Source organism: Mesorhizobium sp. M0870, from assembly GCF_040319775.1.
In the GTDB taxonomy this organism is placed as follows: Bacteria; Pseudomonadota; Alphaproteobacteria; order Rhizobiales; family Rhizobiaceae; genus Mesorhizobium.
This window is the reverse complement of sequence record NZ_JAMYOI010000021.1, coordinates 57672-112385: the sequence shown is the minus strand read 5'-3', so window position 1 is coordinate 112385 and position 54714 is coordinate 57672. Positions and strand designations below refer to the sequence as shown.

At 63.0% G+C, this 54714-nt stretch carries 59 protein-coding genes, 1 tRNA gene and 1 pseudogene (1 of these 61 cut by a window edge); 22 read left to right on the top strand and 39 right to left on the bottom strand.

Annotated elements, in window-relative coordinates; all coding sequences use genetic code 11:
* The 3 genes from argC to NKH97_RS23390 all read left to right on the top strand — a co-directional run.
* Window positions 1-883: the 3' portion of an N-acetyl-gamma-glutamyl-phosphate reductase gene (gene argC / locus NKH97_RS23400; RefSeq protein ID WP_352798871.1), read on the top strand. Its footprint begins 44 nt before the window's first position; only the last 883 of its 927 coding nucleotides appear in the window; its start codon lies beyond the left edge, outside the window; it ends in the stop codon at window positions 881-883.
* On the top strand, window positions 880-1722 hold the full coding sequence (locus NKH97_RS23395; RefSeq protein ID WP_352798876.1) for an aminoglycoside phosphotransferase family protein: 843 nt from the start codon (window positions 880-882) through the stop codon (window positions 1720-1722). Before argC ends, NKH97_RS23395 begins: the two co-directional genes overlap by 4 nt.
* Window positions 1723-1806: 84 nt before the next feature.
* Window positions 1807-2124, top strand: coding sequence for a hypothetical protein (locus NKH97_RS23390; RefSeq protein WP_352611710.1), 318 nt, complete (start codon window positions 1807-1809; stop codon window positions 2122-2124).
* 20 nt (window positions 2125-2144) lie between these two features.
* On the opposite strand, the gene NKH97_RS23385 is transcribed toward NKH97_RS23390, so the two are convergent.
* Window positions 2145-3236: a COX15/CtaA family protein gene (locus NKH97_RS23385; protein WP_352798870.1), complete on the bottom strand. Its 1092-nt coding sequence runs from the start codon at window positions 3234-3236 to the stop codon at window positions 2145-2147.
* A 198-nt stretch (window positions 3237-3434) separates the two neighbouring features.
* Between NKH97_RS23385 and NKH97_RS23380 the strand changes: the two genes are divergently transcribed.
* Window positions 3435-3650, top strand: coding sequence for a DUF2842 domain-containing protein (locus NKH97_RS23380; protein WP_023810263.1), 216 nt, complete (start codon window positions 3435-3437; stop codon window positions 3648-3650).
* 15 nt (window positions 3651-3665) lie between these two features.
* Here NKH97_RS23380 and NKH97_RS23375 read toward each other — a convergent pair whose 3' ends face one another.
* Window positions 3666-4724 (bottom strand): polysaccharide deacetylase family protein, encoded by a 1059-nt coding sequence (locus NKH97_RS23375; RefSeq protein WP_352442557.1) that lies wholly within the window; start codon window positions 4722-4724, stop codon window positions 3666-3668.
* A gap of 91 nt (window positions 4725-4815) precedes the next feature.
* On the opposite strand from NKH97_RS23375, the gene NKH97_RS23370 reads away from it, so the two are divergent.
* Both NKH97_RS23370 and NKH97_RS23365 read left to right on the top strand, forming a co-directional pair.
* On the top strand, window positions 4816-6039 hold the full coding sequence (locus tag NKH97_RS23370; protein ID WP_352442556.1) for a GNAT family N-acetyltransferase: 1224 nt from the start codon (window positions 4816-4818) through the stop codon (window positions 6037-6039).
* 4 nt (window positions 6040-6043) lie between these two features.
* Complete coding sequence (locus NKH97_RS23365; RefSeq protein WP_352611707.1) at window positions 6044-6880, top strand: GNAT family N-acetyltransferase; 837 nt, start codon at window positions 6044-6046, stop codon at window positions 6878-6880.
* 46 nt (window positions 6881-6926) lie between these two features.
* Here the strand turns inward: NKH97_RS23365 and NKH97_RS23360 are convergent, their stop codons facing one another.
* Window positions 6927-9197 carry a GumC family protein gene (locus tag NKH97_RS23360; RefSeq protein WP_352611706.1) on the bottom strand — a complete coding sequence of 757 codons (2271 nt, stop codon included), beginning with the start codon at window positions 9195-9197 and terminating at the stop codon, window positions 6927-6929.
* A 258-nt stretch (window positions 9198-9455) separates the two neighbouring features.
* On the opposite strand from NKH97_RS23360, the gene NKH97_RS23355 reads away from it, so the two are divergent.
* The 5 genes from NKH97_RS23355 to NKH97_RS23335 all read left to right on the top strand — a co-directional run bounded on the left by NKH97_RS23355 (window position 9456) and on the right by NKH97_RS23335 (window position 14188).
* Complete coding sequence (locus tag NKH97_RS23355; RefSeq protein ID WP_013532220.1) at window positions 9456-10019, top strand: polysaccharide biosynthesis/export family protein; 564 nt, start codon at window positions 9456-9458, stop codon at window positions 10017-10019.
* 10 nt (window positions 10020-10029) lie between these two features.
* A complete protein-coding gene (locus NKH97_RS23350) occupies window positions 10030-11160 on the top strand; it encodes a glycosyltransferase family 4 protein (protein WP_128305462.1) in 1131 nt (376 codons plus the stop codon).
* Window positions 11161-11254: 94 nt separating this feature from the next.
* The gene (locus NKH97_RS23345) at window positions 11255-12790 is read left to right on the top strand and encodes an undecaprenyl-phosphate glucose phosphotransferase (protein ID WP_128305463.1); all 1536 of its coding nucleotides are present in this window, start codon (window positions 11255-11257) and stop codon (window positions 12788-12790) included.
* Window positions 12787-14055, top strand: coding sequence for an O-antigen ligase family protein (locus NKH97_RS23340; protein ID WP_128305464.1), 1269 nt, complete (start codon window positions 12787-12789; stop codon window positions 14053-14055). Before NKH97_RS23345 ends, NKH97_RS23340 begins: the two co-directional genes overlap by 4 nt.
* Window positions 14056-14111: 56 nt before the next feature.
* Window positions 14112-14188 (top strand) — tRNA-Pro (locus NKH97_RS23335).
* Window positions 14189-14307: 119 nt separating this feature from the next.
* Here the strand turns inward: NKH97_RS23335 and NKH97_RS23330 are convergent.
* On the bottom strand, window positions 14308-14769 hold the full coding sequence (locus NKH97_RS23330) for a YbaK/EbsC family protein (RefSeq protein WP_128305465.1): 462 nt from the start codon (window positions 14767-14769) through the stop codon (window positions 14308-14310).
* A 178-nt stretch (window positions 14770-14947) separates the two neighbouring features.
* Window positions 14948-15232, bottom strand: coding sequence for a helix-turn-helix domain-containing protein (locus NKH97_RS23325; protein WP_127320647.1), 285 nt, complete (start codon window positions 15230-15232; stop codon window positions 14948-14950).
* A gap of 283 nt (window positions 15233-15515) precedes the next feature.
* Here NKH97_RS23325 and NKH97_RS23320 point away from each other — a divergent pair, with 283 nt between their 5' ends.
* On the top strand, window positions 15516-16130 hold the full coding sequence (locus NKH97_RS23320; protein ID WP_128305466.1) for a hypothetical protein: 615 nt from the start codon (window positions 15516-15518) through the stop codon (window positions 16128-16130).
* Between the two features lie 528 nt (window positions 16131-16658).
* Here NKH97_RS23320 and NKH97_RS23315 read toward each other — a convergent pair.
* From NKH97_RS23315 to NKH97_RS23280, 8 genes are all read right to left on the bottom strand, one after another.
* A complete protein-coding gene (locus NKH97_RS23315; protein ID WP_164893064.1) occupies window positions 16659-16808 on the bottom strand; it encodes a hypothetical protein in 150 nt (49 codons plus the stop codon).
* A gap of 86 nt (window positions 16809-16894) precedes the next feature.
* Window positions 16895-17197, bottom strand: a complete 303-nt coding sequence (locus NKH97_RS23310) for a hypothetical protein (protein WP_128305467.1) — start codon at window positions 17195-17197, stop codon at window positions 16895-16897.
* Window positions 17198-17289: 92 nt separating this feature from the next.
* Window positions 17290-17829: a MerR family transcriptional regulator gene (locus NKH97_RS23305; RefSeq protein ID WP_023810244.1), complete on the bottom strand. Its 540-nt coding sequence runs from the start codon at window positions 17827-17829 to the stop codon at window positions 17290-17292.
* Window positions 17830-17953: 124 nt separating this feature from the next.
* On the bottom strand, window positions 17954-18277 hold the full coding sequence (locus tag NKH97_RS23300) for an integration host factor subunit alpha (RefSeq protein WP_013532231.1): 324 nt from the start codon (window positions 18275-18277) through the stop codon (window positions 17954-17956).
* 103 nt (window positions 18278-18380) lie between these two features.
* On the bottom strand, window positions 18381-19352 hold the full coding sequence (locus NKH97_RS23295) for a beta-ketoacyl-ACP synthase III (RefSeq protein WP_023810242.1): 972 nt from the start codon (window positions 19350-19352) through the stop codon (window positions 18381-18383).
* Between the two features lie 9 nt (window positions 19353-19361).
* Complete coding sequence (gene plsX / locus NKH97_RS23290) at window positions 19362-20432, bottom strand: phosphate acyltransferase PlsX (protein WP_023810241.1); 1071 nt, start codon at window positions 20430-20432, stop codon at window positions 19362-19364.
* 113 nt (window positions 20433-20545) lie between these two features.
* Window positions 20546-21094 carry a YceD family protein gene (locus tag NKH97_RS23285; protein WP_023810240.1) on the bottom strand — a complete coding sequence of 183 codons (549 nt, stop codon included), beginning with the start codon at window positions 21092-21094 and terminating at the stop codon, window positions 20546-20548.
* Complete coding sequence (locus NKH97_RS23280; RefSeq protein ID WP_023810239.1) at window positions 21091-21639, bottom strand: ubiquinol-cytochrome C chaperone family protein; 549 nt, start codon at window positions 21637-21639, stop codon at window positions 21091-21093. Before NKH97_RS23280 ends, NKH97_RS23285 begins: the two co-directional genes overlap by 4 nt.
* A gap of 114 nt (window positions 21640-21753) precedes the next feature.
* On the opposite strand from NKH97_RS23280, the gene NKH97_RS23275 reads away from it, so the two are divergent.
* On the top strand, window positions 21754-22266 hold the full coding sequence (locus tag NKH97_RS23275; RefSeq protein ID WP_023810238.1) for an outer membrane protein assembly factor BamE: 513 nt from the start codon (window positions 21754-21756) through the stop codon (window positions 22264-22266).
* Window positions 22267-22533: 267 nt separating this feature from the next.
* Here the strand turns inward: NKH97_RS23275 and NKH97_RS23270 are convergent, their stop codons facing one another.
* The 20 genes from NKH97_RS23270 to NKH97_RS23175 form a co-directional block, all read right to left on the bottom strand.
* Entirely contained in the window at window positions 22534-24675 is a 2142-nt protein-coding gene (locus tag NKH97_RS23270) for a sodium-translocating pyrophosphatase (RefSeq protein ID WP_128305721.1), read from the bottom strand.
* Window positions 24676-24914: 239 nt separating this feature from the next.
* Window positions 24915-25664 carry an ABC transporter permease gene (locus NKH97_RS23265; RefSeq protein ID WP_128305720.1) on the bottom strand — a complete coding sequence of 250 codons (750 nt, stop codon included), beginning with the start codon at window positions 25662-25664 and terminating at the stop codon, window positions 24915-24917.
* Entirely contained in the window at window positions 25661-26599 is a 939-nt protein-coding gene (locus tag NKH97_RS23260; protein ID WP_127288814.1) for an ABC transporter ATP-binding protein, read from the bottom strand. Before NKH97_RS23260 ends, NKH97_RS23265 begins: the two co-directional genes overlap by 4 nt.
* A complete protein-coding gene (locus NKH97_RS23255) occupies window positions 26596-27759 on the bottom strand; it encodes an ABC transporter permease (RefSeq protein WP_352798869.1) in 1164 nt (387 codons plus the stop codon). Before NKH97_RS23255 ends, NKH97_RS23260 begins: the two co-directional genes overlap by 4 nt.
* Before the next feature lie 302 nt (window positions 27760-28061).
* A complete protein-coding gene (osmF, locus tag NKH97_RS23250; protein WP_128305719.1) occupies window positions 28062-28973 on the bottom strand; it encodes a glycine betaine ABC transporter substrate-binding protein OsmF in 912 nt (303 codons plus the stop codon).
* Window positions 28974-29149: 176 nt separating this feature from the next.
* The gene (locus NKH97_RS23245) at window positions 29150-30367 is read right to left on the bottom strand and encodes an MFS transporter (RefSeq protein ID WP_128305718.1); all 1218 of its coding nucleotides are present in this window, start codon (window positions 30365-30367) and stop codon (window positions 29150-29152) included.
* Window positions 30364-30864 (bottom strand): transcription antitermination factor NusB, encoded by a 501-nt coding sequence (gene nusB / locus NKH97_RS23240; protein ID WP_352798867.1) that lies wholly within the window; start codon window positions 30862-30864, stop codon window positions 30364-30366. Before nusB ends, NKH97_RS23245 begins: the two co-directional genes overlap by 4 nt.
* Window positions 30861-31355 (bottom strand): 6,7-dimethyl-8-ribityllumazine synthase, encoded by a 495-nt coding sequence (ribH, locus tag NKH97_RS23235; RefSeq protein WP_128305717.1) that lies wholly within the window; start codon window positions 31353-31355, stop codon window positions 30861-30863. The genes nusB and ribH overlap by 4 nt, the downstream gene beginning before the upstream one ends.
* 107 nt (window positions 31356-31462) lie before the next feature.
* Complete coding sequence (locus NKH97_RS23230; protein ID WP_023810230.1) at window positions 31463-31666, bottom strand: type II toxin -antitoxin system TacA 1-like antitoxin; 204 nt, start codon at window positions 31664-31666, stop codon at window positions 31463-31465.
* Window positions 31666-32283 (bottom strand): riboflavin synthase, encoded by a 618-nt coding sequence (locus NKH97_RS23225; RefSeq protein ID WP_023810229.1) that lies wholly within the window; start codon window positions 32281-32283, stop codon window positions 31666-31668. Before NKH97_RS23225 ends, NKH97_RS23230 begins: the two co-directional genes overlap by 1 nt.
* Before the next feature lie 12 nt (window positions 32284-32295).
* Window positions 32296-33411 (bottom strand): bifunctional diaminohydroxyphosphoribosylaminopyrimidine deaminase/5-amino-6-(5-phosphoribosylamino)uracil reductase RibD, encoded by a 1116-nt coding sequence (gene ribD, locus NKH97_RS23220; protein ID WP_352798866.1) that lies wholly within the window; start codon window positions 33409-33411, stop codon window positions 32296-32298.
* Between the two features lie 2 nt (window positions 33412-33413).
* The gene (nrdR, locus tag NKH97_RS23215) at window positions 33414-33893 is read right to left on the bottom strand and encodes a transcriptional regulator NrdR (protein ID WP_023810227.1); all 480 of its coding nucleotides are present in this window, start codon (window positions 33891-33893) and stop codon (window positions 33414-33416) included.
* A 174-nt stretch (window positions 33894-34067) separates the two neighbouring features.
* Window positions 34068-34718, bottom strand: a complete 651-nt coding sequence (locus NKH97_RS23210) for a hypothetical protein (protein WP_352798865.1) — start codon at window positions 34716-34718, stop codon at window positions 34068-34070.
* A gap of 76 nt (window positions 34719-34794) precedes the next feature.
* Entirely contained in the window at window positions 34795-36108 is a 1314-nt protein-coding gene (glyA, locus tag NKH97_RS23205) for a serine hydroxymethyltransferase (RefSeq protein ID WP_292700113.1), read from the bottom strand.
* 126 nt (window positions 36109-36234) lie between these two features.
* Window positions 36235-37881, bottom strand: a complete 1647-nt coding sequence (locus NKH97_RS23200) for a Na+/H+ antiporter (protein WP_352798864.1) — start codon at window positions 37879-37881, stop codon at window positions 36235-36237.
* Between the two features lie 140 nt (window positions 37882-38021).
* Window positions 38022-39275 (bottom strand): L,D-transpeptidase family protein, encoded by a 1254-nt coding sequence (locus tag NKH97_RS23195; protein ID WP_023810224.1) that lies wholly within the window; start codon window positions 39273-39275, stop codon window positions 38022-38024.
* Between the two features lie 362 nt (window positions 39276-39637).
* Entirely contained in the window at window positions 39638-40036 is a 399-nt protein-coding gene (locus NKH97_RS23190; RefSeq protein WP_352611698.1) for a hypothetical protein, read from the bottom strand.
* Window positions 40037-40212: 176 nt separating this feature from the next.
* A complete protein-coding gene (gene ldtR, locus NKH97_RS23185) occupies window positions 40213-40728 on the bottom strand; it encodes a transcriptional regulator LdtR (RefSeq protein ID WP_008875359.1) in 516 nt (171 codons plus the stop codon).
* 238 nt (window positions 40729-40966) lie between these two features.
* On the bottom strand, window positions 40967-41389 hold the full coding sequence (locus NKH97_RS23180) for a DUF6163 family protein (RefSeq protein WP_352798863.1): 423 nt from the start codon (window positions 41387-41389) through the stop codon (window positions 40967-40969).
* Window positions 41386-42429 carry an enoyl-CoA hydratase/isomerase family protein gene (locus NKH97_RS23175; RefSeq protein WP_023810221.1) on the bottom strand — a complete coding sequence of 348 codons (1044 nt, stop codon included), beginning with the start codon at window positions 42427-42429 and terminating at the stop codon, window positions 41386-41388. The genes NKH97_RS23180 and NKH97_RS23175 overlap by 4 nt, the downstream gene beginning before the upstream one ends.
* Window positions 42430-42676: 247 nt before the next feature.
* On the opposite strand from NKH97_RS23175, the gene NKH97_RS23170 reads away from it, so the two are divergent.
* The 3 genes and pseudogenes from NKH97_RS23170 to NKH97_RS23160 all read left to right on the top strand — a co-directional run bounded on the left by NKH97_RS23170 (window position 42677) and on the right by NKH97_RS23160 (window position 45438).
* On the top strand, window positions 42677-43453 hold the full coding sequence (locus tag NKH97_RS23170) for a DUF8605 domain-containing protein (protein ID WP_245273170.1): 777 nt from the start codon (window positions 42677-42679) through the stop codon (window positions 43451-43453).
* An 88-nt stretch (window positions 43454-43541) separates the two neighbouring features.
* Window positions 43542-44573 (top strand): porphobilinogen synthase, encoded by a 1032-nt coding sequence (gene hemB, locus NKH97_RS23165; protein ID WP_023810219.1) that lies wholly within the window; start codon window positions 43542-43544, stop codon window positions 44571-44573.
* Window positions 44574-44791: 218 nt separating this feature from the next.
* Window positions 44792-45438, top strand: a pseudogene (locus NKH97_RS23160) (dihydrofolate reductase family protein).
* Window positions 45439-45488: 50 nt separating this feature from the next.
* Here the strand turns inward: NKH97_RS23160 and ppk2 are convergent.
* Entirely contained in the window at window positions 45489-46409 is a 921-nt protein-coding gene (ppk2, locus tag NKH97_RS23155; RefSeq protein ID WP_128305706.1) for a polyphosphate kinase 2, read from the bottom strand.
* Window positions 46410-46679: 270 nt separating this feature from the next.
* Between ppk2 and NKH97_RS23150 the strand changes: the two genes are divergently transcribed.
* Entirely contained in the window at window positions 46680-47723 is a 1044-nt protein-coding gene (locus tag NKH97_RS23150; RefSeq protein ID WP_352798862.1) for an aldo/keto reductase, read from the top strand.
* 174 nt (window positions 47724-47897) lie between these two features.
* On the top strand, window positions 47898-48050 hold the full coding sequence (locus NKH97_RS23145) for a hypothetical protein (RefSeq protein WP_013532262.1): 153 nt from the start codon (window positions 47898-47900) through the stop codon (window positions 48048-48050).
* Window positions 48051-48116: 66 nt separating this feature from the next.
* Here the strand turns inward: NKH97_RS23145 and NKH97_RS23140 are convergent, their stop codons facing one another.
* Window positions 48117-48377: a DUF982 domain-containing protein gene (locus tag NKH97_RS23140; RefSeq protein WP_352798861.1), complete on the bottom strand. Its 261-nt coding sequence runs from the start codon at window positions 48375-48377 to the stop codon at window positions 48117-48119.
* Between the two features lie 86 nt (window positions 48378-48463).
* Complete coding sequence (locus NKH97_RS23135) at window positions 48464-49129, bottom strand: GntR family transcriptional regulator (RefSeq protein ID WP_128305704.1); 666 nt, start codon at window positions 49127-49129, stop codon at window positions 48464-48466.
* A 164-nt stretch (window positions 49130-49293) separates the two neighbouring features.
* Here NKH97_RS23135 and NKH97_RS23130 point away from each other — a divergent pair, with 164 nt between their 5' ends.
* Entirely contained in the window at window positions 49294-50553 is a 1260-nt protein-coding gene (locus tag NKH97_RS23130; RefSeq protein WP_352611693.1) for a multidrug efflux MFS transporter, read from the top strand.
* 41 nt (window positions 50554-50594) lie between these two features.
* Entirely contained in the window at window positions 50595-50969 is a 375-nt protein-coding gene (locus NKH97_RS23125) for a DUF423 domain-containing protein (protein ID WP_127258136.1), read from the top strand.
* A 63-nt stretch (window positions 50970-51032) separates the two neighbouring features.
* On the opposite strand, the gene NKH97_RS23120 is transcribed toward NKH97_RS23125, so the two are convergent.
* Complete coding sequence (locus tag NKH97_RS23120) at window positions 51033-51182, bottom strand: hypothetical protein (RefSeq protein WP_352798860.1); 150 nt, start codon at window positions 51180-51182, stop codon at window positions 51033-51035.
* Window positions 51183-51243: 61 nt separating this feature from the next.
* Window positions 51244-51387 carry a hypothetical protein gene (locus NKH97_RS23115; RefSeq protein ID WP_127258133.1) on the bottom strand — a complete coding sequence of 48 codons (144 nt, stop codon included), beginning with the start codon at window positions 51385-51387 and terminating at the stop codon, window positions 51244-51246.
* A gap of 155 nt (window positions 51388-51542) precedes the next feature.
* Here NKH97_RS23115 and NKH97_RS23110 point away from each other — a divergent pair, with 155 nt between their 5' ends.
* Entirely contained in the window at window positions 51543-52622 is a 1080-nt protein-coding gene (locus NKH97_RS23110; RefSeq protein WP_128305702.1) for a LacI family DNA-binding transcriptional regulator, read from the top strand.
* Window positions 52623-52624: 2 nt separating this feature from the next.
* On the opposite strand, the gene NKH97_RS23105 is transcribed toward NKH97_RS23110, so the two are convergent.
* Entirely contained in the window at window positions 52625-53836 is a 1212-nt protein-coding gene (locus NKH97_RS23105; protein WP_352611692.1) for an OpgC family protein, read from the bottom strand.
* Window positions 53837-54037: 201 nt separating this feature from the next.
* Here NKH97_RS23105 and NKH97_RS23100 point away from each other — a divergent pair, with 201 nt between their 5' ends.
* Window positions 54038-54700, top strand: a complete 663-nt coding sequence (locus NKH97_RS23100) for an alpha/beta hydrolase (protein ID WP_352798859.1) — start codon at window positions 54038-54040, stop codon at window positions 54698-54700.
* Window positions 54701-54714: the final 14 nt, after the last annotated feature.

Below are 54714 nucleotides of genomic sequence, written 5' to 3'. Positions count from 1 at the left end.
CCTGCAGATCAGGGCGCTGCTTGCCGAGCGCAGTGATCTGGAGATCATTTCCATCCCGACCGAGCGCCGCAAGGAAACGGCGGCACGCGCCGAGTTCCTCAACGCCGCCGATGTCGCGATACTGTGCCTGCCCGACGATGCGGCGAAGGAAAGCGTCTCGCTGATCGCCAACGACACCACCAAAGTCATCGATGCGTCGACCGCGCATCGCGTGGCTGAAGGCTGGGCGTATGGTTTCGCCGAGATGGACAAGGCACAGTCAAAGGCGATCGCCTCGGCAAAGCGCGTCGCCAATCCCGGCTGCTGGCCGCAGGGACCGATTGCAACGCTGCGGCCGCTGGTCACATCAGGCTTGCTGCCGGCGGATTTCCCGATCACCGTCAACGGCATTTCGGGCTATTCGGGCGGCGGACGGCCGATGATCGAGGACTATGTCGCCAAGGGCGAGGACGCCTCGGAATTCCTGCCCTACGGCCTCACCCTTCAGCACAAGCACGTGCCGGAATTGAGGGCCTATGCCAGGCTGTCGCATGATCCGATCATGCAGCCGGCGGTCGGCAATTTCGCGCAAGGCATGATCACCGTCGTGCCGTTGCAGCTTGGCGGCCTCGACCATGTGCCGACCGGTGCGGAGCTGCATGCGGCGATTGCCGACCATTTCGCCGCCATCAAGGGCGGCGTGGTCGAGGTGGCGCCCTATGCGCATTCGGAGCGCATGCCGGAGATCGATCCCGAGGTCTACAACGGCACCAACCGGATGAAGGTCTATGTCTTCGCCAATGACAAACGGGCGCAGGCCCTGCTGCTGGCGGTCTATGACAATCTCGGCAAGGGCGCCTCGGGTGCCGCCGTGCAGAACATGGACCTGATGCTCGGCCTCTGATGGACACGCCCGCCTTTCCGGTGCGCTGGAACGTCAGCGCGCCCGAACTCATTGCCGAGACCTTTTCGAGCCGCATCTGGAAGGTTTTGCGCGAAGACGGCTCGCCGGCGATCGTCAAGGCGCTCAAGCCTTTCGATGATGTCGCCGACGAGTTGCGCGGCGAGCACTATCTCGCCTGGCGGCGCGGCGAAGGCGCGGTGCGCCTGCTCGGCCGCGACGGCCACAGCATGCTGCTCGAATATGCGGGTGAAACCCTGCTTTCAGAGGTGCTCGACGGACAGGGCGACAACGCCGCCACCGAAATCGCGGCCGAGGTGATGGCGAAACTATTTTCACAGGGGAAAGACCCCTTCCCGCCCGAGCTTCAGCCGCTCCGGGAACGGTTTTCAAGCCTGTTCAAGAAGGCGACAATCGACCGCGATTCGGGCCATGACAGCCTCTATGTCGAGGCCGCCATCATCGCCGATCGACTGTTGGCCGATCCGCACGATATCAGACCCCTGCATGGAGACCTGCATCACGAAAACATCCTGCACGGGCCGCGCGGCTGGCTGGCGATCGATCCGAAAGGCGTTCTCGGCGATCCCGGTTTCGACGCCGCGAACATGTTCTACAACCCGCTCGACCGGGACGATCTCTGCCTCGATCCGGAGCGGACCGCGCATATGGCCGAGATCTTTGCCAGAACACTGGGCCAGACCCCGCCGGCCATTCTGGATCATGCCATCGCCTATGGCTGCCTGTCGGCGTCCTGGCACCATGAGGACGACAACGCGGTCGAGGAGAACCGCGAATTGTCGATCGCCGAGGCGATCCGGGCGGTGCGGGCAAGCTTCTGATCGCACGGGGCAACGGCGCGGTGCTAACCGCTTGTTCACCGCGATGGGCTACAGACTGGTCTCGGCTCCACTTCGGGATTTGTCATGGTCAGCGCGATTTCGGGTTCGTCACAGGCGACCCAGTATTCCTCGTCCAGCTCATCGAGCAATGCGGCTCAGGAGGCCGCGCTCGAAAAGCAGATCCAGGACCTGGAAGACCAGGCCAAGGCGATCACGGATCAGGTAAAGGCTGCCCAGGTGCAGCAGGATATCGCCACGGCCCAGGCCAGGCTTGATGCGCTCAAGGCCGCCGACAAGGTAGCCAAAGCCGCTCAGGACCAGTCCGCACCATCCGCCGCGGCGTTGCGGCAGGCGGAATTCGATGGCGAGAAGACGACATCTACAAACGAATTCTGGATGTAGTTGGCCCGATCGGTTCGAGGTCAGGCCCTGCGTGCGATTTCGTGCGGCAAGGGATAGGCGCCCTTGGTGCCGCGCCAATGGGCGGCTGCAAACCCCAGGACGATGAGCGCAAATCCCTGATGCGTCAGCGCCATGTGCAGCGGCACCTGCATCAGCAGCGTGCCGATGCCGATCGAGGCCTGCACCAGCACCAGTAGAAACAGCAGCGTCGCGCGTCGCGCATGTGTCGAGCCAGGCAGCCGCCGGCGCGTGGCGATCATGTGCCACAACGCCACGACGAATACCGTGTAAGCGCCAAGCCGATGGACGAACTGCACCGTCTTCGGGCTCTCGAAGAAGTTGCGCCATGCCGGCTCGAGGATCAGCAAATCACCGGGGATGATCTTGCCATCCATCAACGGCCAGGTGTTGTAGCTCAAGCCCGCGTCGAGCCCGGCGACCAGGCCGCCGAGATAGATCTGGATCAGCGCCAGCAGCACGATGAGGCCGGCCAGCCTCTGCGTCGACCTATCGGCGGCAGGCTCGGAATGCGGCGCCAGTCCGCGCGCGACCACCATGGTGGCGGTGAAGATCAGCGCGGCAAGCGTCAGGTGGGTCGCCAGCCGGTACTGGCTGACGGAGACGCGGTCGACCAATCCTGAAGCCACCATCCACCAGCCGATGGCGCCCTGCAGGCCGCCGAGCAGGAGAATGCCCACGAGTTTCGGTCCCAGGCCGCGCTCGATGCGGCGCGTCGCCCAGAAAACCAGCAGCGGCAACGCAAAGACCAGACCGACGCTGCGCGCCAGGATGCGGTGCGCCCATTCCCACCAGAAGATCGACTTGAACGCCTCGATGCTCATGTCCTTGTTGAGCTCGGCATATTGCGGGATCTGCTGATAGAGCTGGAATTCCTCTTGCCACTCGGCGTCGTTGAGCGGCGGGATCACGCCATGGATCGGCTTCCACTGCGTAATCGACAGGCCGGAATCGGTGAGCCTGGTGGCGCCGCCGACCAGCACCAGCGCAAACAGCACCAGAAGCACCACATAGAGCCAGCCGCGCAGCAGCGCCCGGTTATGCAGGTCGCGGTCGCGGGCGACGTATGGCGCGGCAGCTGATATGGCAGCCATGATCTTGTCCCGGCAGGTTGATTTGGCGGATTGGTGGACCATCGCACCCGTGCTGGCAAGACCATACGGCGCGGCACGCCGTCGCGCCGCGTCTCACCGGTTGCACAGTCTCGCCTCAAGGCATATGCGAGGCCAATACCCCTTGAGCCTGCCAAGCCGCCTGTGCAAATTCCGGCATGCTCGATCAGGAGACCAACCATGCCCCTGCGTCTGAAAAAGCTGATCGGAATGTTTCTGCTGGTGGCGCTGGTCATCGTCTATGCGCTGGTCGCATCGATCTTCGCGGTCGCCCGGCTGTCGGAGTCGGGTCCGTGGGTGCATTTCCTTTTCTTCCTGCTCAGCGGCCTGCTCTGGGTGCTGCCGGCAATGGGCATCATCAAATGGCTGATGCTGGAGCCGAGGGCCAAGCGCTAGGCGAAACCGCCAGCGTCAGATGGTGACGACCATCTTGCCGGCATTGGCGAGCGGCGTCGTCACGCCCGACAGCATGGTGCGGATGTGGGCGAGGCTCTGGTAGCGGCCGTTGACGGAAATGCGCGGCAAGGCATGCAGGAACCCGGCATGTTCGGCGCGCAGCACGCCGTGGCGCGTCGTCACGGCGGAGGTATAGCCGGCGTCGCGGGCAAAGCCCACTTCGCGGCAGCCTACGGCACTCGCATAGCCATAGGGGTAAGCGAAATGGCGGGGCTCTTCGCCCAGTTCGGCCCGCAACATGGCGCGCACGTCACCGACCTCACGTCGTGCATCGGCTTCGGAAAGCCGCTTCAGATTGCTGTGGTTGATCGTATGGGCGCCGATCGTCACCAGCGAATGCGCGGCGATGCGGCGGATTTCATCCCAGTTCATCAATGTGCGCAAGCGTGGGCCGTCGGAGTCGATGCCGTTTGCGCGAGCTAGGTCACGCAACACAGCCTGCAGGTCCTCCTCGCGGATTTCGGCGGTGAGATAGGCGTGCAGGCGTGCATTGGCCTGCAGCTTCTTCGCGGGGGTCGAGCAATCGATTGTCAGGGGACCGTTCAGCCGCGTCAGAGTGAGGGTATCGCGCGCGTTGACGATGTCCTCGACAACGTCCCACCACAGGCCGGCTGTGCCGTTGATCAGCCCGGGCGCGACATAGATGGTGATCGGCGCGCCGTGCTTCTCGAGCACCGGCAGCGCCTCGACCATGTTGTCGCGATAGGCATCGTCGGCGGTGATCGTGGCAAACTGACCGCCTTTGCCGCCCACCTTGATGCACTCCACCGCTTCGTCCATGGAGACGAAGGCATAGCCATGCGCCTTCATGTCGGCGATCATGGCGTCAAGGAAGCCGGGCGCGATATTCAGATGCCGGTTGACGCTGTCCGGCTTTTCCGGCGTCGCGGTAACACGGTGCAGCATCAGGATGGCGCCAATGCCGCCGATGAACGGCTTGGCCAGCGGTGCAAGGCCGGTATAGCGGGCGACGTTCAGCGCCAGTTTCCGGATTGCCTCCCCGCCGTCGATCATTCATTCACCTTTTGCGCCTAGGCTGATCCAAGCACGGAATGCGCCTATGCGAACCCCCAAATCGCGATCAATACGCCCTAAGGATTGAGGTATGGTTGACGCAACTGCGTCATTTGACGGCAATCGGCTTGCGGCGACCGAGGCATCGACGCGGGCCTTGCCACGGGACCATGCCGACCTGTCGATTTCAGTGGCGTCCACGGACGGACTCGCGGCCTATGCCGAGTTCTGCCGCTCGGCTTTGTTTGGGCCGGCGCAGAGTGCTGCCTGGGTCCAGAATTGGGCGGCCGAGACACGACCGGACCTGCTTGTCGCGACGCTGAGTGTCGAGGGCAAACCGGTTTTTTCGCTGGCGCTGGAGGTTGCCTCCAAGGGGCTGTTCCGGATCGCCCGCTTCATGGGTGGGCGCCACGCCAACGGCAACTTCGTCGCCGCGGACCCGAACTGGCTGGCCAAGGCGGATATACCGGCCCTCCGATCGGTACTGGCGGCCATCGCCAAGGCACGCCCGGACATCGATCTGGTCGCGCTCGAGCGGTTGCTGCCCGATCTCGACGGCGTCGCCAATCCGCTCGCATCGCTCGACCATTTTTCCAGCCCCAATCTGTCGCTGGCCGTCGATCTCGCCGGCGGCTTCGATGCGCTGCTTTCCCGCGCGAGCGGCAAACGCAAACGCAAGAAGCACCGGTCGCAGATCCGGAAATTCGAGGCCGTAGGCAGCTATCGGCGCATCGAGGCCCGCACCCCCGACGAGGTGGACACGCTGCTCGACGCCTTCTTCGAGATGAAGGAGCTCCGCTTCCGCAAGATGGGCATCGCCAATGTTTTTGGCGACGCGCAGGTACGCGGCTTTTTCCGCGCGCTGTTCATGCAGGCGCTTGCCGAGGACAAGCCGTCTTTCGTGCTGCACGGACTCGAGGTTGCCGGCAAGCTGCGCGCCATCACCGGTTCAAGCCGCTCGGGCAAACGCCTGATCTGCGAATTCGGAGCGATCGCCGAGGACGATCTCGGGCACGCCAGCCCCGGCGACTTCCTGTTCTTCGACAACATCCAGGAAGCCTGCGAGACCGGTTTCGAGGTCTATGACTTTTCGGTCGGAGATGAGCCTTACAAGCGGCTGTGGTGCGATATCGAAACGCGGCATTTCGAAGTGCTGGTCCCCTTGACCGTGAAGGGCCGCATGCTGGCGCTGACGCTTCGGCAAGGCGCGCGGCTGAAAGCCTTCATCAAGAACAGCCCAATGATCTGGAAGCTGACCAAGGTGCTGCGCCGCAAAGCCGCCGGTCAGGCAGCGCCCTCGGAAGAAGATAGCTGACGCCATGAAGCCGATCATCCGCACACTGTCCCTGCAGGAACTGGGGCTTCTCGTCGACTGGGCGGCCGCGGAAGGCTGGAACCCAGGTCTTGAAGACCCGGCGATGCTCCAGGCGGCGGACCCCGAAGGCTTCATCGGCGCCTTTGTCGGCGACGACATGGCCGCGGCAATTTCGGCCGTGGCCTATGGAAGCGAATTCGGTTTCATCGGCCTCTACATCTCCCGGCCTGACATGCGCGGCATGGGCTACGGCAAGACGGTGTGGGACGCCGGCATGAAAAGGCTCGCTGGCCGGACCGTCGGCCTTGACGGCGTCGCCGAGCAGCAGGCCAATTACCGGCGCAAGGGCTTCGCACCGGCCTACGAGACCATCCGCTTCACCGGGCGCAAGGCAGGCCCGGCGGTCAGGGACGATGGGTTGCGGATGATTACAACGCAGCTCCTGTCCGATGTCATCGCCTATGACTCCCATTGTTTTCCGGCGCCCCGAGGCACCTTCCTGAAGCGATGGCTGCAGGAACCGCATCATGGGCTGGCGACAATCGGTTCGCGCGGCGTCACCGGCTTTGGCGTGGCGCGCCGCTGTCGATCCGGCTTCAAGATCGGCCCGCTGTTTGCCGACGATATGGAAACCGCTTTGCAACTCCTGGAGGGACTGGCCGGTGCCTGTGACGGTGGCGAGCTGCACATCGACGTCCCCGCCGACAACACCGGCTTCATAACTGCGCTCGATGCGGCCGGCTTTGCGCCGACCTTCACCACCACGCGCATGTACAAAGGTCCTGCCCCGGAACTGGACCTGCAAAGGGTGTTCGGCGTAACGACCCTGGAACTGGGATAGATCGGGCGAACCGCTGAACGGCTCCGCCAAGCGATCCGCGGCTCCCTCAGGCAGCGGCAGTGCGCCGTCCCGGCACCGGATTGCCGGGCGGTTCGTGGCCGAGCGGCGTCACCAGCGTCAGGTCGGGGTAGCCGTTCTCGATCAGCTTGACCGCAGCCTGCGTCACCTCATCGTCGGCCTCCAGCATGGAGAGAAAGACCTCGGTGGCATCGCCAGTCAGGCGGCCGATGCCTTGCGCGTCGGCCGGTCCGCACTCGACCAGGACGAGGTCGTAGGCTGTCGTCAGCGACTGCATGATGATCGGCAGCCGGTCGGCGGCACGCATGGCACGAACCGGATCGGCGGTTCCGACGGGAATGACGTGACAGTCCGAGTAGAGATCGGCGTGGATGACGTCGCTGAACTGCGCTTCCGAAGCGAGCAGGTTGGTGATGCCCGGGAAAAGGCCGCTGTCCAGCATCGGCCGCGAGGCGGCCCCCGACGCGGTGAGGTCCAGCAACAGCACGCGCAGGCCGGCGTCGGCGACCTCGCGCGCCACCAGGATCGCGGATGCAGCCGCCTCGTCGCCTTCCGGCGAGACGAATATGGCGCGCGCCGCACCGCTGGAGATCAGCTTTTCGGCAGCCTTCTCGATATCGATCTCGCCCAGGGTGGAACGCGCCGGTTCGGGCTCGACAGCCGTTTGCTCAGTCGCAGCCGTAGCGGGCATTGCGACCACGTCCTGCGCTTCGGCCATGGCCGGCATCGCGGCGGCATAGGGCTCCGCATCGGCTTCATCCGCACGTTCAGGCAGTTCCTGGCGAATGACAGGGTCCCGCAGGATGACAGGCTCGTGGCGGACAAATGGCTCGGAGACCGGCGTCTGGGCCACATGGGGCATCGCCACCTCATCGATCCGTTCGAAACGGGAACCGCTCGCCGGCCGCATCGCGCGGCCTGAAAACAGCTCCCGCAGAAGCGTCACTATGGCCATGATCAGCAGCGATGCGGCGAAAGCCGCGCCGACGATCGGCCCGACCTTCGGGAAATAGGCCTCGGAGGGAACAGAAGCCTTCGAGGCGATCCGGGCGTCGACCGGCAGATAGTTGCGATCCTGGCGCGATGCCGCTTCGCGGTAGTTGGTCAGGTAGAGCTCGAGTTGCTGTCGCTTGGCGGTCGCGTCGCGCTGCAGTGCGTCCAGATCGACCTGCTGTTCGCCGGCCTGCGCCGAAGCGGCTTTCAACGTGTTGACGTCTGCGACAAGCTGGTTCTCGCGGGCCTTTGCCGTCTCGGCCTGCATCAACAGGCCTTTCATGATCTTCTGGGCCTCGCTGCGGATCTGTGCGTCGAGATCGGACAGTTGCGATTTCAGCGCGCGAATGCGCGGATGATTGCCAAGCAGTGTCGTCGACAGATCGGCGATGTTGGAGCGCAATTCGACCTGTCGCTCACGCAAGCGCTGGATCAGGTCCGATGACAGAACCTCCGGCACGGCATCCAGCGAACCGCCATTCTGCAGCGCCCTGCGCACACCGTCGGCGGTCGCTTCCGCAGCGGCGCGGTTGGCGCGCACTTTCGACAGTTCGCTCGACAGTTCTGAAAGCTGCTGGGTGGCCAGCACCGAATTGTTGCCACCCATCAGAAGATCGGACTGGGCGCGATAAGCGGCGACCTTCGCCTCGGCATCCTTGACCTGCCGCTGCAGGTCGGCGATTTCCGGCGCCAGGAAGTCCGCCGCGGCGCTGTTCGATTCGAGCTTGGCCGCCCCTTGCCCCGCTATATAGGCGGCGGCGATCGCGTCTGGTGTGGCGGCCGCGAGCTTGGGATCTTCCGATGAGAACTCGATGGCAATGATGCGGGTCTTCTCGACGCCATAGACGTTGAGCTTCTCGTGCATTTTCTTGAGCACGCGCTCTTCCGTCGGAATTTCCATCGGGTCGCTTTTCAGGCCGACCAGGACCAGAGCGCGGCTCAGCGCCGACATGTCGAGCGCTTCATTGAACTCGGGCAGTTTTTCCAGACCGAGCTTTTGCGAGACCTGCTTGAGGATTTCGTTGGAGGAAATGATCTGGACCTGGGTGGCGACGCCCTGTTCGTCGAGAATAGGCTTGTCGGTGTCGTTGTTGTTGCTGGCCGGCCGCGTGTAGATGGATTCGCGCGGCGCGATCTCCACCTGCGTCTCGGCTTTGTAGTGCCGGGTTGCCAGCGAGGCGAAAGCGAAGGCCAGCCCGGTTGCCAACAGGACGACGAGGACTATACGCAGCCAGTTCCTCGCCAGGCTGGCGAAGAGCTGCCTGAGATCGACATCGACATCTGCGGCCGCGGACTGAACGGACATGCATCCCTACTCCGATACTGGGTCAGCACGCACCGTAAACAACTATGGTAACTCAGCCGTTAAGATCGTGGTAAGTTTCCGTTAGGGTTTACTGGCGGGTGACAAACAAAACCGCCAAAAATCACAAAAACTCTTGCCGATGCGCCACGTGTCGGCCGCTCCCTTTACCGGCCATTAACCCTAACAGGATGATAACGGACCTCGATCCCTAGAGTTGCTGCGACGTTGCAGCGACCAGTCGAAGGTACCTGTCCGGCCATGAAAAGCACTGCTTCCCTGTTTCGCGCGCTGCTTGCCGTATCGATGCTGGCTGGCTGTTCCAGCTACCGGCCGACGCCGGCCGCCTTCCATGAGGTGCTCGATCAGCCCTACCGTCTTGGCGCCGGCGACCGCGTCCGCGTGACCGTGTTCGAGCAGGACGGGCTGACCAACACCTACAGCGTCGATCAATCCGGCTATCTCTCCTTCCCGCTTGTCGGCGCCATACCAGCGCGCGGCCACACCGCGCAGCAAATGGAAAAGGAGATTGCCGACAAATTGCGGCAAGGCTATCTGCGCGATCCCGACGTTTCGGTCGAGATCGACCGCTACCGCCCGATCTTCGTCATGGGCGAAGTGGGTGCCGCCGGCCAATATTCCTATGTTCCCGGCCTGACGGTGCAGAAGGCGATCGCCATTGCCGGCGGCTTCACGCCGCGCGCCAACCAGGAAAGCGTCGACATCACCCGCGACATCAACGGCAAGGTGATGACCGGCCGCGTGGTCACCTCCGACCCGTTGCTGCCGGGCGATACGGTCTACGTCCGCGAACGTCTGTTCTGACAGATACCAAGTGGCGGACAGGCTCAGGATCGTCCATTGCTTTCGCTCACCCGTCGGAGGAATTTTCCGGCATGTGCGCGACCTGGCCGAGGCGCAGGTCGCCGCCGGGCATTCCGTCGGCATCGTCTGCGATTCGACGACAGGCGGCACGTTCGAGGAACATCTGTTCGAGCAGATGAAGGACTTGCTGGCGCTCGGCATTCATCGCACGCCGATGCAGCGCCACGTCGGTCCCGGCGACCTTGCCTCGGCCTGGCGCACGTACAGGATCATCAAGGAATTGCGGCCGGACGTACTGCATGGGCACGGCGCCAAGGGTGGCGCCTATGCCCGTCTGTTCGGCTCATTGTTGCGGGTATCAAGGTCTCGCGTAGCCCGCCTTTATTCGCCGCATGGCGGCTCGCTCCACTATGACGAGAACACGACCACCGGAAAGCTGTTCTTCGCGCTCGAGCGCTTCATGGCTCGCTTCACCGACTATCTGCTGTTTGTCTCGGACTATGAGCGGCGGACCTATCGCCACAAGGTAGGCGAGCCGCCCATTCCCAACACCCTCGTCTATAACGGCCTGCGCGCCACTGAATTCGAGCCGGTGATCACCGCGCCGGACGCAGCCGACCTGCTTTATATCGGCATGATGCGCGACCTGAAGGGACCGGACATCTTCATCGACGCATTGGCGCTCGCCGGCCCGCGGTTCGGCCGCGCGCTGACCGCGGTGATGGTCGGCGACGGCGACGACCTTCCGCGTTACCACGGGCAAGTGAAACGCCTCGGGCTCGAGCGCCATGTCCGCTTCCTGCCGCCGATGCCGGCCAGGGAGGCCTTTGCCCTTGCCGCGCTTATCATCGTTCCCTCGCGCGCCGAAGCCATGCCCTATATCGTCCTGGAAACGCTTGCCGCGGGAAAGTCGATGATCGCAACCGCGGTCGGCGGCATTCCGGAGATATTCGACATCGGTTCCCCCGCCCTGATCCGACCTGACCCGATCGAGCTCGCGGACAGGATGAGCCAGGCGCTGGCCGACCCGGCCGCCTATCGCGACCTGATGCCCGATAGCGCCAACCTCAAGGCACGCTTCGGCGCCGATGTGATGGCCGCCGACATCGAGAAGGCCTATTTCGCCGCGCTCGACACGTAGGCGCAGGACCAAGCCGTTCCAAAGCCATGCGTTGTTTCAAGGGTTTCTTAGCTCTCTTTTGCTATGACCGGGGGGAAGCTTGCGGAAAGCCCTCATGAACGAGATCGACCCCGCGCGCCGCTTTTCAGCAGAGGCGGTGCGTAAATTCGACGGCCCGGCCGACGGCGACACGCCAAGCGGCATGAACGATGTCGCCCGCCAGGTCGCCTCGCAGTACCGGCGCGATACGATGTCGCCGATCATGGTCAGCGGTGTCCTGCGCATGGTCGAATTCGGCTTGCTGTTCCTGTCCGGACTCGCCGTCTATTTCCACTATGTCGGGTTCTTCAACTATCTCGCCTGGCAATATCCGGTGACGATCGCAGCGGGCTCGTTCCTTGCCGTGGTGCTGCTCGACGTCACCGACTGCTACCAGATCGTCGCCCTGATGCGGCCCATCGCCAATTTCGGCCGCGTGCTGCTCGTCTGGGCCGGCACTTTCGCCCTGATGGCGCTGACGGCATTCGTCATGAAGATGTCGCAGGACTATTCGCGCCTTTTGTTCGGCAGCTGGTTCGTCATCGGCTTCGTTCTCATCTTCGGCCTCAGGCTGGTGATGTCGAAGCTGATCCGGGCCTGGGCGCGCGATGGCCGCATGGAGCGGCGCGCCGTCATCGTCGGCGGCGGCAAGGCGGCGGAAATCCTGATCCGCTCGGTCGAAAAGCAGCCCTACAACGATATCCGCATCTGCGGCATCTTCGACGATCGCGGCGACAAGCGCTCGCCGCCCATCGTCGCCGGCTACCCCAAGCTCGGCACCATTTCGGAACTGATCGAATTCGCCCGCATCGCCCGCATCGACATGCTGATCGTATCGCTGCCGCTGACCGCCGAATCGCGCGTTCTGCAGTTGCTGAAGAAGCTGTGGGTGCTGCCGGTCGACATCCGGCTTTCGGCGCATTCCAACGCGCTGCAGTTTCGCCCGCGCGCCTATTCCTACATCGGCGCGGTGCCGATGCTCGACATCTTCGACAAGCCGATCAACGACTGGGATTCGGTCGCCAAGCGCGCCTTCGACATTGTCTTCAGCCTGATCGGCATCGTCGTGTTCTCGCCGGTGATGCTGGCGACCGCCATCGCCATCAAGCTCGACAGCAAGGGGCCGGTGCTGTTCCATCAGAAGCGGCACGGTTTCAACAATGAGATCATCGAGGTCTACAAGTTCCGTTCGATGTATACGGACAAGGCCGATCCGACCGCCAAGCAGACGGTGACCAAGAACGACCCGCGCGTCACCCGCGTCGGCCGCTTCATCCGCAAGACCTCGATCGACGAGCTGCCGCAGTTCTTCAACTCGCTGCTGGGTTCGCTGTCGCTGGTCGGTCCACGCCCGCATGCCATCGCCGCACAGTCGCATAATTTGCTCTACAACGAGGTTGTCGACGGCTATTTCGCCCGCCACAAGGTCAAGCCCGGCGTCACCGGCTGGGCGCAGATCAATGGCTGGCGCGGCGAGATGGACACCAACGAGAAGATCCGCATGCGAACCGAGTATGATCTCTTCTACATCGAGAACTGGTCGCTGCTGTTCGATTTGCGGATTCTGTTCCTCACGCCGCTCCGGCTGCTCAACACGGAAAACGCCTATTGAGCGCGATCAGCCATGATCTGCCGCGCGCGGCGGTCAACGCCAAGCTGGTCGCGCTGATTTCCTCGGGCGCGGTCTTCCTCGGCATTCTGCTGTCCGGCTTCGTCATCAGCGAGCCGGCGCCCTATGAGCTCTACATGGCCGGGCTGATCGCCATCTGTGCGCTTTTCGGCTTGCGGATTTCCCGCGCGGCCACGCCGCTGCTGGTGCTGCTGGTGACGATGAACATCGGCGGCATGATCTCTATGACGCAGATGGCGGACCTCGCCAACACACCGCTCTATCTCGCCGTCTCGCTGTTTCTCGCCTTCAGCGCGGTGTTCTTCGCATCGATCACCGCCGTACAGCCGGGCCTCTACCGATTGATCTTCATTGCCTATGTGGTTTCGGCCGTGGCCACCTCGCTGCTTGGCATTGCAGGCTACTTCCATGCCTTTCCGGGCGCGGAGATGTTCACCAAATACGATCGTGCCGCCGGCGCCTTCCAGGACCCGAACGTGTTCGGCCCCTTCCTGGTGCTGCCCGGCATCTATCTGCTCTATCTGCTTTTGACCGGACCGGTGACACGCATGCCGCTGCTGGCGGTACCACTGCTGATCATCACCGCCGGCATCTTCTTTTCCTTCTCGCGCGGTGCCTGGGGCATGTTCGCCGTTTCGGCCGTCCTGCTCACCGGCTGCCTGTTCCTGCAGAGCGCCAGCGGAATGTTCCGGCTGCGCGTGGTGGTGATGACGATTGCAGCACTGGCGCTGCTGGTCGTCGCCATGATCGTCATCCTGCAGCTGCCCGGCGTCTCGGAGATGTTCTCCAACCGTGCCCATCTCGAGCAGAGCTACGACACCGCCCGCCTCGGCCGTTTCGCCCGCTACGGCATCGGCTTCCAAATGGCGATGGAGCATCCGTTCGGCATCGGCCCGCTGGTCTTCGGCACGATCTTCGGTGAAGACACCCACGACATCTGGCTGAAGATGCTGATGGATTATGGCTGGCTCGGCTTCGTGTCGTTCCTGGCGCTCGTCTTATGGACGATAGCAGCCGGCTTCCGCATCCTGCTGCGCGACCGGCCGTGGCAGCCCTATCTCCTGTGCGCCTATGTCGCCTTTATCGGCAATATCGGGCTCGGCACCTTCATCGACATCGACCACTGGCGCCACGTCTATCTGCTGCTCGGCCTGATCTGGGGCGCCATCGCGCTGGAATACAGCCATCAGCGGCTGTTGCGGCCTGCCTTGCAGGGCTCGCCGGCACCGGCAATCGCAGCGGGATAAAAGTCGCGGAATTCGGTTGACCCGCACGGGGTTATCACGATACATCGCGACCGGTCCGGAGTGTAGCGCAGCCCGGTAGCGCACTTGACTGGGGGTCAAGGGGTCGTCGGTTCGAATCCGGCCACTCCGACCAATTCAAAGCAGGACTTGCCCCCGAAGTCCGCCCCTCCAGATGCCCCGGTCAGCCCGGCCAAATCTCGGATCTGGGCAACCATGTCCTCTCCCATTTGAACTCCGGCTTGGGCGCCAACTCTACCCTTGGCACACATCAACCCATTCAGCCCCAATGAGCTCAACCATGCGCTGCGGCGCAATCCGCACGGCCGCATTGGTGGCGCCGGCAGCGGGCACGACTTCGTCGAATTCGCGCAGCGACACGTCACAATAGACCGGCAGCGGCGCCGGCAGGCCGAACGGGCAGACGCCGCCGACCGGATGGCTGGTTGCTTCGACAACCTCGGTGGCGTCGAGCATACGCGGCTTGCCGCCGAACTGGTCCTTGAACTTGCGGTTGTCCAGCCTGGCGATGCCGCTGGTCACCACCAGCATGGTGCGGTCGCCGACGCGCAGGCAGATCGTCTTGGCGATCTGGGCCGGCAGCACGCCATGCGCCTCGGCCGCCAGGGCCACCGTCGCCGAGCTCGCCTGCGTGACGATGACATGGATGTCCGGCGCATGGGCGGCGAAGAAGGCACGAACGGATTCCAGGCTCATATCGAAAAACCGACGGTTCAAAAACGTTATGGACGGCGGATTACGGTCCAGCAGCCAGACGCATAGGCACGTGCGATAGACAGATCGGCAAGTGCCAGGCTGAAGCAAAGCGCTGCGGCAGGTACAAAGAAACCCGCCAAGGGGCCTTGGCGGGTTCTCTGGAATGCATGGTGCGGATCTACGCCAGCGATCGACCTTGCGCCGCCGGCGTCGGCGCAGCCGGGGTGATCAGAGCCTCCTGGGGAAGGTGAAGCGCGGACACAATACGACGCAGCTTCGACGGGTCGGTCACTCTCCCGCTTTCGATATCCTCAATCTCGTCCACCGCCAGGCCGCATGTCAGGGAGAGCTCTTCCACGCTGTAACCGCGGGTCTCCCGCATCGCTCTGAGGGTGTTGTAATCTGGCCCGCTCCCGTTGGTTGCCGGTTCGGAGTGGGGTTCGCTTTTCGCATTATGGGGCATTGGCAACTCCATGACTGAAAGAGTTTGATCAAATGAGGAGTGTTGCCTGAGACGGTCGGGAAGATGCCCTCTCGCCGGCGATTTGCCAAGAGCCAAAAGGGCCGTCACGGGATCGTGAACCAGGCGCCTGGCGCGGCCCTCTCGCGTACACGTCGCGATCAAGTTGTTTTGAAGGTCCGATCGGCCTTTTGCCGGCAGTTTCGCCGCGCACGTTCGTTATCTCCGGGTCGCTGGCGTGAAACCATCCGGTTCCAGCCAGCTCGTTCCCGGAAGGATTTTTGCAATGAACTTGAAGACATTCATGGTCGTGCTCGGCACGATTTCCAGCCTTTCCGTCGCCGGCGCGGGCGCCGCCCAAGCCGCAGACGCGCTGCGTGTGCGCGGCACGGTGGTCAGTTTTGAGCCCACGCTGCTCACCGTGAAAACCCGCCAGGGCGATACCGACGCGATCAAGCTCAAGGCTGGCTGGAAGATCTCGGGCGTCGCCAACGCCTCGGCAAAGGACATCAAGCAGGGGGATTTCCTCGGCATTGCCTCCGTTTCGAAAGCGGATGGCGGCAGCGGCGCCCTGGAGGTGGTGGTCTTTCCGGCCGCGCTGAAAGGCACTGGCGAGGGCGACCGTCCCTGGGACCTGCAGCCAAACAGCCGGATGACCAACGGCACCGTCGCCGACGTTACCGATATAAGCGGGCGATCCGTCACCCTGACCTATGACAATGGCCAGACCAAGAAGATTTCGATCCCCGACACCACGCCCGTCGTGACCTTCGCGCCGGCGACGCCTACCGACCTCAAGCCGGGTGCGACGGTCTTTGTCACCGCTGAGCGGGGCAGTGACGGCGCGCTGAGCGCCAGCCGCGTCGTGGTCGGAAACAACGGCGTCGTGCCGCCGATGTAGTGGGACGGGCGGCCAATGGCCGCCTCTCGATCTTGCCGTGCATGGTGGCAGGAGGCTGAATTGGGCAGAAACAGTACAGAAACAAAATTCTACAATCGGGAAATACTGACGAAAAAATTCAGGCGCGTAATTCCATTCGCGGGGGCCGGGCTATCGCCCCGATCCATACGCCCGCGAAACAAAAGGAAACGATCCATGAAGAAGTCCCTCCTCTCGGCCCTCGGGCTTGCAGTTGCATTGGCTTTCACGGTGCCCGTCATCGGTGCGACGAGTGCGGATGCCGCCCCGATGGCAAAGCATCATCGTCACCACCATCATCATCGCCACCATGTCCGCCACCACCATCATCACCGCCACCACCACCATGTGATCGGAAACAAGGCCTAAGCTCCGCAGACCGCCACCGAGAAGACCGGCCTTGGCTTCCTGTCCAAGGCCGGCTACTCCGCCCCGCGAGGCTCGATCGCGGATCGACAATTCACGCAAATCCAATGCGCGACGCCGGTGAGATCGTCATCCCGGCGCTGGCTATGGCACCACCACCAATCCGGCGTTCACCGGCGAATCGAGCGGCTCTGGCGGCTTGACCAATCCGCATTCCTGCGCCGGCGACACAGAGGTGTTGGGCGCCTCTATGCCGACACGCTCCTCGCCAGATGCCGGAGCGACAACAGACATGGCCGCTCGCAAGGAAAATGACGGATCACCTTAGGGCGAGCCGTCACTTCTTCTTGCTCGTATCTGTGGGATTTGGGTTTTAGAATTCAGCGCCGGCTGAACAGCAGACTGGCGACAAGACCGAGCACCACAAGGCCCACTGCGGCGGCAGCTGCCGGATGGTCGCGGGCCGACTTCTCGATCACCCTGCCCTGTTTGCGGATTGCCGGCATGGCATCGTGCAGGCGGCCGGCAAGATCGGAATAGGTGTCGAGCGCGGCATCGCGACCGTCCTCGTAGTAGGCGCCGCCTCGCCTCGCCACAGCCCTCTTCAAGCTGGCCAGTTCCTTGCTGAGAACCGCGACCTGCCTGTCGAGATCGATGTCCGAGAGGGTCGAAAATGATGCCATGGTATGTTTCCTTCACTTGCAGAAGGAAGCGTAACGCCTCACCCGAAGACGGGTTCCGGTTTTCGAACTATCGATGTCGCGTCGGGCTGCGGTCAGCGCACCTGGTCAAGCAGGCGCTTGCATTCCAGGAGGTCGAACAGCGCCTCCTGCAGCAAGGCCCTGTTGTCGCGCGAGAGTTTCGATGCATCCGGCTGCACCGGACCGTCCTCGTCGCTCTTGCCCAGGCCGAAAAAGCGGCGGCTGGGCTTCACCCGCGGCTGGCCGACCAGTTCGTCGTCCATGCCACGCGGCTGGGCCGCCGGCGTCAGCGGCACTTGGTCAGCCTGCCTTCGCTGTGAGATCGCCTCGACGGCGGCCATGTCGCCATTGCCGATGGCAACCAGGAAATGGTTGCCGTTCTCGCGCAACAGCTTCTGCACGCCCTTGATGGTGTAGCCCTGGTCGTAGAGCATGTGGCGAATGCCCTTGATCAGTTCGACATCCTGCGGCCGGTAGTAACGACGGCCGCCGCCGCGCTTCATCGGCTTGATCTGGTTGAAACGCGTTTCCCAGAAACGCAGCACATGCTGCGGCAGATCGAGATCTTCGGCGACCTCGCTGATGGTACGAAAGGCGTCGGGGCTCTTGTCCATGGGCGAATCCTCACGCTGGACGATGATCCGGCCTACCTGCCGAATCGGGGCTTATTTCAGCGGTTTATGAAGCAATATTCAAGCCCGGCGTCATGGCGGCGGCAGTTTTCAACCGCGCAATGGACTACTTGCCGCTTTTGGCCTTGCCGCTCTGATGGGAGCGCAAGATACGGCTCTTCAGCACATTCGACGACTTGAAGGTCATCACCCGACGCGGCAGGATCGGCACTTCCTCGCCGGTCTTGGGATTGCGGCCGATGCGTTCGTTCTTGGAGCGGACGTGGAATGTCGCGAAGGACGACAGCTTCACCGTTTCGCCGCGCACGATGGCTTCGCAGATTTCATCCAGCACCGCTTCGACGAGCTCGGCCGATTCAGTGCGCGACAGGCCGACCTTCCGGTAAACTGCCTCGGCAAGGTCGGCGCGCGTAAGTGTCTTTCCCCCCATGCGACCGTCCCATCAGCTCAAAACATAAAATTCGGCACAACAACGGCAGAGCCTAAGTAATTGATCCGTCAAGGTCAAGGACCGAAACTGGACCGTTCGGCACTTACCAGCGAACCAGGACAGCGCCCCAGGTGAAGCCGCCACCCATCGCTTCCAGGAGGACGAGATCGCCCTTCTTGATGCGGCCGTCGGCGACGGCCACCGACAGCGCCAACGGCACGGAAGCAGCCGAGGTGTTACCGTGCAAATCGACCGTAACCACCACCTTTTGCTCAGCTATCCCGAGCTTCTTGGCGGAAGCGTCAATAATTCGTTTATTGGCCTGGTGGGGCACGAACCAGTCGAGATCATCGGCCGAGATACCGGCTTGCGCGAACGTCGCCTCGATGACGTCGGTGATCATGCCGACCGCATGCTTGAAGACTTCGCGACCCTCCATCCGGAGATGGCCAACCGTACCCGTGGTCGACGGCCCGCCGTCGACGAAAAGCTTGTCCTTGTGCGTGCCATCGGAGCGCAGGCTGGCCGCCAGAACGCCATGGTCGGCGATCGTGCCCGCCCCCTCGCCTGCTTCCAGAATCATGGCGCCGGCGCCGTCGCCGAACAGCACACAGGTCGAGCGGTCGCTCCAGTCGAGGATGCGCGAGAATGTTTCCGAACCGATCACCAGGACACGCTTGGCCAGGCCGCCGCGGATGTAGAGATCGGCGGTGGTCACGGCATAGACGAAGCCCGAACAGACCGCCTGCAGGTCGAAGGCAAAGCCGTGATGCATGCCGAGCCGGTTCTGGATCTCGACGGCGGTGGCCGGGAATGTGTTGTTTGGCGTCGAGGTCGCCAGCACGATCAGATCGATGTCGGCGGGCGTGAGGCCCGCATTGGCAAGTGCGGCACGTGCCGCTGCTTCCCCGAGCGAAGCCGTGGTCTCGTCGTCACCAGCGATATGTCGCTGGCGAATACCGGTACGCTGGGCGATCCACTCGTCAGAGGTCTCGACCATGCCTTCGAAATCGGCATTCTTCATGATTCGGCGGGGCAGCGCGGCGCCCGTGCCGCGCACGACTGATCTGATCAAAGTTCTTTCCTATTCCTTTGCGTCGGTGACGACGTCGGATTTCCTAGCTGACAGGGCACGCGGGTTGCGCGCATGAAACAGGTCCAGATCGGCCTCGATGCGGTCGAGTAGGTTGTTGCGGACCATGTCATAGCCGAGTTCGATCGCGGCGGCGAACCCGTCAGAATCAGCACCGCCATGGCTTTTGACGACGATGCCGCTCAGCCCCAGGAAAACGCCGCCATTGGAGCGGCCGACATCCATCTTTTCGCGCAGGCGATCGAAGGCGCCCTTGGCGAAGATATAGCCGATCCTGGCCATCAGAGTCCGGCTCATCGCGGCGCGCAGATAGCCACCGATCTGGCGCACCGTGCCTTCCGCCGTCTTCAGCGCGATGTTGCCGGCAAAGCCTTCGGTGACGACGACGTCGACCACGCCCTTGCCGATATCGTCACCCTCGACGAAACCGTGATAGTTCATCGAGGCCATGTTGGCTTCGCGCAGCATGCGCCCGGCCTCCTTGACCTCTTCCTGGCCCTTGATCTCCTCGACGCCGACATTGAGCAGGCCGACGCTGGGCCGGGCTATGCCGAAGACCGAGCGCGCCATGCCGGTGCCGAGAATGGCAAAATCAATGAGCTGTTGCGCATCGGCCCCAATGGTCGCGCCGACGTCCAGCACCACGCTTTCGCCGCGCAATGTCGGCCAAAGGGCTGCGATCGCCGGGCGATCGATGGTGGCCATGGTGCGCAGGCAAAATTTCGACATCGCCATCAGCGCGCCGGTGTTGCCGGCGGAAATGCAGGCGTCGGCCGTGCCGGCCTTGACCGCTTCGACGGCCTTCCACATTGATGACTTCCAGCGGCCGTGGCGCAGCGCCTGGCTCGGCTTGTCGTCCATCCTGACCGCAATTTCGCAATGGAAGAATTCACTGATCTCGGCGAGCTTGGGAAATTTGGCAAGCTCCGGGCGCACGACCTCCTCACGCCCGAAGATGACGAAGCGGATGTCGGGACGACGGGTCGCGACCGTCATGAGCGCTGGAATGACCACGGCTGGTCCGTGATCGCCGCCCATGGCATCGATGGAAATCCTGATCACGCGGTATTTATCTCACGGTTAGGCGGCAGGTCGCTTTAGCGACCGCGAAGGTTCGGCGAAAATAACGGTTTTGGGCTGCCGCACAACCGACTTTTCCGTCGCGGGCGAGCTTTTCAGGATTTTCCCAGCAAGGATCGCAGTTTTTGCTGAAATTCATTCTCCGCCGGTTCGTTCTCGCTGCCGGTGTTGAGCGATGCGCCCTGCTTGCGCGGATAGGGGTCGATGGCGAGCCCGAAATACTGTTCGGCGATTGCCCCGACATCGATCGTGTCACCGGAAAATGTCTCTGGACTGTCAGGGCCTTCCGCGTCGAGCAGGATCTCGCCGCCACCATCGAAACCCTGCCGTCCAAGCTTGGAATCCTCGGGCAGCAGCAGCGCTTCGACCGGTTCGTCGATATGCGCCTCGACAGGCTCGAGCGTGACGATGCAGGCCTGGGTGATGTCGGCTTCGACGCGACCGCTTATCTTCACGCCATTGCGCTTCCACGACGCGACCAGAAGCTCGGCGCGATAGGATTCGACCGAAATCAGCCCGTGCTCCTCGGCCAGTGCCGCACGCTGCGCGGCATCGGCCTCGATAACCAGCGGCAGGCCCTTCTGCGGCAGGCGCGTAACGTTTGCCCGGAAGGAGACCGGGCTTTGCGGGTCAACATGCTTCATTGTTCAACCTCCTTGGCGGCGGGAAAGGTCAGCGTGCCGGAGACAATCGATTCGGATGTCTGCGCGGCCAGATGACTGCGCGCGTCGGTAACATAGTTGGCCAGCAGCGATGCTTCCAGCCAGGCGCCCGCGTCGGGCCGGACATTGCGGGCAAGAGCCGCGGTCAGCCCTTCATGGTCGTTTCTTTTCAGGGCATCGTCATAGGCAGCGGTTCGGCCATAAAACATCTTTGCCAGCTTTTTCATGCGTTTGGGCACGCCCACGTCGCCAATGCCCAATTCCCGCAACGAATGGTCGACGTCGAGGAAGAACTCGTCGATCAGCACCTGGGCGACCTCTTGCGCCGCACCGCCCTCCCCGCGCAACCTGTGCTGGAACAGGAACATGTGCAGCGACAGCATCTCGAAACGGCCAAGCGGCGTGTCTGGCACATTCCAGTGGGAATAAAACACGGTCTGCCGCGCCGCCGCCACGATTTGTGCGTAAAGCGCCTCGGTGATAGCGCGGTTGGCGTAGCGTTCGCGGCCAAAAAAGCGCTGGAACATTGGGGATGGTCTCCTGGGGACCGTTTGTTGAAGTGGGCTTGTTGCATCGGCAAGCAAGCTGGTTTACCGGTTTCGCGGCCCAGCGCAAGTTGCGGCCAGCTAATGGAGTTGTTGTTGCGCGCGCTGAATTTCAAGTCGACCTTCTCGTCCAGGCCCGCCGGCGCGATCTCGCTGCTGATGATCGTTTCGGCACTGTCCGCCTGCCACACCTCCAAGATGATCGGCGACCTCAGCCCAAGTGAGACGCTGACGCAAGGTTACGTCATAGACCAGCAGGCAATCGACCTGGTGCCGGTCGGTTCGAGCCGCGAGCAGGTGCTTCTGGCGCTCGGCACGCCGTCGACGACCGCGACCTTCGACAACGAGGCCTTCTATTACATTTCGCAGACGCGCAAGCGCTACGTCGCCTTCGACAAGCCACGGCTGATTGACCAGCATGTGCTGGCGGTCTATTTCGGCGCCGATGGCCGCGTCACCCAGATCGCCAATTACGGGATGAAGGACGGCAAGATGTTCGACTTCATCTCGCGCACCACACCGACCGGCGGCAAGGACCAGAACTTCCTCAGCCAGATCATCAACGGTGCCAGCAAGCTGGCACCCAGCATTCCGGGCGGCGGCGTCTAATTCCTTTCGGCTTTCATTCCGGAAGCCTCATCATCTCAGGCGACCAAAAACCCGCGGGAGCGATCCTGCGGGTTTTTGTTATGGGGATCGGTCACCGGTGTGGCCGTGGCCAAGGAAACGCGAGCCGAGCCTGGATGAGATGCTTGCACACCACGCACTGGAGGACCCAGGCGAAGCGAAGCGCTGAAGGGTCGACGTTGTCATCGCTTCAACAAAAAACCCGCGGGATCGCTCCCGCGGGTTCTGTTTTCGAGTGGATGCTTTTGATCAGCCGTGCGCGAGCACGGCCAGCAGCAAGAGCGCGACGATGTTGGTGATCTTGATCGCCGGGTTGACGGCCGGGCCAGCGGTGTCCTTGTAGGGATCGCCGACCGTGTCGCCGGTCACCGAAGCCTTGTGCGCCTCGGAACCCTTGAGATGCTTGACGCCGTCCTTGTCGACAAAGCCGTCTTCGAAGGACTTCTTGGCGTTGTCCCAGGCACCGCCGCCAGAGGTCATCGAGATGGCGACGAACAGGCCGTTGACGATGACGCCGAGCAGCGAGGCACCAAGGGCGGCAAAGGCGGACGCCTTCGAGCCCGAGATCAGCAGCACGCCGAAATAGACGACGAGCGGCGCCAGCACCGGCAGCAGCGACGGGATGATCATTTCCCTGATTGCCGCCTTGGTCAGCAGGTCGACCGCGCGTGCGTAGTTCGGCTTCGAGGTGCCAGCCATGATGCCCGGATCCTCGCGGAACTGCTTGCGCACTTCCTCGACGATGGCGCCCGCCGCGCGGCCGACGGCCGTCATGGCGATGCCGCCGAACAGATACGGGATCAGACCGCCGAAGATCAGGCCAGCGACGACGTATGGGTTGGAGAGATCGAAGGAGATCTCGCCCATGCCCTGGAAGTAGGGATATTTGTCGCCATTGGCGGCAAAGAACTTCAGGTCGTTAGAGTAGGCGGCAAACAGCACCAGTGCGCCGAGACCGGCCGAACCGATGGCGTAACCCTTGGTCACCGCCTTGGTGGTGTTGCCGACCGCGTCGAGCGCGTCGGTGGACTGGCGCACTTCCTTGGGCAGGCCGGCCATTTCGGCAATGCCGCCGGCATTGTCGGTGACCGGGCCGAAGGCATCGAGCGCAACGATCATACCGGCAAGACCGAGCATCGTCGTGACGGCGATCGCCGTACCGAAGAGGCCGGCAAGCTGATAGGTCGAGATGATGCCGCCGACAATGACGATCGCCGGCAGCGCCGTCGATTCCAGCGAGACCGCAAGGCCCTGGATGACGTTGGTGCCGTGACCGGTGACCGACGCCTGGGCGATAGAGTTGACCGGGCGCTTGTTGGTGCCGGTGTAGTATTCGGTAATGACCACGATGAGACCGGTCACCACGAGGCCGACCAGGCCGCATATGAACAGGTTCTTGCCGGTGATGACCATGCCGGCGACGGTGCCGATCTCGCCCCAGCCGAGGGTGACATGGGTGGCGACGCCGAGGCCGACGATGGACAGCAGGCCGGTGACGATCAGGCCCTTGTAGAGTGCGCCCATGATCGAGCCGTTGGAACCGAGCTTGACGAAGAAGGTGCCGACGATCGAGGTCAGGATGCAGGCGCCGCAGATAGCGAGCGGATAAAGCATGGCTGCACCCAGAACGGCGGTACCGCCAAAGAAGATGGCAGCCAGAACCATGGTGGCGACAACGGTCACCGCATAGGTTTCGAACAGGTCAGCGGCCATGCCGGCGCAGTCGCCGACATTGTCGCCGACATTGTCGGCGATGGTGGCCGGGTTGCGCGGATCGTCTTCGGGAATACCGGCTTCGACCTTGCCGACGAGATCGCCGCCGACGTCGGCGCCCTTGGTGAAGATGCCGCCGCCGAGACGGGCGAAGATCGAGATCAGCGATGCGCCGAAGCCGAGCGAGACCAGCGAGTCGATGACGATGCGATCATTGGGCTGGAGGCCCATGAAGTGGGTCAGGATGAGGTAGTAGATCGAAACGCCGAGCAAGGCCAGGCCAGCAACCAGCATGCCGGTGATGGCGCCCGATTTGAACGCGATGTCGAGGCCGGCAGCGAGGCTGTTCGATGCGGCCTGCGCCGTACGAACATTCGCGCGAACGGAGACATGCATGCCGATGAAGCCGGCGGCGCCTGAAAGCACTGCACCGATCAGGAAGCCGATCGCGGCGGTGATGGACAGCAGCCACCAGGCGAGCACGAGGACGACGACGCCAACGATGGCGATGGTGGTGTACTGACGCGCCAGATAGGCCTGTGCGCCCTCGCGGATAGCCGCGGAGATTTCCTGCATGCGTGCATTGCCCTGATCGGCCGCAAGGACCGAACGTGTCGCCCAGATGGCGTAAAGGATTGAAAGCAGGCCGCAGGCGATGACGGCGGAAATAATTGTCATTGCCGGATTTTCCTCGATTGATGGCCCAAAAGAACCCCTCCCTGGGCCGTTGAGACAAAGACCGGATTCCGTGCACGGAATCCGCCTCTTCGCAGCGGTGTATGCGAAACAGGGCTGCGAACGTCAAGATATTGTTCGGTTTTTGCCCGGCTTTCGCCTAAATGGTTGGGGCCAAGCGGCGGCTGCCGTTAGCACTCTCCTATTAGATCGATTGAAATTGGCCTTGACGCAAGACGCGGCTACTCGGTCTCCCGGCCCATGCGGCGCGCCGTGTAGCGCTCGATCGCCGATAGACCGTCATAGATCAGCACGGCAAGGGCTGCCACGATCAGGCCGCCCTGCAGGACGAAGGCGAGATTGTTGGACAACAGCCCGGCGATGATCACTTCGCCCAGCGTTTTGGCTGCCACGGTCGAACCGATGGTCGCGGTGGCAAGACTGATCACCACCGACAGCCTGATGCCGCCGAGAATGATCGGGGCGCTGAGCGGCAGCTCGACCTTGGTGAGCCTTTGCCAACCGGTCATGCCGGCGCCGCGCGCCGCCTCGACGACATTGGCCGGCAGCGTCGTCAGGCCGGTCAGCGCATTTTCGAAGATCGGCAGCAGGCCGTAGAGAAACAGGGCGATCAGCGTCGGCTTCTCGCCGAAGCCGACCGCCGGCACGGCGAGTGCCAGCACCGCCACCGGCGGAAAGGTTTGACCGATGTTGACCAGGCTGCGCGATAGCGGCAGGAATTCGGCGCCGGCCGGCCTGGTGACCAGGATGGCAAGCGCCACCGCGACGATGGTTGCGGCCACGGTGGCGATCAGAACCGTGCGTAAATGCAGCAAGGTCAGCGTCAGCAGACTGCCCTGGTTGTAGATCACCGGCGCATTGTTTTCGGTCAGCGGCTTCAGCAGCGGCTCGAACCAGCCCGGATTGGTGACGAAGGCAACGAGCAGCACCACCAAGGCTAGCCTGAGCAGCGATGGAAGCCAGGCCTTCATGCCGGCCTCGCCGCGCGCTTCACCAGCCCGTCGACGGTCACGCGGCCAAGCGGCTTGCCGTCGGTGCCTGTGACCGGCAGCGCCGGCCGACCCGACCACAACAATTCGGCCAGCGCGTCGCGCTGGCTGGCATCGCCGGGGATCGCCTCGCCTTCGGCGGAGCCCTTCTCCACGGCATCGCGGACCCGGCCTAGCGACAGCAACCGGAATGGCCGCTCGCTGGCGCCAACCAGGGTCTCGACGAAGGCGCTTGCCGGCTTTGCCAGGATCTCGGCGGGCTTGGCGTATTGCACCAGCTTGCCGGCATCCATGACCGCGATCTTGTCGCCCATATGCACGGCCTCTTCCATGTCGTGGGTGACGAGGATGATGGTGGTGCCGAAGCGCTTCTGGATCGCCAGCAGATCCTCCTGCGCCTTGGTGCGGATGATCGGGTCGAGGGCGCCGAACGGTTCGTCCATCAACAGCACGTTGGGCTCGGCGGCGAGTGCGCGGGCAACGCCGACGCGCTGCTGCTGGCCGCCGGACAGTTCGTGCGGATAGCGCGGCCCGAAGGCTTCGGGATCGAGCTGATAGAGCGTCATCAGCTCGTCGACCCGGGCCTTGATACGGTCCTTGTCCCAGCCAAGCAGCACCGGCACGGTGGCAATGTTCTGTGCCACCGTGCGATGCGGAAACAGGCCGTGGCCCTGGATGGCGTAGCCGATGCTCCGGCGCAACTCGTAGCCGGGCAGCGAACGATTGTCGGCGCCGTCGAGCTTGATGATGCCCGAGGTCGGCTCGACCAGCCGGTTGATCATGCGCAGCAGCGTCGTCTTGCCGGAACCGGACGTGCCGACAATGACGGCGATGGTGCGCGGCTCGATGACCATCGACACGTCATCGACCACGGTCGTCGCGTCATAGCGCTTGGTGATGCCTTCGATCTCGATCATGCCGTTTCAACCCTGCGCTTGGTGGCGGTCATTTCGATCACCGCATCGAGGATGATGGCGGCGGCAAAGGCGAGCGCGACCGTCGGCACGGCGCCGAGCAGCACAAGGTCCATTGCCGTCTGACCCACACCCTGGAAGACGAACAGGCCGAAACCGCCGCCGCCGATCAGCGCGGCAATGGTGGCGAGGCCGATGTTCTGCACCAAAACGATGCGGATGCCGGTGAGGATGACAGGAAAAGCCAGCGGAAACTCGACCCCGAACAGGCGCTGCCTGTCGGTCATGCCCATGCCGCGCGCCGCGTCGTTGGCCGCGCGCGGCACGCCGGCGAGACCGACCACCGTGTTGGCCACCACCGGCAGCAGCGAGTAAAGGAACAGCGCCACAAAAGCCGGTGCGGTGCCGATGCCGCGAATGCCGAGCGCGGCAGCTCCCGGCACATGCGTGGCAACCCAGCCGAGCGGCGCGATCAAAAGGCCGAACAGCGCGATCGAGGGAATGGTCTGGATGATGTTGAGCACGTTGAGGACGCCGGCGCGCAGACTTTCGACACGATGGCAGAGAATGCCGAGTGGTAAGCCGACGATCACCGCGGCGGCCAGCGAACCGAGCGCCAGCGTCACATGCTTGGAGCCCTCCGCCCAGAAACTGTCGGCGCGGTTGAAATATTCCTTCTGGATCGACAGATTGTCCCAGCTTCCCGAAATCAACAGCAGCCCGATCGCCAAAGCCGCGACCACAAGCACGCCAACCCGCGCCAATGGCGACAGGTTCAGCCTTGTCAGCACGTCGGCGAGCAAAAGCATGAAGGCAAAGATCAGAATCCAGAAACCGGAGGCTGGCGAAACTCTGGCGAAGGTGTTGCCCGCCGGCGTGAGAAATGTTCCGGCGACACCGATCAGCAGCGCGAGCGCGGCAAGCGCCATCACGCTGGCGGCAAGGCGCAGCGCAAGCGGTGTCTTGAACAGCGCGATGAGCGCGGCGACAACGATGATGGCGAGCAGCAACGTCCCGGTCGTCACCGGCAGCGCCTCGAGAATCGAGCGCGCCTGGCCGGGGACGATGCGGTTGGCACGGAACGTGGCAAAGGGCGCGGCAAAAGCCGCGTAGGCTGATATCGCGGCGATGACCACGCCGAGCTTGTCGAAGCGGGGAGTCATGGTTGCCCCTCATGAGGGGCGATTTGCCACATCGCGCAGCTTTCTTTGGGGATTGGCGAAAACCGACGCGATATCCGATCTCCCCCCTTGCGGGGGAGATGGCCGGCAGGCCAGAGGGGGGTGTGAAGGATCGCCAACTTTCGGGTGTCGGCTTGTTCAGAAGCAACCCTGTCGAGGCACGCACCTTTGACGGGTTGGGAGGTCGGCGGGACAGCACCCCCCTCTGTCCTGCCGGACATCTCCCCCGCAAGGGGGGAGATCAGCAGCTTCCAGAGGGGGGTGCCTTGCACCGGTGTCACTGACTACTTCAAAAACCCGTTCTTCTTCAAAAAGTCCTCGGCGACGCCCTTGACCGGCTCGCCGCCGACCTGCACGCGACCGTTCAGCTCCTGCAGCGTGACGAGGTCGAGCTTGGCGAAGACCGGCTTCAGCAGCGTCTCGATCTCGGGATGTTCCTTCAGCACCGCTTCGCGGATGATCGGCGCCGGCTGGTAGACCGGCTGCACGCCCTTGTCGTCGTCGAGCACGACGAGGCCGGACGGTGCGATGCCGCCATCGGTGCCGTAGACCATGGCTGCATTGGCGCCGTTGGTCTGGTTGGCGGCCGCTGCGATGGTTGCCGCCGTGTCGCCGCCCGAAAGGGTGATCAGTTGGTCCGGCTTCAGCGTGAAGCCATAGGTGGTCTGGAAAGCCGGAAGTGCAGCCGCCGAATTGACGAACTCGGCGGAAGCCGCCAGCACCACCTGACCGCCGCCCGCGACATATTTGCCGAAGTCGGTGAGCGTGGCAAGTTTGTTGGTCTCGGCGACTTCCTTGCGCAGCGCGATCGCCCAGGTGTTGTTTGCGGGCGACGGCGACAGCCAGACGATCTTGTTGGCGTCGTAGTCGAGCTTCTTGGCCGTTTCATAGGCCTTGGCGGCGTCTTTCCAGACCGGGTCGTCGGCCTTTTCGAAGAAGAAAGCGGCGTTGCCGGTATATTCGGGATAGATGTCGATCTCGCCGGCGGTGATCGCCTTGCGCACCACCGGCGTGCCACCGAGCTGGATACGGTCCGATGTCTTGATGTTGTTGGCGTTGAGCACGAGCTGGATGATGTTGCCGAGCACGCCGCCCTCTGTGTCGATCTTGGAAGAGACAACCACCTGGGCATTGGCGGTAGCCACCGTAATGCCGAGCGCCAATGCCGCGCCGGCCAGAAACTTGACTGAAAACATTGTGAAACCCCTTGCTATGAACCGAAACGCGGTGCCGCATATGAGCATGGCTTCAACGGCCAGTCGGGGCACACGGTTTCATAACAATAGGTACAGACGCAATATTTTTGTTACGGAGCGGTAAATTCGACCGACATCGTGCTGACAGCGCCGTGTCAGGTGAAACGGCGGATGGATCAGGCTTCGGCTTTGCGCAAGCTCGTCAGCTTGAGCGCGCCGAGCGCCACGAAGCACAGGACGGTGACCGGAAAGACTATCCAGTTCAGCATCTCCCAGCCCCAGGCATTGTAGACCATGCCCGACATCAGCGAGGCGCAGGCGACGGAGCCGAACAGGACGAAGTCGTGGAAGCCTTGCACCTTGCCCTTTTCCGACGGCCGGTAGGTGGCGGCCACCATCGCGGTCGCGCCAATGAAGCCGAAGTTCCAGCCAAGGCCTAGCAGGATCAGCGACGTCCAGAACTGCCACAGCGCCAGGCCCGACAGAGCGACAATGGCGCAGCCGATGAGCAGGATCAGGCCGGTGGCCACAATGCGTTCGGCGCCAAAGCGATGGATCAGCGAGCCGGTGAAGAAGCTTGGCGCGAACATCGCCATGACGTGCCAGGAGATGCCGAGCGTCGCGTCGTTCTCCGACAGGCCGCAACCGACCATGGCCAGCGGTGCGCCCGTCATGACGAAGCTCATCAGCGCATAGCTGCCAACCGCGCAGAAAAGCGCGGCGACGAAACGCGGCTGCGTGACGATTTCAGCCAGCGGCCTGGCGTCGCTGTCGGCGATCTCCACCTTGCCGGATGCTTTCGTCGGCAGCCGCAGGAACGACAGGATGATGGCGCCGACCGCTGCCAGCGGCAGGATGGAGACGAACGAACCGGCAAACATGACCGGCGCAAGCAATTCGCGGGTGAAGATGACGATCTGCGGTCCGAGGATGGCGGTGACGATGCCGCCGGCCAGCACGAAGGAGATGGCGCGCGCCTTGAATTCAGGCGGTGCGTTGTCGGCGGCGGCGAAGCGGAACTGCTGGACGAAGGCGCCGCCGACACCGATCGTGAGCAAGCCAAAGGCAAACAGCCAGAAGCTGCCTTGAAAAAGCGCTAGCGTGGCGATCAGGCCACCGAGCGCCGTGACGATCGTGCCGGTCATGAAACCGCCGCGCTGGCCCATACTACGGATGATAGCCGCCGCAGGCAGCGCGCCGAGCGCCACGCCGATGTTGAAGCCGGTGATCGGCGCTGTCGCCAATGATTTGTCGGGACCAAGCAGATATTGCCCGGCCAGCGCCCCCACGGAGATGGCGATGGGGGCCGCCGAGCCGATGATCGCCTGCGAGGCGGCGAGGATCAAAGCGGTGCGGCGCGCCTCCTGACCAGCCTCGAAGGCGATGGCCGTCATGATGCGTCCTTGCCGCGCCCTTCGCCACGCACCCGGCGTGACACACGGTCGAGCACGGCATTGACCAGCTTCGGCTCGTCCTCCTCGTAGAAGGCCTTGGCGATGTCGACATATTCGGAGACGATGACCGCGACGGGGACATCCTCGCGCTTCGTCAACTCGTAGACGCCGGCACGCAGAATGGCACGCAGCGTCGAATCGAGCCGCGACAATGGCCAGTCCTCGGTCAGCGCCTGGCGGATGATCGGATCGATGGTCTTCTGGTTCTCGACGACGCCCGCCAGAATAGCGCGAAACCATTGCGCATCGGCCTCGCGGTAGAGCGCACCGTCGACTTCCTTGCCAAGGCGAAACGCCTCGTATTCGGCGGTGATCTCGAAGACGCCGCTACCGGCCACATCCATCTGGTAGAGCGCCTGTACGGCGGCCAGACGGGCAGCACCGCGCTTGTTGGCGTGGCGCACCGCAGGCTGGCCGGGCGAAGCGGGTTCGCTCACGATCGCGCTCCCAATTGTTCTTTGAGGGCGATCATGGTCAGCGCCGCACGCGCCGCGAAACCACCCTTGTCACCCTCCGAGCGCTTGGCCCGCGTCCACGCCTGTGCGTCGTTCTCGGTGGTGAGGATGCCATTGCCTATGCAGACCGAGTCCTGCACGCTCAAATCCATGAGCGCGCGGCTGGATTCATTGGCGACAATGTCGAAATGATAGGTGTCGCCGCGGACGACGGTGCCGAGCGCGACAAAGCCGTCATAACTCGTGCCGCCTTCCGTCGCGCCGTCCAACGCGAAGGTAATCACCGCGGGGATCTCGAGCGAACCTGGAACGGTGACGACATCATAAGTCGCGCCCGCTTCATCGAGCGCGCTTGTCGCGCCATCGAGCAGCGCGTCGGCAAGGTCGTCGTGAAAGCGCGCTTCGACAATGAGCAGATGCGCCTTCGCCTTCGGACGAATGAAGGCTTTGCCGTGTTGGGATGTACCAGCCATAAAAGTCTCCGGGGAGTTGCCGGTGACTTAGGCCGAAGCCGGGTTCATCGCAAGCGGAAGATTGTCCACGTTGCCGAAGGTCCGCAGAACTTATTGGTTTCCAGTGCTCACACGCCTGTATTGTGACGGTAGCCACGCACGGTATCGCGCAGACGATCGTTCACCGATCGAGGATTGATCAAGGCTTCAACGAAGACTCTGCTGTCGTTGACGGACAGATCGAGTTGCGAGTGCTCTTCGGTGTTCACATCGGCCTGCACCTCACGCATCAACTTGTCTTCCTGCGTGGAATTCACCCTGTCCTTGGTCATCAAAGCCCCTCTTTCGTCGCCTCCACCAGCCGCGCCGCATAGCGGGCCATGGTGTCGATCTCGAGGTTGACGCGGTCGCCGACCTTGCGCTCGCCCCAGGTGGTCACGGTCAGCGAATGGTGGATCAAAAGCACGTCGAAGCGCGTGCCTTCGACCTTGTTGACGGTGAGCGAGGTGCCGTCGAGCGCGACGGAGCCCTTGGGCGCGATGAACTTCGCCAGGTCGCGCGGCGCCTCCAGCGTGAAGCGCACGGCGTCGCCCTCATCCTTGCGCTCGACGATTTCGGCCATGCCGTCGACATGGCCCGAAACGATGTGGCCGCCGAGTTCGTCGCCGATCTTCAGCGCCCGCTCCAGATTGACCTTGGTGCCGGATTTCCAGCCCGAGGCCGTCGTCAGCCTCAGCGCCTCTTCCCAAGCCTCGACCTCGAACCAGCGCGCGTTCGAGCCGCTGTCGGGCAAGGCAGTGACTGTCAGGCAAACACCGCCGCAGGAGATCGAGGCGCCGATGGCGATGGTCTGCGGATCATAGGCGGTGTCGATGCGCAGCCCCACCCCTTCCCTGAGCGGCTCGACGGAAGCGACAGTGCCGACATCGGTGACAATTCCGGTAAACATTGGTGTTGATCCCTAGAGGTCTCTTATCCACTCGGCGTAGCTGTCTTCGCCGAAACGCATGTCGCGCAGTTTGCGAAATCCTGCCGGGATATGGTCGGCGTCGATCGGCGATGCAATGCCGTCGTCGCCGATCGCTTCCGGCCCCTGGAACAGCACAACGCGGTCGACCAACCCATCGGCCAGGAAGGCGCTCGCCACCTTGGCGCCGCCCTCGACCAGCACGCTGCCCATGCCGAGCGCGGCCAGATCCTCGAGCAGTTCCGGCAGAGCGATGCCGCCCTCATGTGTTTCAGTGCCGATGAAGCGCACGCCTGCGCGTTCGAGTGCTGCCCGCCGCAGCGGATCGGCCTCCAGGCAAGCGGCGACATAGAGCGGCACCCGGTCGACGCCCGAAACCAGCTTCGAGGCCTCCGGCAACCGGATCTGGCGGTCGAGCACGATGCGGGCAGGCGAACGGTTCTCCAGCCCCGGCAAACGCACCGTCAGGGCCGGATCATCCTCAAGGGCCGTCCCGATACCAACCAGTATGCCATCCGCCTCGGCCCGCATCAGATACACTTCGCGGCGCGCGATATCTCCGGTGATCGACACCTGCCCACCGCCTTCCCTGCCGATCTTGCCGTCGCTGGAAAGCGCAAGCTTGAGAATCACTTCTGGGCGTTTTCTCAATGATCGGATCAAATAGCCGGCCATCTGCTCGGCGGCTTGCTCGGCCAACACCTTCTCGACCACCTCGACACCGGCGGCACGCAGGATCGCGTAGCCCTTGCCGGATACGCGCGAATCGGGATCGCTGGCCGCACCGACGACGCGTGCGACACCGGCATTGACCAGCGCATTGGCGCAAGGCGGCGTGCGGCCGTGATGGGCGCAAGGCTCCAGCGTGACGTAAGCGGTGGCGCCGCGCGCGAGGTCGCCGGCCTCGGCCAAGGCCTCGGTCTCGGCATGCGGGCGGCCGCCGACAGCGGTGACGCCGGTGCCGACGATCATCGGGCCATTGCCGTCATCGCGTACGATCAGCGTGCCGACGGAGGGGTTGGTCCCGGTGCGCCCGGCATTTTTTCGCGACAGTCTGAGTGCCGCCGCCATGAAGCGGCGATCAAGGGCGGCCTGTTCGCTTGCAGTCATGCTCAGCTGGCTTCCTCTTCACCCTTGATTTCGTCGCCCTTGAGCTCGCCCAGCAGTTCGTGGAAATCCTTGGCCTCGCGAAAATTGCGGTAGACCGAGGCGAAACGCACATAGGCGACATCGTCGAGCGATTTCAGCGCTTCCATGACCAGCCGGCCGACTTCTCCCGAAGCAACCTCAGTCTCGCCGGAACTTTCGAGCTGGCGCACGATACCGGTCACCGCGCGGTCGATGCGCTCGGGATCGACATTGCGTTTGCGCACGGCGATCTCCACCGAACGCAGCAGCTTGTCGCGGTCGAAGGGTACTTTGCGGCCCGATTTCTTGACCACGACGAGGTCGCGCAACTGCACGCGCTCGAAGGTGGTGAAGCGACCGCCGCAATCGGGGCAGACGCGCCGCCTGCGGATCGCCGCGCCATCCTCGGCGGGGCGCGAATCCTTCACCTGCGTATCTTCCGACTGGCAATAGGGACAGCGCATGGAGAAGCCTTTGGTTGGCGAATCTGGTGAAGCGAAAGGCTTAGAGGTTTTTGCAGCGATGGCAAAGTGTCGCCAACAGCCCCTCGCCCTTCAGAGCCCCTCGTCGCACAGAGATAGCGAGGCGCAAGCAGGATTGCCAGCCTCGCCAGGCAGCCGCACAGCGTACCGATGTCTTCAGGGAGCGACGTCGGCGGTCGGAAATCCGCATGATGTGCCGAGACTGCGATAGGCCTTGGTGAAGCCGTCCATGGATATGCTTCCGACCGGCGCGTCGCCGAAGAAGACGTCAAGCACCGATGCCCGCCGCATGGCGCGCAGGAGCGCCAGGCTGGTCTTGGCCTGATTGTCCACGGTCCAGCTGAGCCGGCCGTTGACGGCGCCATCGGAATGGAGTTTTGCGGCGACACGGCCCTTGTCGTCGTCGAAGGTGGCGGCGACGGACTTGCCGGCCGGCAGATCCTTGTTGTCGACGGCGATCGTTACGGACGGGTAGGCATCCGGCGGCAGTGCATCGCCGTTCGTGATGACGAGCGTCAAGGTACCGGGCACGCCGCCCGCGCCGATAAAGGCGGTCGAGGCAGCGCAGGTCTTGCGCAGATCCTCACCGGTGTCGACCTCGTCGACCAGGGTCGACCATCTGCCGAAAGTTTCGAGCTTGGGTGCCGCCTGGGCCGCCGCCGCCGGCTCGGCCTGAGGTGCGGGTTGCGCGGGCGCGGCTTGAGCAGGGGCGGTTTGCGCCAAGGCGATGCCGGGGAAAGGCACGGCGATCAAAGCAGCCAGAGCGCCAACGGCGCCAAGGTCGGCGAAACGAAATGGTCGCATCATCAAGGCTCCTGCCGGCCGCCCCGGCCTGCTGCAACGACGCTTGTGGTTGCAGCAGGCGGTAAGACTTCCTATCGCGTCAGCCCAGATAGGGATAGAGCGGGAAACGATCGGTCAGCGCCACGACCTTGGCCTTGACCGCAGCTTCGACAGCGGCATTGCCCTCATCGGAATTGGCGACCTTGAGACCATCCAGCACTTCGGCGATCAGCTTGCCGATCTCGCGGAATTCGGCCTGGCCGAAGCCGCGCGTGGTGCCGGCCGGGGTGCCGAGACGCACGCCCGAGGTGACGAAAGGCTTTTCCGGGTCGAACGGGATGCCGTTCTTGTTGCAGGTGATGTTGGCGCGGCCCAGCGCCGCCTCGGCGCGCTTGCCGGTGGCGTTCTTGGGCCTGAGGTCGACCAGCATGAGATGGTTGTCGGTGCCGCCGGAGACGATGTCGAGACCGGTCTCCTTGAGGCTGGAGGCCAACGCCTTGGCGTTGGCGGCAACGCTCTCGGCATAGACCTTGAAGCTTGGCTTCAGCGCTTCGCCGAAGGCCACCGCCTTGGCAGCGATGACATGCATCAGCGGGCCGCCCTGCAAGCCGGGGAACACCGCCGAATTCATCTTCTTGGCGATGTCCTCGTCATTGCACAGGATCATGCCGCCGCGCGGGCCGCGCAGCGATTTATGCGTCGTGGTGGTCACGACATGGGCATGCGGCAGCGGCGACGGGTGCACGCCGCCGGCGACGAGGCCGGCGATGTGCGCCATGTCGACCATCAGATAGGCGCCGACCGCGTCGGCGATCTCGCGAAACCGCTTCCAGTCCCAGACGCGCGAATAGGCGGTGCCGCCGGCCAGGATCAGCTTCGGCTTGGTCTCATGCGCCGTCTTCTCGATGGCGTCCATGTCGAGCAGATGGTCGTCCTGGCGCACGCCATAGGAGACGACCTTGAACCATTTGCCGCTCATGTTGACCGGCGAACCATGGGTCAGATGGCCGCCGGAATTGAGGTCGAGGCCCATGAACGTGTCGCCCGGCTGCAAGAGCGCCAGGAACACCGCCTGGTTCATCTGGCTGCCGGAGTTCGGCTGGACGTTGGCGAAGTTGCAGCCGAACAGCTTCTTGGCGCGCTCGATGGCCAGTTCCTCGGCCACATCGACGAACTGGCAGCCGCCATAATAGCGCTTGCCGGGATAGCCCTCGGCATATTTGTTGGTCATGATCGAGCCCTGCGCCTCAAGCACGGCGCGGGAAACAATGTTTTCCGAGGCGATCAGCTCGATCTCGTGGCGCTGGCGGCCGAGTTCGTTGCGGATGGCGCCAAAAATCTCCGGATCGGCATCTTCTAGCGTGGTTTCGAAGAAGGATTCGAATTTGTTCGACACTGCCGCTGCTGTTGCCATGGCCTGAAATCCTCGGGGTTCGGGGGCTGCGAAGGTTCGCCGGGCCATTAACACAGTTGTTTTCGCCCCGCCACGTTTGCGGCGCGAAATTTGCTGGCCGGTTTGCGCCAGCGAGGCAACAAGAGGCTATTTCCTCGCCTTGCGGCCTTTCAGCAGGGCCTCGGTGAGCGTGATCTCGGTAAACAACGCTTGCGACGTATGGTCGTTGATCTCGCCGCTCCGAAACATGGCGCGCACGGCTGCGCGCTCGGCCTCGATGCCGGCGAGCCGCAGTTCCAGCTCCAGCCTTCCGGATTCGCGGGCCTCGGCGCGGGCCTCATCGGCTTCGTCCGAGGCGGCGATGCGGCGCCGGTAGCCGGCGACGATGCTGTCGGCGGCGGCAAGCCTGGCGCCGGGCACCTCGCCTCCCTCATCGTCACCAACTCCAGCGATGCTCTCGATGCGTGCGATTGCCGCCTTGGCGGCGCCGACACGCGCGAGGCGCTCCTCGGCTGCGCCGGCATCCTCGCCCGGTTCGACCAGCCCCCTGGCGATCGTCGGCAGAGCGAGGCTGGCGAAGACCAGCGAACAGATGATGACGCCGGCGGCGAGGAAGATGACCAGGTCGCGCGCCGGAAACGGCGAGCCGTCCGGCATGGCGAGCGGCAGCGACAATATGCCGGCCAGCGTGATCGCGCCGCGCACGCCGGCCACCGAACCGGCAAGCCGCACGCGCAACCCGAACGGCTCCACCTTGCGCTTGCCCAGACGCGCGGCGATGCCGGCCGCGATATCGCCCACCCAGATCCACAGGAAGCGCAACGCGATCAGGCACAGCGTCAGCGCGATGACGGTCGCGATCGGCTGGATGATCGGGTGCAGGCTCATGAGTTCCGGCGGCACATGGCGGATGATGTCGGGAAGCTGCAGGCCGAGCACGATGAAGAGAGCGCCGTTGAAAACGAAGGAAAGCGTCGTCCACAGCGACATCGTCTGCATGCGCGCCGAGACACCGAGGAAGCGAAACACGCCGGAGCCGCCGGTGAGCAGGCCGGCGGTGACCGCCGCCAGGATGCCGGAAGCTCCGACATGCTCGGCGCCGAGATAGGCTATGAAGGGCAGCAGAACCATCACCAGCACCTGCGCCTCGGCCGGCACGCCGCCGATCCGGTTGAGCAGTTGCAGCAGCTTGGCGGCAACGAACAGCGCCGCCACGCCGATCAGGATGCCGATCGCCACGGCATAGAGAAAACTGAGCGAAGCCGCGGCAAGGGAAAAGCTACCGGTCAGCACCGCCGCGACGGCAAAGCGGAACATGACCAGCCCCGACGCATCGTTGAGCAGCGACTCGCCTTCCAGAATGTGCATCAGCCGCGCAGGGACGACATTTCTGTCGACGATCGAGGACACGGCCACCGCGTCGGTCGGCGACAGCACCGCGGCGAGCGCGAAAGCGACGACCAGCGGGATGCTCGGCACCAGCCAGTGCAAGGCGTAGCCGAAGCCGACGATGGTGAAGAAGACGAGCCCTATGGCAAGATCGAGGATCGGTCCGCGCAGCGCCATCAATTCACGCTTCGGCGCGCCATAGGCATCGCCGAACAGCAGCGGCGGAATGAACACCAGCAGAAACAGTTCCGGATTGACATCGACATGGATGCCGCGCACCGGCCAGGCGAGCGCGGCACCGATCGCAATCTGCAGCACCGGCAACGGTACCCGCACCAGGCGAACCAGAGCGCCGGAAAGCGCCACAAAGACGAGCACGACCAGTATGAAGACGGCGACTTCCATGGTCCGGTTCCAGGCTTTCCGCCGACCATGCGCAAAGCCGGCCGATCCGTCCAGCCGCCCGTCCCGTAAAAAACGCCGCGGCACCCAATCAATAAAAAGGCCGCCTTGAGAGGCGGCCTTTTTAGATAAGAATCAAATGCTTACAGCGCAGACGTGATCTGCAGTTCGTTGTTGCCATCAAGCGCGTAGACGTCGTCGCGGAACTGCACCACGCCCGGACCGGTCGACCAGGCCGAGAGATAGAGGAAGTGAACCGGCACCGGATTGGTGACCTGGATCGGCGTGTTTTCACCGGTCTTGATCGCCGCCTCGAAATGCTGGCGATCCCAGCCGGGCGTGTCGCGCAGGATCCAGGTGACGAGGTCGCGCACATTCTGCACGCGCACGCAGCCCGAGGAATCGAAACGCAGCATCTTGCCGAACAGGCTCTGCTGCGGCGTGTCGTGCATGTAGACGCCGTCAGGGCTCGGGAAATTGATCTTCACCGACGCCATGGCGTTTTCCGAGCCGGGATCCTGGCGGAAACGGTACTTGGCGGCGTCGTCGGTCGACCAGTCCACATTCATCGGATCGACTTCGCTGCCATCGGGCGCGAACAGGCGGATGTGGCTGTTCTTGAGATAATCGGGATTTTTCCGCATCAGCGGAATGATGTCCTTGCGCACGATCGAGACGGGCGCGTTCCAGTATGGATTGACGATGATCTCGTTGATCTTGGAATTGACGATCGGCGTCTGCCGGTCGATCTTGCCGACGATCGCGGTGTGGCGAAGCACGACACGGTCGTTCTCGACCGCTTCGACCTGCGCTGCCGGAATGTCGACCAGCACGTAACGGCTGCCCAGCGTGCCGGCCTTCTCGCGCAGCCGCTGCAGATTGGTCTGCAACTGGCCGAGCCGGATCTGCGCCGAAACGTTCATCGCTGCATAGGTGTATTTGCCGAGCGCACCATCGGCAGGCAGGCCGTGGCGCAGCTGGAAGCGCTTGACCGCCGAGTCGACATAGGAATCGAAAGCCGTCGAAATGCCGGCGCTCTGCGATAGGTCGCCGGAAACCATCAGCCGCTTGCGCAACGGCACCACATCCGGGTCGTCGACGCCAAGCTGCAGCTTCTTGGTTGCGGGAACTTCGACCCAGCCACCCTGCCCGACAATGTTCTGGTATTGCCCGACCGCCTGTTCCGTGAAGGCGACGGTCTGCGGGCTGAAGATCGGCAGCGTCGAGGCCACCTTGCCGCCCTCGCTGGCGCGGGCGTCGAACTGGTCGTCCCAATTGCCGCGCGCCGAGGATTTCAGGATATCACCGATCACATCCTGCGCATTGGCGCCGCCGGCGACCACCGCTGCTGCGAGCGCGGAGGCTCCGGAGAGGAAAAAACGACGGCTGGTTCTCATGGACGTTCCAGACATTTGTAGCAGTTCGATCACTTGCTGCGTTGATCACCGGGCGATCTCGCCCGCACTGTAAAATTGGCAATCTTAACAATTAGCCAACCATGCTCCGTATCACCTTGGTGTGACAGCGCCCAGGCGCGATACGGATTGCGGGTGAACGCATGGTCTTCACACCAGCATCACTGCCACTCTCGGTTCCATTGGAATATGGCGGCAACGTGGCCTTGGCCCGCGATTTGCATCGGGCGCCGCAGCGAAATGAAAGGCCCGTGCTTTTTCGGTATCGATCGGCATCCTTGATCGCGTCAAGCAGACGGCGGTTCGGCCGCTCCACGAGACGCGCTGCCTATCCTCACGATCCCTCAGTGTGAGGTTTCAACCTTTGGGCCCGGACCTGGCTTCGCCTTCAATTCCGAACATCGTTGCAACACCTCATGCTGGGGGTAGCGCAGGACTTTGTTGTCCTCGAGTTTGAGCAGCAGCTCCCGCCTCTTGTCTGTGCTCTCGCCGTCCGTACACGTCATATCCAGGATGACGACATCCAGGCGGTTGATCTTCTGAACCTTGTCCAACGTGCAGCGGACCTCCCACATTTCCATTGCTTTGTCGGTAAACGTCACTATCGAGTCATTGTTGTCACAGGGCTCGCTGCCTTCCCCAGCGAAAGAATCCTTCCACCATTCCTCGGCAAAAGCCGTTTGCGAGACCAACAAAAGCACTGCGGCAACCGAGCAAATCTTCGTGCGTTTTCCCTCACCCATAACGCGCCCCTCCAGGCCGTGACATTAGGCACTGCTGCAGCGAAAGCAAACCTGGCCGGATATTTGGGCTTTGGGATCAGGAAAAGAAAAGGCCGATGCCTCTCGGCACCGGCCCTGACTGAAGGTCGATATTTCGGCCGCGCTTCTGTGGCGCGGGCCGGATCCGATGCGACGCCTTACATCCGGTAGGCGATGGTGTCGTTCCAGAAGCGGTCGAGCCGCTGCAAAGCGCGGTTCATCTGCTTGAACTCGTCGGTGTTGATGCCGCCGACCTGTTCGATCGAGCCGACATGACGCTCGTAGAGGCCAGCAACGACCTCCGCCACCTCGTTGCCCTTCGGCGTCAGCGAGACACGGACCGAACGGCGGTCGATGCGCGAGCGCTGGTGGTTGATGAAGCCGAGATCGACCAGCTTCTTCAGATTATAGGAGACGTTGGAGCCGAGATAGTAGCCACGCGAGCGCAGCTCGCCGGCGGTCAGCTCGGAATTGCCGATATTGAACAGCAGCAGCGCCTGGATGGCATTGATGTCGGAACGGCCGTTGCGGTCGAATTCGTCCTTGATCACATCAAGCAGGCGGCGGTGCAGCCGCTCAACAAGCTGCAGCGATTCCATGTACAGGGAACGGATAGCCTCGCGGCGATCGTCGGATACGTTGGCGGTCTTCGCCGCCGGACGCGAATTGATCATTGTCTTTGCCTCTCGTTTGTCGCCCTGGTGATTTTTTGTTTTTCACCTTGATCGCGACACTATCGAATACTCATAAAATTCGACTTAAACGCTAGGGCTAACAAGAGCTTACCGGTAAGAGGTTTCGCAAGAGGCTTAACGAACGGTCACCCGAGCAAGGATAATTAACCTAAAGATTTCGGCAACGATTGCGGGGCTCATTCGAGGCGACAGCGGGGCCGCCAATGTGCTCAAGGGCTTAGTGGCGGACCGGGCGCTTATGCAGGTAGATGACGACGCGGAAGACAATGTAGAGCACCGCCACCGCCGCATGCGAGACGACAATCAGCAAGCGATGGCCGAATAGCTCGGGAAAGCCGGCATACATGACCGTCTCGGTCACCGCGCAAATGAACCAGATCACCGGGCCCCAGGACGCCAGCATCCACAGGCCGGCAGCGGCAAAGGGGAAGAACACGGCGAGCACCACCGCCGCGACCTGCCAGTGCACGGGCATCAGGTCGAACCGCCACAGCGTACCCGGATAAAAGCCGATCAACCTGATCCAGTAGAGAATGCCGAACAGCAGGCAGTAGCCCGATATGACGCGTTGGAACCAGGCGAAGATCACCTCCACCCCGGAGGGCTGCAGCACGACGCGCCTCGAGGTCACCTCGCTCATATCAAGAGTTCCCGTTCGCCGAGCGGAGCGAAATAGGCATCGACATCCGCTTCGCTAACCGCAGCGAGGCTTGCCGGCCGCCATTGCGGCTTCGAGCCCTTGTCGATGATGGCGGCGCGGATACCTTCGTAGAAATCATGGCCGGCGAGCATCCGGTTGAGGATGCGGAACTCCATTTTCATGCAGGTTTCCATGGACAGCGTCAGTCCGGCGCTGATCTGCCGCCAGGCGACGCGCAGGCTGGTCGGCGAGCGGGTGCGGATCGTCGCCAGTGTCTTTGCCGCGAACTCGTCGGCGGCGGCCGCACGCTCGAGGCTGTCGATGACGCGGTTCAGGGACGGTTGCGAAAAATGGCGGACAATCGCCTCCAGCGTCGGCCTGTCGGTTTCTCGCCTTGCCTGCACGAAGAAGCCGCGCAGCACCGATTCCGGATCGCCGGTCAGCGCCAGGCGGTCGAGGAAGCCAGCCTGGTCCTCGGCCTTGATGGTATGGGTGGCCAGCCCCGACCACAGCGCATCGCCATAGCGGATGCGATTGCCGGTCAGCGCCAGATACATGCCGAAGGAGCCGCCGAGATCAGGCAGCAGGTGGCTGGCGCCAACATCCGGAAAAAAGCCGATGCCGACCTCCGGCATGGCAAATTGGGCATTCTCGGTCATCACCCGGTGCGAGCCATGGAAGGAGATTCCGACACCACCGCCCATGACGATGCCGTCGATCAGGGCCACATAAGGTTTCCTATAACTGTTGATGCGGGCGTTGAGTCGATATTCGTCGGCGAAGAACTCGACCGGCGGTTTTCCCGCCCGGCCTGTCTCATAGACATGCAGGATATCGCCGCCGGCCGAAAAGGCCCTGCCCTCGGCCCTGACGACGACGACATCGACGCCCTGGTCGGTCTCCCAGGCGGAAAGGGCAGCGTCGAGCGCCCCGATCATGCGGTGCGTCAAGGCATTGAGCGCCTGCGGCCGCGTCAAGGTGACGACGCCGGCCCGGCCCAGATGTTCGAAGCGGATCTCGTCGCCTCCGCCAAAATCCATCGTGAAGAATCCCTCCCCCGGCCGCCGGGACTGAAGTGCTAAAGCGTGGCGCATGGGTGCGTCAATGGCGAGCACACCGGTGCAAGCTCTGGCCCGGACCAGGAGCCGGTACTAAAAATCGAGCTGCAATACCGAAAAACTGGATAGAGTTCATTGCAGCGCAGCTCTGGCGGGTCTTCGAACGGGACGATTGGTTATGACTCGATTTTCACGCTTTGCGCCGGTGGCAATTGGGCTGAGCATCTGCTTGGCTGTTCACCCTGTCATGGCGGGGACTTTGGAAGACCTCTACAGTTCGCAGACCATCGTCAACGGCAAGTACGAGAAGAACCGCCAGTCCGGCTTCAAGCGCTGTCTCGACGCGGTTCTGGTGCGGATTTCCGGTGATCAGCGCCTGCCGGCGAAACCTGAAATGACGGTATTGCGTGATAAGGCCGGCAGCTTCGTCGCTGGCTTTCGCTACCGCGACCGCATGGAAGGCATTCCCAACCATGACGATCAGGGCACGTACGACCGGCCTCATAATCTTTATTGCCAGTACAAGCCGGCTGACATCGACCCGGTGCTGGCTTCGCTCGACAGCAGGCCGTGGCTGACCGAGCGGCCACGGCTGGCGGTGTTTTTGGTGACCGAACGCGGCCCAAGGCATGCCGCGCTCGATGCCAATGACGAGCGCGGCATGCTGATGCGCGAATCCTTCAGCAATGCCGCCGCGCCACTGGCCATGCAGGTGAGTTTTCCAACGGCAGCACTGCTGTCGCAGGCCGGGCTGGACGATCAGACACTTCGCAACGCCGAGATGACCAAGCTCGACAGCATCGCGAAAAAGGCCGGTGCCGACCAGGCGCTTTCCGGCAACCTTGTCTGGAGCGACAAGGAACTGGGCTGGATCGCCGACTGGCGGCTGGCCATGGCCGGCAAGACCTACATCTGGCAGGTGCGCGGTGTCGGCTTCGACGAAGCTTTCCGTGTCGCCATCAGGGGCGCAGCACAGATTCTGTCAGGCAATGGGCAACCCGAATAGACCTCGACCGCGTCGCTGGCACAATCGTGCCGCATTGGTCAGCGGCGGGAGCTCGTGGTAAAAGCCTGCCCGAACGAGAGTATTGGCGATGAACAAATTCACCCCCGCAAAGCCCGCCGGCGCGCGCGGCGTCGACGAGATCACCGGCAGCCGCCGTCTGCGCCGCATGCGCAAGGCCGACTGGTCGCGCCGTCTCGTGCAGGAGAACCGGCTCACGGTCGACGACCTGATCTGGCCGATCTTCGTCGTCGAGGGCAAGGGTGTCCGCGAGCCGATCGCCGCCATGCCCGGCGTCTTCCGCCTGTCGATCGATCTCGCCGTCAAGGAGGCCGAGCGCGCGGCAAAACTCGGCATTCCGGCACTCGCCACCTTCCCCAATGTCGACATCTCGCTGCGCGACCAGACCGGCTCGCACATCCTCGATCCCAACAATGTCATCAACCGCGCCACCCGTGCGATCAAGGATGCGGTGCCGGAGATCGGCATCATCACCGACGCAGCGCTCGACCCGTTCACCAGCCACGGCCATGACGGCATCCTGCGCGACGGCATCATCGTCAACGACGAGACAGTGGAACAGGTGACCGCCGCTGCTGTCATCCAGGCGGCCGCCGGTGCCGACATCATCGCGCCGTCCGACATGATGGACGGCCGCATCGGCGCCATCCGGGACGCGCTTGACGCCAATGGTTTCCAGGATGTGGCGATCATGTCCTATGCGACCAAATTCGCTTCGGCCTTCTACGGCCCCTATCGCGAGGCGGTGGGCACCGCCGGTCTGCTCAAGGGCGACAAGAAGACCTATTACATCGACCATGCCAATTCCGACGAAGCGGTGAGAGAGGCCGAACAGGACATTGCCGAGGGCGCCGACATGCTGATGGTCAAGCCCGGCCTGCCCTATCTCGACATCATCCGGCGGCTGAAAGACGAGTTCCAGATGCCGACCTTCGCCTACCAGGTGTCGGGCGAATATTCGATGATCAAGGCAGCAGGCGCCAATGGCTGGATCGACGGCGAGAAGGCAATGCTGGAATCGCTGCTCGCCTTCAAGCGCGCCGGCTGCGACGGCATTTTGACCTATTTCGCGCCCGAAGTGGCGGAGCTGCTCAAGGGGTGATTTCTCTTCCCGACGATGACCGGTCGCGGCAACCAATGTCGGCGAATCCGCTTCTACATCCCTACCAATTTCCGGCTCCTGGCCGGGGAATCCATAGCGGGGGTCGCTTGACCCCTAGCCTGGGTTTCGTTCGCGCTTGAATTACCGCTTGCAATTCACAATCAGTTTGATACAAAACAACTGCTTGCAAAATACAACTGGTTATCGAGGAGGCTCGCATGTCCAAACTTCGCGTCAACGCTTTCCCCCGTCGCTCGACGGCTATGGCGCCGGTCCTGATCAGGATCTGCAAAATCCGCTCGGCGTCGGTGGGGAATCCTTGCACAAGTGGTTTGTCGACACCCGCACCTTCCGAGAGATGGTGCTCGGACAAGATGGCGGCACCACCGACGTCAACGAGGCGTTCGCGGCGCGCAGCTTCGAAAATGTCGGCGCCTGGATCCTCGGCCGAAACATGTTCGGACCGATCCGCGGCGAGTGGCCTGACGACAGCTGGAAGGGCTGGTGGGGCGACAACCCGCCCTATCATGTGCCGGTTTTCGTGCTCACCCATCACAAGCGGGAACCGATCACGATGGAGGGCGGCACCACTTTCCACTTCGTCACTGACGGTATCCATTCAGCTCTTGAACAGGCTAAGGCTGCCGCTGGCGGCAAGGACGTGCGGGTCGGCGGCGGCGTCGCCACCATCCGGCAATATCTGCAGGAAAAACTGATCGACGAGATGCATCTGGCGATCGCGCCGGTGCTGCTGGGCACGGGCGAGAACCTTTTTACCGGCCTGGACATGCTCAAGCTCGGTTATGTCTGCAACGAGCAGGTGGCGACGCCGCTCGCCACGCACGTCATCATCAAGCGGGCGTAGGTGGAGAGCCAATCTCCCCCCTCGAGGGGGAGATCGCAGCTTCGTCTATCTCAATACTTCTCCGGCACGTAAAGCTCGCGCGGCAGCACCTGGCGTTCGTATTCGGGGTTGAAGACGCGCTCCGGCAGCGTGATCTCCTCGTGCGGCACCTCCTCGTAAGGCAATTGCCTGAGCAGATGGTCGATGCAGTTCAGCCGCGCGCGCTTCTTGTCGTTGCCCTCGACGATGAACCAGGGCGCTTCCGAGATGTTGGTGCGGGCGAAGGTCTCTTCCTTGGCCTTGGTGTATTGCTCCCAGCGCACGCGCGACTGCAGGTCCATCGGCGACAGTTTCCACTGCTTCATCGGATCATGGATGCGCATCAGGAAGCGCATCTGCTGTTCCTCGTCGGTGATCGAGAACCAGTATTTGACCACGGTAATGCCCGAGCGGACCAGCATGCGCTCGAACTCCGGCACGTCGTGAAAGAATTCTTCGACCTGATCGGGCTGGGCAAAACCCATCACCCGCTCGACGCCCGAGCGGTTGTACCATGAGCGGTCGAACAGCACGATCTCGCCGCCGGCCGGCAGATGCGGGACATAGCGCTGGAAATACCATTGCGACTTTTCGCGCTCGGTCGGTGCCGGCAGTGCCACGACACGGCAGATGCGGGGGTTGAGCCGCTGGGTGATGCGCTTGATGACACCGCCCTTGCCGGCCGAGTCGCGTCCCTCGAAGATCACCACCAGCTTCTTCTTGTGGTAGGCGACCCAGGACTGCAGCTTGATCAATTCGGACTGCAGGCTGATCAGGTCGCGAAAATATTGCATGCGATCGATCGAAGGCGGATGCGAATTCTTGTAGATCTTGGCGATCTCCATCGACAGCGCCGGCTCCGACATTTCGAGCTCATAGTCTTCGTCGAGCGTGTCGGCGAGTTCGGCTTCAAGCCAATCCCTGGCCGCAGAATTCTGTTTTAGCTCGGTCATTATCGGCTGCTCCACTTGCAAGCTCTGTCGATCGGCGCCCCAAACTCCCGGCTTACAGCCCGGAACGGCAACGCCTGAGCCGACTTCAATATAGGCCCGCAATGACGGTTTTATTGCAGCCTGACCTGATCGCCATCACTGCAAAAACCCGCGAGGCATGATCGATCCGCCGCCCTGGCATGGAGACATGCCGCGCAAATTGTCCTACAAATAGCAGCCACATTCGGGCGCCCTTCCCAACCCCTTCTCAATGCAATCGCGAGGACCGACATGGAATACCGCACTCTCGGCCGTTCCGGCCTGAAAGTATCGACGCTGACCATGGGCACCATGACTTTCGGCGGCGCCGGCGCATTTTCGGCTGTCGGCAAGACCGACCTCGACGAGGCGCGCCGGATGATCGATCTCTGCATCGACGCCGGCATCAATGTCATCGACACCGCCAACGTCTATTCGAACGGCATTTCCGAAGAAATCATCGGCGAAGCGCTCGGCGGCAAGCGCAAGGGCGACGTGCTGATCGCCTCCAAGGCACGGATGCGGATCGGCAAAGGTCCCAACGATGAAGGCCTGTCGCGCCATCACCTGATCCGCGAATGCGAGAAGAGCCTGAAGCGGCTCAGGACCGACGTCATCGACATCTATTTCCTGCACGAATGGGATGGCGTAACACCGCTGGAGGAAACCATCGCCGCGCTCGATACGCTGGTTGCCCAGGGCAAGATCCGCTATGTCGGCTGCTCCAACTATTCCGGCTGGCAGGTGATGAAGGCGCTCGGCATCAGCGACAGCCATCATCAGCCGCGCTTCGTCACGCAGCAGATCCATTACACGCTGGAAGCGCGCGAGGCGGAGTACGAACTGCTGCCGATTTCCGTCGACCAGGGGTTGGGCGTTCTGGTCTGGAGCCCGCTTGCCGGCGGATTGCTGTCCGGTAAATACCGCCGTGACAGCCCCACCGCCCGGCAGCTCGCCGGCTGGTCCGAACCGCCGATCCGCGACGAGGACCGGCTGTGGCGGATCGTCGATGTGCTTGTGGAGATCGGCGCGCAGCGCGGCGTGTCGGCAGCGCAGGTGGCGCTGGCCTGGCTGCTTGGCCGGCCGTCCATCAGTTCCTTGGTGATCGGTGGCAGGACGGAAACGCAGTTCCGGGACAACATCGCGGCGGCAAGCCTGGTGCTTTCCGGCGAGGAGCGCGAGCGCCTCGACGCGGTCAGCCGGCCGCCCTTGCTCTATCCCTACTGGCACCAGCAACTGACGGCAAAGGACCGTTTTGGTGCCGCCGATCTGGTGATTGACCGAAGCGGCATCTGATCGGCAAATCGACGGCGATAGGTATCGCCACCGCAATGATGGGCCTGGCCCTTCATTGCGACGCGCATCTTGCAAGCCTGGCCATCATCGACGCACTATCGCTTCAGCTGTTGTGTTTGACGGCTAATGCTCCTAGGCAGGACCAGAGCCGCGAGGCAGTGAAAAGGAGCCGATATGGCGCGACCACCAAATTACGATCAGGAACGCAAGGAACGCGACCGCCAGAAGGCGGCCAAGAAGGCCGAGAAGCTGGCAGCCAAGGTTGCAGCGAGGGAACGTTCGAAGCCCGAAGACGAGACTGAAGCCGAAACCGAAACGGCAAAGTGACGGCAAACGGCCCGCAGATGCGGGCCGCGCCCCAATTCGGATTGCCGCCCCGGATGTCGCCTTGTGTCAGGCCGGCGCCTTGTCGCTGATGAACACGTCCACTTCGCGTGCTGCCGCGATGAAGGCGCGCCTGGCGTTCATCGCCGGCTTGTCGCCGGCCAGTGCGTCATGGCAGGCCTGCAGGGCCGCGCGATGCTTGGGGCTGCGCTTGCCGGGCCAGCTGTTGAGGAGGTAGTCGGAAGCCTCACGCGCCGTGCGCAAGAGCTGAGTGCTTCCCGCCGCGACTGACTTCACAGTCACAGGTGTTTCAAATCGGTTGTTTTCCATGGCCGCTCCTTACGCCATCGGCGTCTGCGAAGCGAGGCGAAAGTGCGCATACGTCCAGACGCCGCTTTGCGCTCCTTCATCCACTCTTAAGCAGCAACGACGGCAAAGCCTCTGGCGCGAAGACCGCGCCGATCGTTGGCGAGCGACGTCACCAGCCGGTCGCGGCTACCGACGATGTGGACCGAGAGCAGGCGCGCGGCTTCATCGGCGTCGCCAAGGCGCGTGGCCGCCAGAATGGCGCGATGTTCAGCCCAGGCGCGGGCAAGGGCCGCTTCGTCGCGAACCTCCAGCCAGCGCGCCCGCGACAGGCGCGTCATGGCATCGCGCACCGCCCTAAACAGGAATTCATTGCCCGACAGACGCGCCAGTTCGATGTGAAAATCCATGCCGACGCGATGCCATTCCTCGCGCGGCGTGTCGTTGTCGCAGGACTCGAGCATCGCCTCGATGACATCGACGGCGCTCCGGTCCGCCAGGCTGCATGTCAGGCGAAGCGCCGCAACCTCGACCGCCTCCCTGTAGACGGCGATCTGCTCGAGTTCAGCCAGATTGATCGGCGACACCGTCCAGCCACGTCCGTCCCTGCCGACCAGGCCCTCGGTCTCAAGCCGCAGCAGTGCTGCCCTGACCGGGGTTCGCGACGCGCCGAAGCGGCTCTCGATCCAGCGCTCGGTCAGCTTCTCGCCGGGACCGATCTCGAGGCCCAGGATCATTTGCCGAAGCTGTTTCTCGACGCTCTGCATCTGCGACATTTTTGCTCCCGGTTTCCGATGGCTTCCGACCGTTGACGACGATCACATTTGAGGTTGCATTGACAGCGGCCAAGCTTGCGTCCATGACGTGAACCATCTTGGTATCCCAAATTGGTATCCGCAGCAACCATCGATAAAAGAGTTGCTGGGACAGGACATATGACATGCAGCAGAGCACGCCCCCGGCAACCGACAGCACCTACAACATCCACTGGCGGCGCAACCTGTTCGTGTGCTTTGCCGGCTCGTTCTCGACGCTTGTCGCCATGACGCTGCTTTTGCCATTCCTGCCGCTCTATATCGAGCAGCTGGGTGCCGAGGGCCACGCGGCGATCGTGCAATGGTCAGGGATCGCCTATGGCGCGACGTTCTTCGCTGCGGCGCTGGTGGCGCCGCTCTGGGGACGTCTCGGTGACCGCTACGGCCGCAAGGTGATGCTGGTTCGCGCCAGCTTTGGCATGGCCATATGCATGTCGCTGACCGGCATGGTGCAGACGGTCTGGCAACTGGTGCTGCTGCGGCTGCTGATCGGTTTTGCCGGCGGCTATTCCTCGGGGTCGACCATCCTCGTCGCCATGCAGACACCCAAGGAGCGTTCCGGCTGGGCGCTGGGCCTGCTGTCGGCCGGTATCACGGGCGGGGCTCTGGTCGGCCCGCTGGTTGGCGGCGCCCTGCCGCCGCTGATCGGCATCCGCGCCACCTTTCTCCTCTCCGGCGGCGTCATCTTCCTGGCGTTCCTGGCGACCACGTTTCTAATCAAGGAGAATCCCCGGCCGAAAACAGCAGACGCCGCGTCGAAGCAGAAGCAGAAAGGCGGCTGGGCACAAATCCCCGACAAGCGGCCTGTCGTCGCCATGCTGGCGACCGGCATGCTGTTGAGCTTCGCCACCATGTCGATCGAGCCGATCATCACCGTCTATGTGCAGCAGTTGATTGCGGACCAAAGCCGCGTCACGATGATATCAGGCGTCGTCATGTCGGCGGCGGCCCTTGGCGCCATCCTGTCGGCCTCGCGCCTCGGCAAGCTCGCCGACCGCGTCGGCCACTGGAACGTCATCATCGGCGCACTTGCCGTCTCGGCGCTGCTGCTGATCCCGCAGGCCTTCGTCACACAAAGCTGGCAACTCATCGGCCTGCGCTTCCTGATGGGCTTGGCGCTGGGCGGTCTGTTGCCCTGCATCACCAGCGTGATCCGCCACAATGTTCCCGATGGCGTCGGCGGGAATGTGCTCGGGTTGTCGATTTCCGCCCAGTATGTCGGGCAAGTCGCCGGCCCCTTGCTGGGCGGCTTTGCCAGTGGTCATTTCGGCATGCGCTCGGTGTTTCTGGGCACATCCGTCTTGATGGGCGGGGGCGCGGTGTATAACTGGCTGGCGCAATCACGCCGCGCGCAGGACATGCTCGCCAACCCCGGCAAGCCCTGACCGAGTCAGGCATATCCCTCGGATGCCACGGAGCCACGGACATGAGCACGGCCGAGCAATTTTCCGGCGCCAGCAGCCGTATCCTCGTGCTGGCCAGCGGCCTCTGCGGCGCGGCGGGTGTGGCGCTGTCGGCCGCGGCGGCGCATCTGGGTGGCGCCTTCGTCGGCACCGCGGCATCGTTCCTGCTGATGCACGCGCCGGTCTTCCTTGCCGCCGGACTGCTTGGCGCAAACCGGATCCTGCGCATCGCCAGCCTGATCCTGCTGGTTGGGCTTCTGCTTTTCTGCGGCGATCTGCTAGCCCGCGATTTCATCGGGTCGCGACTGTTCCCGCTGTCGGCGCCGATCGGCGGCACCCTGCTCATCGCCGGCTGGCTGGCGATCGCTGCCTCGGCACTGGTGCGCGCACGTTCCTGAACGCCTCTGGGCGCCCTGCCCGATAAACAGACCTCCGCCTGTCAAACGTCGTTTGCCGGGCCGTTAGTTCTGCCGGGGCTCGGGCTGGATGACCAATTCGCGATTGCGCCGCCGGAACCTTGCCAACCGACGCCGCTCCGGCCGTTCGGAAGCCGGCGCGATGCCCCAATAGTTGCGATAGATGTCTTCAAATAGATAGCTCACGGGATGCATGATGTGCACTCCTTCCAGTGTTTGAATCGATCCAATCGATGGGCACGAAAAACCGCCCCGCTCAGCTCCGCTTGCGCTCCACAAGGAACCGCAGCTCGCGGACCCATGGACCGGCTTTGCCACGACGCCTCTGCGTCGCGGTGTTCGACGAGATGCTCCAGTCGTTGCGGTAAATGTCTTCGAACAGAAAATTGACGGGATGCATGACACAACTCCCTGCTTGATGTTGAATCGATCCAATCCTGACGACCGGCATTCCCTTGGATCGATTCAAACATAGGCCTTATCGAGGCTTCGATCAAGTCAAAATTTGAACCGATCCAACGAAAGTGTTAGATGGGAAGAATTCAGGAGACGAAGATGGCGCCACTTATCTCTGCAAAGACAAGACCGGTCCGGTTGGCGGACATCGCCAAGGCAGCCGGCGTATCGCACGGCACCGCGTCCAACGTGTTCGCCCGTCCGGAGATCGTGCGCGAGGAGGTCCGCGAGCGGGTCAAGGCGGCAGCCGAGGCCATGGGATATGGCGGCCCCGATCCCAAGGGCCGGCTGCTGCGCGCCGGCAAGGTCAATGCCATCGGTGTCGCGACCGCGGAACCCCTCTCCTATTTCTTCGACGACCCCTTTGCCCGGGTGATGATGGCCAGCATCTCGCAGGCTTGCGACGCGACCGGTGCGGGGATTTCGCTGGTCTCCGCAGCCAACAACGAACAGCTTGCCTGGAACATACAGAGTGCGCTGGTCGACGGTTTCATCGTCTTTTGCGTCGATGGCGGTTCAAGGCTGGTCGAACTGGCGCGTGAACGCAAACTCCCCTTTGTCGCGCTCGATCTCGATTCGGACGACGACGACGCCGTTGCAGCGATCGGCGTCGACAACATCGCCGGGGCTGGCCTGGCGGCCCGCCACCTGACCGAACTCGGACATCGCCGCTTTGCCGTGCTTGCCCTGCCCGTCGCGGACTCCGGCTTCGGCCCCACCACAAGGGAGCAGATGGAGAAGGCCCTCTATTCCGGGACGCGCGACCGCCTGCGTGGCTATTTCGCGGAACTCTCCCGCGTCGACATCGACGTCGAGCGTGTGCCGATCTACGAAACCGTCAATGACGAGGAAAGCGTGCGGGCCGGCCTCGATCATATTTTCGCCGGCGCCGAGACCCCGACCGCCATCCTGGCTATGTCAGACAGGATGGCCTTGCATGCATTGGACTGGCTGCGGCAGCGTGGCGTCACGGTACCCGGCGACGTTTCGATCGTCGGCTTCGACGGTGTTCCGGAAGGAGCGGTTTCCAGTCCGCCGCTGACCACGATCGTCCAGCCGATCGCCGAGATGGGCCGTCTTGCCGTCAAGGCGATCCTTGAAAATGATGGCTCATTCAGCCGGCAATCGCTGCCGGTCCAACTCGTGGTGCGAGCTTCATCCGGCCCCTCGCCCGCCTAAGCTCAACGGCCCATTCTTGTCGCCATGGTCGGCATCGCGAAGGATGCAGCATGGACGGGCGGTGCGGCGTGAGCCGGCCTGCTTTTGGCGGACCAGCCAAGTCCCGAAAGCCATTCGAGATAGTAGGCAAGCGCGAACTGCATGACGATGCCGGCCGATATCAACAGGCTGTCATAGGCAAATCCGCCCGGATTGATCAGCTTCAGCACCTGCGCCGCCATCGCGAGCACCGTGCCGGCAATGAAAACCGGCAGCGATCGTTTGCCCAATATGGCAAGCGGATGATCGCGTCCGGTGCGAAACAGGTTCGAGACCGCCGGGAATGCCACGATCAGGTAGCTCACCGCCAATATATGCAGCAGCCTCGGCAGCGACAGAAACGTCTTGTCGAAGCCGGTCAGCACCGGAGGCAGGCCAAACCAGGAGATATGCCCCCAAAGCGGGCTGTGCACCCAGACCAGTGCCACAGCGGTGTAGGCCAAGGCAGCGCCAACCAGCCAGCGATTGACCGGGATGGTACCGCCGCGACGCGCATGCAATGCACCTGCCAGGCCGATGTTGAAAAGGAACTGCCACGACAGCGGGTTGAGAAACCAGAAGCCGGGCTCGGGATAGTTGGGCGGAGCAATTTGATAAACCCCCGCGACCAGCCACAGGGCGCCGGAGGCGACCAGTGCCAAGACCGGCCGATAGCTGACAATGAGCAGGAACACCGGCGTCAGCAAGAGCAGCACCGCATAGACGGGCAGTATGTTGTTGTAGCCGAGTTGGTGGCCGAGCGTCACGATGCCGATCAGCACCTGCGGCGTATTCTTGATCAACGGCTCGATGTTGATCATCGTCAGAAGCTCCGGCCGCCTGACGAACACTGCCGCCGCGCAGAAGATGGCCATCACCACCATGGTGGTGACGATGTGGGCGGCATAGAGGACACCGGCGCGGCGCCACATCTTCAACGTTGCCAGCAGCCGGTTTCCAGGTTGGAATTTCCTGCCATAGGCAAGTGCGACCGAGATGCCGGAGATCAGTACGAAGACTTCCGCCGCATCGGAAAAGCCGAAATTCTTGTAGGTCAGATACTCGAAGGCGGTACCTGGCACATGGTCGACATAGATGGTCAGCAAAGCGAGAGCACGGAGCACGTCTATGCGCGTGTCGCGCTCAGTGCGATCCGGGACACGCGCATCGCGGTCCGGGGAAATCTGGGTGGTCATCGACAAAAAGGCCTCAAAGCTGGTTGTTCATACCGCGCAATGCGACCCCCGGCGCACCGCTTCGATTCCTCCCGAAGGAATGTTATCGGCGGAGAAACGGACTGTAATGCGCCCGGTTCAATCAACTTTCGCGGAGCTTGAAAATATTGCGTTTTGAAGCCGGCAAATGAGCGAAACCTCATATAATCAAGAGGATGCGCGATGATCGAAGAGACCTCACAAGATGGTGCGCTGCGGCGTGATCTCGCCTTCAGCTACCGGCTTTACAGCCCGGCGGATTCAACCGGCGAATGTCTCTTCCTGCTGCATGGATCGGGTGTCGACGAGACGACATTGGTGCCGCTGGCACGGGAGATCGCACCGCGGGCCAAGCTGATCACGGTGCGTGGCCGCATTGTCCAGGAGGATGGTTTCCGCTGGTTCGGGCGCATCACGCCGACGCGCTTCGAACAGCACAGCATCCGCACCGAGACCGATGCCTTTGCGGGCTTCGTCGCCGACGCGGCCAGACGCCACCATCTCGATATCTCACGCGCGACGTTCCTCGGCTATTCGAACGGCGCCAATCTGATTTCGAGCCTGATGCTGCTGCATCCGGCTCTTATAGAGCGCGCCGCACTGCTGCGGCCGATGCCGGTGCTCGATGATGTGCCGGCGACGGATTTGTCAAAGGTGCGCGTCCTGATGATCGCCGGCGCCGCGGATCTCACCTATTCGCCCTTCGCCCCTGCTCTGGTGACATTGCTCAGCCAGCATGGCGCCGAGATCGACGCCCGGATTGTCTCATCAGGTCATGAATTCGGCAGCGCTGACGCGGCAATCGTCAGGCAATGGCTGCGGGGATCGGCGGCGCAGGCAGGCTGACGGACTCACCAGCA

What these genes read in the sequence shown, in the direction of transcription:
- NKH97_RS23140 (WP_352798861.1), bottom strand. Translation starts at nt 48,377, where the DNA reads ATGGAAAACAACCGATTTGAAACACCTGTGACTGTGAAGTCAGTCGCG.
- NKH97_RS23325 (WP_127320647.1), bottom strand. Translation starts at nt 15,232, where the DNA reads ATGCCCCATAATGCGAAAAGCGAACCCCACTCCGAACCGGCAACCAAC.
- NKH97_RS23300 (WP_013532231.1), bottom strand. Translation starts at nt 18,277, where the DNA reads ATGGGGGGAAAGACACTTACGCGCGCCGACCTTGCCGAGGCAGTTTAC.
- NKH97_RS23375 (WP_352442557.1), bottom strand. Translation starts at nt 4,724, where the DNA reads ATGATCGACGGCGGGGAGGCAATCCGGAAACTGGCGCTGAACGTCGCC.
- NKH97_RS23390 (WP_352611710.1), top strand. Translation starts at nt 1,807, where the DNA reads ATGGTCAGCGCGATTTCGGGTTCGTCACAGGCGACCCAGTATTCCTCG.
- NKH97_RS23225 (WP_023810229.1), bottom strand. Translation starts at nt 32,283, where the DNA reads ATGTTTACCGGAATTGTCACCGATGTCGGCACTGTCGCTTCCGTCGAG.
- NKH97_RS23195 (WP_023810224.1), bottom strand. Translation starts at nt 39,275, where the DNA reads ATGAGAACCAGCCGTCGTTTTTTCCTCTCCGGAGCCTCCGCGCTCGCA.
- glyA (WP_292700113.1), bottom strand. Translation starts at nt 36,108, where the DNA reads ATGGCAACAGCAGCGGCAGTGTCGAACAAATTCGAATCCTTCTTCGAA.
- NKH97_RS23130 (WP_352611693.1), top strand. Translation starts at nt 49,294, where the DNA reads ATGCAGCAGAGCACGCCCCCGGCAACCGACAGCACCTACAACATCCAC.
- ribD (WP_352798866.1), bottom strand. Translation starts at nt 33,411, where the DNA reads ATGACTGCAAGCGAACAGGCCGCCCTTGATCGCCGCTTCATGGCGGCG.
- NKH97_RS23120 (WP_352798860.1), bottom strand. Translation starts at nt 51,182, where the DNA reads ATGCATCCCGTGAGCTATCTATTTGAAGACATCTATCGCAACTATTGG.
- NKH97_RS23255 (WP_352798869.1), bottom strand. Translation starts at nt 27,759, where the DNA reads ATGACTCCCCGCTTCGACAAGCTCGGCGTGGTCATCGCCGCGATATCA.
- NKH97_RS23265 (WP_128305720.1), bottom strand. Translation starts at nt 25,664, where the DNA reads ATGAAGGCCTGGCTTCCATCGCTGCTCAGGCTAGCCTTGGTGGTGCTG.
- NKH97_RS23115 (WP_127258133.1), bottom strand. Translation starts at nt 51,387, where the DNA reads ATGCATCCCGTCAATTTTCTGTTCGAAGACATTTACCGCAACGACTGG.
- ldtR (WP_008875359.1), bottom strand. Translation starts at nt 40,728, where the DNA reads ATGATCAATTCGCGTCCGGCGGCGAAGACCGCCAACGTATCCGACGAT.
- NKH97_RS23100 (WP_352798859.1), top strand. Translation starts at nt 54,038, where the DNA reads ATGATCGAAGAGACCTCACAAGATGGTGCGCTGCGGCGTGATCTCGCC.
- NKH97_RS23150 (WP_352798862.1), top strand. Translation starts at nt 46,680, where the DNA reads ATGGAATACCGCACTCTCGGCCGTTCCGGCCTGAAAGTATCGACGCTG.
- NKH97_RS23310 (WP_128305467.1), bottom strand. Translation starts at nt 17,197, where the DNA reads ATGGCATCATTTTCGACCCTCTCGGACATCGATCTCGACAGGCAGGTC.
- NKH97_RS23380 (WP_023810263.1), top strand. Translation starts at nt 3,435, where the DNA reads ATGCCCCTGCGTCTGAAAAAGCTGATCGGAATGTTTCTGCTGGTGGCG.
- NKH97_RS23210 (WP_352798865.1), bottom strand. Translation starts at nt 34,718, where the DNA reads ATGATGCGACCATTTCGTTTCGCCGACCTTGGCGCCGTTGGCGCTCTG.
- NKH97_RS23125 (WP_127258136.1), top strand. Translation starts at nt 50,595, where the DNA reads ATGAGCACGGCCGAGCAATTTTCCGGCGCCAGCAGCCGTATCCTCGTG.
- NKH97_RS23245 (WP_128305718.1), bottom strand. Translation starts at nt 30,367, where the DNA reads ATGACGGCCATCGCCTTCGAGGCTGGTCAGGAGGCGCGCCGCACCGCT.
- NKH97_RS23285 (WP_023810240.1), bottom strand. Translation starts at nt 21,094, where the DNA reads ATGAAGCATGTTGACCCGCAAAGCCCGGTCTCCTTCCGGGCAAACGTT.
- NKH97_RS23230 (WP_023810230.1), bottom strand. Translation starts at nt 31,666, where the DNA reads ATGACCAAGGACAGGGTGAATTCCACGCAGGAAGACAAGTTGATGCGT.
- NKH97_RS23370 (WP_352442556.1), top strand. Translation starts at nt 4,816, where the DNA reads ATGGTTGACGCAACTGCGTCATTTGACGGCAATCGGCTTGCGGCGACC.
- NKH97_RS23345 (WP_128305463.1), top strand. Translation starts at nt 11,255, where the DNA reads ATGAACGAGATCGACCCCGCGCGCCGCTTTTCAGCAGAGGCGGTGCGT.
- osmF (WP_128305719.1), bottom strand. Translation starts at nt 28,973, where the DNA reads ATGTTTTCAGTCAAGTTTCTGGCCGGCGCGGCATTGGCGCTCGGCATT.
- ppk2 (WP_128305706.1), bottom strand. Translation starts at nt 46,409, where the DNA reads ATGACCGAGCTAAAACAGAATTCTGCGGCCAGGGATTGGCTTGAAGCC.
- NKH97_RS23260 (WP_127288814.1), bottom strand. Translation starts at nt 26,599, where the DNA reads ATGATCGAGATCGAAGGCATCACCAAGCGCTATGACGCGACGACCGTG.
- NKH97_RS23270 (WP_128305721.1), bottom strand. Translation starts at nt 24,675, where the DNA reads ATGACAATTATTTCCGCCGTCATCGCCTGCGGCCTGCTTTCAATCCTT.
- ribH (WP_128305717.1), bottom strand. Translation starts at nt 31,355, where the DNA reads ATGGCTGGTACATCCCAACACGGCAAAGCCTTCATTCGTCCGAAGGCG.
- NKH97_RS23360 (WP_352611706.1), bottom strand. Translation starts at nt 9,197, where the DNA reads ATGTCCGTTCAGTCCGCGGCCGCAGATGTCGATGTCGATCTCAGGCAG.
- NKH97_RS23385 (WP_352798870.1), bottom strand. Translation starts at nt 3,236, where the DNA reads ATGGCTGCCATATCAGCTGCCGCGCCATACGTCGCCCGCGACCGCGAC.
- NKH97_RS23175 (WP_023810221.1), bottom strand. Translation starts at nt 42,429, where the DNA reads ATGGATTTTGGCGGAGGCGACGAGATCCGCTTCGAACATCTGGGCCGG.
- NKH97_RS23180 (WP_352798863.1), bottom strand. Translation starts at nt 41,389, where the DNA reads ATGAGCGAGGTGACCTCGAGGCGCGTCGTGCTGCAGCCCTCCGGGGTG.
- NKH97_RS23110 (WP_128305702.1), top strand. Translation starts at nt 51,543, where the DNA reads ATGGCGCCACTTATCTCTGCAAAGACAAGACCGGTCCGGTTGGCGGAC.
- NKH97_RS23135 (WP_128305704.1), bottom strand. Translation starts at nt 49,129, where the DNA reads ATGTCGCAGATGCAGAGCGTCGAGAAACAGCTTCGGCAAATGATCCTG.
- NKH97_RS23355 (WP_013532220.1), top strand. Translation starts at nt 9,456, where the DNA reads ATGAAAAGCACTGCTTCCCTGTTTCGCGCGCTGCTTGCCGTATCGATG.
- NKH97_RS23190 (WP_352611698.1), bottom strand. Translation starts at nt 40,036, where the DNA reads ATGGGTGAGGGAAAACGCACGAAGATTTGCTCGGTTGCCGCAGTGCTT.
- nrdR (WP_023810227.1), bottom strand. Translation starts at nt 33,893, where the DNA reads ATGCGCTGTCCCTATTGCCAGTCGGAAGATACGCAGGTGAAGGATTCG.
- NKH97_RS23280 (WP_023810239.1), bottom strand. Translation starts at nt 21,639, where the DNA reads ATGTTCCAGCGCTTTTTTGGCCGCGAACGCTACGCCAACCGCGCTATC.
- NKH97_RS23320 (WP_128305466.1), top strand. Translation starts at nt 15,516, where the DNA reads ATGAACTTGAAGACATTCATGGTCGTGCTCGGCACGATTTCCAGCCTT.
- NKH97_RS23330 (WP_128305465.1), bottom strand. Translation starts at nt 14,769, where the DNA reads ATGAGCCTGGAATCCGTTCGTGCCTTCTTCGCCGCCCATGCGCCGGAC.
- NKH97_RS23365 (WP_352611707.1), top strand. Translation starts at nt 6,044, where the DNA reads ATGAAGCCGATCATCCGCACACTGTCCCTGCAGGAACTGGGGCTTCTC.
- NKH97_RS23200 (WP_352798864.1), bottom strand. Translation starts at nt 37,881, where the DNA reads ATGGAAGTCGCCGTCTTCATACTGGTCGTGCTCGTCTTTGTGGCGCTT.
- NKH97_RS23305 (WP_023810244.1), bottom strand. Translation starts at nt 17,829, where the DNA reads ATGGACAAGAGCCCCGACGCCTTTCGTACCATCAGCGAGGTCGCCGAA.
- hemB (WP_023810219.1), top strand. Translation starts at nt 43,542, where the DNA reads ATGAACAAATTCACCCCCGCAAAGCCCGCCGGCGCGCGCGGCGTCGAC.
- NKH97_RS23315 (WP_164893064.1), bottom strand. Translation starts at nt 16,808, where the DNA reads ATGTCTGTTGTCGCTCCGGCATCTGGCGAGGAGCGTGTCGGCATAGAG.
- NKH97_RS23105 (WP_352611692.1), bottom strand. Translation starts at nt 53,836, where the DNA reads ATGACCACCCAGATTTCCCCGGACCGCGATGCGCGTGTCCCGGATCGC.
- NKH97_RS23145 (WP_013532262.1), top strand. Translation starts at nt 47,898, where the DNA reads ATGGCGCGACCACCAAATTACGATCAGGAACGCAAGGAACGCGACCGC.